This is a genomic window from Streptodolium elevatio (assembly GCF_040649515.1).
In the GTDB taxonomy this organism is placed as follows: domain Bacteria; phylum Actinomycetota; class Actinomycetes; order Streptomycetales; family Streptomycetaceae; genus Yinghuangia; species Yinghuangia elevatio.
The window spans coordinates 1-55,877 of record NZ_JBEZFP010000032.1; the positions used below are offsets into that span (position 1 = coordinate 1).

54 protein-coding genes (1 of these 54 running past the window's edge) are annotated in these 55,877 nt (G+C 72.5%); 31 read left to right on the top strand and 23 right to left on the bottom strand.

The window, feature by feature from the left end:
* The 4 genes from AB0C36_RS14890 to AB0C36_RS14905 form a co-directional block, all read left to right on the top strand.
* The coding region (locus AB0C36_RS14890) for a type III polyketide synthase (RefSeq protein ID WP_358353737.1) at positions 1–972 on the top strand (972 nt) is incomplete at its 5' end.
* A gap of 26 nt (positions 973–998) precedes the next feature.
* Positions 999–1,523, top strand: coding sequence for an isoprenylcysteine carboxyl methyltransferase family protein (locus AB0C36_RS14895; protein ID WP_358353739.1), 525 nt, complete (start codon positions 999–1,001; stop codon positions 1,521–1,523).
* On the top strand, positions 1,520–2,602 hold the full coding sequence (locus AB0C36_RS14900) for an NAD(P)/FAD-dependent oxidoreductase (protein ID WP_358353740.1): 1,083 nt from the start codon (positions 1,520–1,522) through the stop codon (positions 2,600–2,602). The genes AB0C36_RS14895 and AB0C36_RS14900 overlap by 4 nt, the downstream gene beginning before the upstream one ends.
* A gap of 85 nt (positions 2,603–2,687) precedes the next feature.
* Positions 2,688–4,256, top strand: coding sequence for an MFS transporter (locus AB0C36_RS14905; RefSeq protein WP_358353742.1), 1,569 nt, complete (start codon positions 2,688–2,690; stop codon positions 4,254–4,256).
* On the opposite strand, the gene AB0C36_RS14910 is transcribed toward AB0C36_RS14905, so the two are convergent.
* Both AB0C36_RS14910 and yidD read right to left on the bottom strand, forming a co-directional pair.
* On the bottom strand, positions 4,213–5,661 hold the full coding sequence (locus AB0C36_RS14910; RefSeq protein ID WP_358353743.1) for a dihydrolipoyl dehydrogenase family protein: 1,449 nt from the start codon (positions 5,659–5,661) through the stop codon (positions 4,213–4,215). The genes AB0C36_RS14905 and AB0C36_RS14910 overlap by 44 nt on opposite strands.
* Before the next feature lie 113 nt (positions 5,662–5,774).
* Positions 5,775–6,305, bottom strand: coding sequence for a membrane protein insertion efficiency factor YidD (gene yidD, locus AB0C36_RS14915; RefSeq protein ID WP_358353744.1), 531 nt, complete (start codon positions 6,303–6,305; stop codon positions 5,775–5,777).
* A 188-nt stretch (positions 6,306–6,493) separates the two neighbouring features.
* Here yidD and AB0C36_RS14920 point away from each other — a divergent pair, with 188 nt between their 5' ends.
* Together AB0C36_RS14920 and AB0C36_RS14925 are read left to right on the top strand one after the other, a co-directional pair.
* Positions 6,494–6,907, top strand: coding sequence for a hypothetical protein (locus AB0C36_RS14920; protein WP_358353747.1), 414 nt, complete (start codon positions 6,494–6,496; stop codon positions 6,905–6,907).
* Positions 6,900–7,454 (top strand): TetR/AcrR family transcriptional regulator, encoded by a 555-nt coding sequence (locus tag AB0C36_RS14925; RefSeq protein ID WP_358353749.1) that lies wholly within the window; start codon positions 6,900–6,902, stop codon positions 7,452–7,454. The genes AB0C36_RS14920 and AB0C36_RS14925 overlap by 8 nt, the downstream gene beginning before the upstream one ends.
* A 68-nt stretch (positions 7,455–7,522) precedes the next feature.
* On the opposite strand, the gene recQ is transcribed toward AB0C36_RS14925, so the two are convergent.
* Positions 7,523–9,451, bottom strand: a complete 1,929-nt coding sequence (gene recQ / locus AB0C36_RS14930) for a DNA helicase RecQ (protein WP_358353751.1) — start codon at positions 9,449–9,451, stop codon at positions 7,523–7,525.
* Between the two features lie 196 nt (positions 9,452–9,647).
* Between recQ and AB0C36_RS14935 the strand changes: the two genes are divergently transcribed.
* The 3 genes from AB0C36_RS14935 (at position 9,648) to AB0C36_RS14945 (ending at position 13,254) form a co-directional block, all read left to right on the top strand.
* Positions 9,648–10,475: a siderophore-interacting protein gene (locus AB0C36_RS14935; RefSeq protein WP_358353753.1), complete on the top strand. Its 828-nt coding sequence runs from the start codon at positions 9,648–9,650 to the stop codon at positions 10,473–10,475.
* 227 nt (positions 10,476–10,702) lie between these two features.
* Positions 10,703–11,863, top strand: a complete 1,161-nt coding sequence (locus AB0C36_RS14940; protein ID WP_358353754.1) for a globin domain-containing protein — start codon at positions 10,703–10,705, stop codon at positions 11,861–11,863.
* Between the two features lie 47 nt (positions 11,864–11,910).
* Complete coding sequence (locus AB0C36_RS14945) at positions 11,911–13,254, top strand: nitric oxide synthase oxygenase (RefSeq protein ID WP_358353756.1); 1,344 nt, start codon at positions 11,911–11,913, stop codon at positions 13,252–13,254.
* Positions 13,255–13,517: 263 nt separating this feature from the next.
* Here AB0C36_RS14945 and AB0C36_RS14950 read toward each other — a convergent pair whose 3' ends face one another.
* Positions 13,518–13,997 carry an NUDIX domain-containing protein gene (locus tag AB0C36_RS14950; RefSeq protein WP_358353757.1) on the bottom strand — a complete coding sequence of 160 codons (480 nt, stop codon included), beginning with the start codon at positions 13,995–13,997 and terminating at the stop codon, positions 13,518–13,520.
* Positions 13,998–14,193: 196 nt separating this feature from the next.
* On the opposite strand from AB0C36_RS14950, the gene AB0C36_RS14955 reads away from it, so the two are divergent.
* From AB0C36_RS14955 to AB0C36_RS14965, 3 genes are all read left to right on the top strand, one after another.
* Positions 14,194–15,153, top strand: a complete 960-nt coding sequence (locus AB0C36_RS14955) for an LLM class flavin-dependent oxidoreductase (protein ID WP_358353758.1) — start codon at positions 14,194–14,196, stop codon at positions 15,151–15,153.
* Positions 15,154–15,242: 89 nt separating this feature from the next.
* On the top strand, positions 15,243–16,073 hold the full coding sequence (locus tag AB0C36_RS14960) for an SDR family NAD(P)-dependent oxidoreductase (RefSeq protein WP_358353760.1): 831 nt from the start codon (positions 15,243–15,245) through the stop codon (positions 16,071–16,073).
* Positions 16,074–16,143: 70 nt separating this feature from the next.
* Positions 16,144–17,061: an SDR family oxidoreductase gene (locus tag AB0C36_RS14965; protein WP_358353762.1), complete on the top strand. Its 918-nt coding sequence runs from the start codon at positions 16,144–16,146 to the stop codon at positions 17,059–17,061.
* A gap of 6 nt (positions 17,062–17,067) precedes the next feature.
* Here the strand turns inward: AB0C36_RS14965 and AB0C36_RS14970 are convergent, their stop codons facing one another.
* From AB0C36_RS14970 to AB0C36_RS14985, 4 genes are all read right to left on the bottom strand, one after another.
* Positions 17,068–18,138: an endo alpha-1,4 polygalactosaminidase gene (locus tag AB0C36_RS14970; RefSeq protein WP_358353763.1), complete on the bottom strand. Its 1,071-nt coding sequence runs from the start codon at positions 18,136–18,138 to the stop codon at positions 17,068–17,070.
* Positions 18,139–18,337: 199 nt separating this feature from the next.
* Positions 18,338–19,750, bottom strand: a complete 1,413-nt coding sequence (locus tag AB0C36_RS14975; protein ID WP_358353765.1) for a family 2B encapsulin nanocompartment shell protein — start codon at positions 19,748–19,750, stop codon at positions 18,338–18,340.
* Positions 19,751–19,985: 235 nt separating this feature from the next.
* Positions 19,986–20,276, bottom strand: coding sequence for a DUF1876 domain-containing protein (locus tag AB0C36_RS14980; RefSeq protein ID WP_358353767.1), 291 nt, complete (start codon positions 20,274–20,276; stop codon positions 19,986–19,988).
* 225 nt (positions 20,277–20,501) lie between these two features.
* Positions 20,502–22,109, bottom strand: a complete 1,608-nt coding sequence (locus AB0C36_RS14985; protein WP_358353770.1) for an ABC transporter substrate-binding protein — start codon at positions 22,107–22,109, stop codon at positions 20,502–20,504.
* A gap of 258 nt (positions 22,110–22,367) precedes the next feature.
* Between AB0C36_RS14985 and AB0C36_RS14990 the strand changes: the two genes are divergently transcribed.
* From AB0C36_RS14990 to AB0C36_RS15000, 3 genes are all read left to right on the top strand, one after another.
* Positions 22,368–23,813, top strand: coding sequence for an amidohydrolase family protein (locus AB0C36_RS14990; RefSeq protein ID WP_358353772.1), 1,446 nt, complete (start codon positions 22,368–22,370; stop codon positions 23,811–23,813).
* A gap of 263 nt (positions 23,814–24,076) precedes the next feature.
* Positions 24,077–24,430, top strand: coding sequence for a phosphopantetheine-binding protein (locus AB0C36_RS14995; RefSeq protein ID WP_358353774.1), 354 nt, complete (start codon positions 24,077–24,079; stop codon positions 24,428–24,430).
* On the top strand, positions 24,427–25,701 hold the full coding sequence (locus tag AB0C36_RS15000) for a cytochrome P450 (protein ID WP_358353775.1): 1,275 nt from the start codon (positions 24,427–24,429) through the stop codon (positions 25,699–25,701). The genes AB0C36_RS14995 and AB0C36_RS15000 overlap by 4 nt, the downstream gene beginning before the upstream one ends.
* Positions 25,702–25,749: 48 nt before the next feature.
* Here AB0C36_RS15000 and AB0C36_RS15005 read toward each other — a convergent pair whose 3' ends face one another.
* The 6 genes from AB0C36_RS15005 to AB0C36_RS15030 form a co-directional block, all read right to left on the bottom strand.
* Positions 25,750–26,577 (bottom strand): tyrosine-protein phosphatase, encoded by an 828-nt coding sequence (locus AB0C36_RS15005; RefSeq protein ID WP_358353776.1) that lies wholly within the window; start codon positions 26,575–26,577, stop codon positions 25,750–25,752.
* A gap of 26 nt (positions 26,578–26,603) precedes the next feature.
* Positions 26,604–27,566: a carbohydrate ABC transporter permease gene (locus tag AB0C36_RS15010; RefSeq protein WP_358353778.1), complete on the bottom strand. Its 963-nt coding sequence runs from the start codon at positions 27,564–27,566 to the stop codon at positions 26,604–26,606.
* Between the two features lie 96 nt (positions 27,567–27,662).
* Positions 27,663–28,622, bottom strand: a complete 960-nt coding sequence (locus AB0C36_RS15015) for a carbohydrate ABC transporter permease (protein WP_358353780.1) — start codon at positions 28,620–28,622, stop codon at positions 27,663–27,665.
* An 11-nt stretch (positions 28,623–28,633) separates the two neighbouring features.
* Positions 28,634–29,488: a metallophosphoesterase gene (locus AB0C36_RS15020; RefSeq protein WP_358353782.1), complete on the bottom strand. Its 855-nt coding sequence runs from the start codon at positions 29,486–29,488 to the stop codon at positions 28,634–28,636.
* Between the two features lie 94 nt (positions 29,489–29,582).
* Positions 29,583–30,965: an ABC transporter substrate-binding protein gene (locus tag AB0C36_RS15025; RefSeq protein WP_358353784.1), complete on the bottom strand. Its 1,383-nt coding sequence runs from the start codon at positions 30,963–30,965 to the stop codon at positions 29,583–29,585.
* A 152-nt stretch (positions 30,966–31,117) separates the two neighbouring features.
* Complete coding sequence (locus AB0C36_RS15030; RefSeq protein WP_358353786.1) at positions 31,118–32,326, bottom strand: ABC transporter ATP-binding protein; 1,209 nt, start codon at positions 32,324–32,326, stop codon at positions 31,118–31,120.
* Positions 32,327–32,635: 309 nt separating this feature from the next.
* Between AB0C36_RS15030 and AB0C36_RS15035 the strand changes: the two genes are divergently transcribed.
* From AB0C36_RS15035 to AB0C36_RS15050, 4 genes are all read left to right on the top strand, one after another.
* Positions 32,636–33,736, top strand: a complete 1,101-nt coding sequence (locus AB0C36_RS15035; RefSeq protein WP_358353788.1) for a calcium:cation antiporter — start codon at positions 32,636–32,638, stop codon at positions 33,734–33,736.
* Positions 33,737–33,851: 115 nt separating this feature from the next.
* Complete coding sequence (locus tag AB0C36_RS15040) at positions 33,852–34,019, top strand: hypothetical protein (RefSeq protein WP_358353789.1); 168 nt, start codon at positions 33,852–33,854, stop codon at positions 34,017–34,019.
* Between the two features lie 255 nt (positions 34,020–34,274).
* Entirely contained in the window at positions 34,275–35,336 is a 1,062-nt protein-coding gene (locus AB0C36_RS15045) for a small ribosomal subunit Rsm22 family protein (protein WP_358353791.1), read from the top strand.
* A 376-nt stretch (positions 35,337–35,712) separates the two neighbouring features.
* Positions 35,713–36,267, top strand: coding sequence for a hypothetical protein (locus AB0C36_RS15050; RefSeq protein WP_358353794.1), 555 nt, complete (start codon positions 35,713–35,715; stop codon positions 36,265–36,267).
* Between the two features lie 315 nt (positions 36,268–36,582).
* Here AB0C36_RS15050 and AB0C36_RS15055 read toward each other — a convergent pair whose 3' ends face one another.
* Positions 36,583–37,053 carry an ATP-binding protein gene (locus AB0C36_RS15055; protein ID WP_358353796.1) on the bottom strand — a complete coding sequence of 157 codons (471 nt, stop codon included), beginning with the start codon at positions 37,051–37,053 and terminating at the stop codon, positions 36,583–36,585.
* A complete protein-coding gene (locus AB0C36_RS15060; RefSeq protein ID WP_358353798.1) occupies positions 37,050–37,982 on the bottom strand; it encodes a sigma-70 family RNA polymerase sigma factor in 933 nt (310 codons plus the stop codon). The genes AB0C36_RS15055 and AB0C36_RS15060 overlap by 4 nt, the downstream gene beginning before the upstream one ends.
* 339 nt (positions 37,983–38,321) lie before the next feature.
* Here AB0C36_RS15060 and AB0C36_RS15065 point away from each other — a divergent pair, with 339 nt between their 5' ends.
* Together AB0C36_RS15065 and AB0C36_RS15070 are read left to right on the top strand one after the other, a co-directional pair.
* Entirely contained in the window at positions 38,322–38,795 is a 474-nt protein-coding gene (locus AB0C36_RS15065) for a hypothetical protein (RefSeq protein ID WP_358353799.1), read from the top strand.
* A 118-nt stretch (positions 38,796–38,913) separates the two neighbouring features.
* Positions 38,914–39,879 carry an alpha/beta hydrolase gene (locus AB0C36_RS15070; RefSeq protein ID WP_358353801.1) on the top strand — a complete coding sequence of 322 codons (966 nt, stop codon included), beginning with the start codon at positions 38,914–38,916 and terminating at the stop codon, positions 39,877–39,879.
* 26 nt (positions 39,880–39,905) lie between these two features.
* On the opposite strand, the gene AB0C36_RS15075 is transcribed toward AB0C36_RS15070, so the two are convergent.
* Together AB0C36_RS15075 and AB0C36_RS15080 are read right to left on the bottom strand one after the other, a co-directional pair.
* Positions 39,906–41,099 (bottom strand): sensor histidine kinase, encoded by a 1,194-nt coding sequence (locus AB0C36_RS15075; protein ID WP_358353802.1) that lies wholly within the window; start codon positions 41,097–41,099, stop codon positions 39,906–39,908.
* Between the two features lie 9 nt (positions 41,100–41,108).
* Complete coding sequence (locus tag AB0C36_RS15080) at positions 41,109–41,762, bottom strand: response regulator transcription factor (protein WP_358353868.1); 654 nt, start codon at positions 41,760–41,762, stop codon at positions 41,109–41,111.
* Positions 41,763–42,179: 417 nt separating this feature from the next.
* Here AB0C36_RS15080 and AB0C36_RS15085 point away from each other — a divergent pair, with 417 nt between their 5' ends.
* The 3 genes from AB0C36_RS15085 (at position 42,180) to AB0C36_RS15095 (ending at position 44,602) form a co-directional block, all read left to right on the top strand.
* The gene (locus AB0C36_RS15085) at positions 42,180–43,088 is read left to right on the top strand and encodes an intradiol ring-cleavage dioxygenase (RefSeq protein ID WP_358353804.1); all 909 of its coding nucleotides are present in this window, start codon (positions 42,180–42,182) and stop codon (positions 43,086–43,088) included.
* A 193-nt stretch (positions 43,089–43,281) separates the two neighbouring features.
* Positions 43,282–44,052 carry an SDR family NAD(P)-dependent oxidoreductase gene (locus AB0C36_RS15090; protein WP_358353805.1) on the top strand — a complete coding sequence of 257 codons (771 nt, stop codon included), beginning with the start codon at positions 43,282–43,284 and terminating at the stop codon, positions 44,050–44,052.
* A gap of 49 nt (positions 44,053–44,101) precedes the next feature.
* Entirely contained in the window at positions 44,102–44,602 is a 501-nt protein-coding gene (locus tag AB0C36_RS15095) for a hypothetical protein (RefSeq protein WP_358353808.1), read from the top strand.
* Positions 44,603–44,605: 3 nt separating this feature from the next.
* Here AB0C36_RS15095 and AB0C36_RS15100 read toward each other — a convergent pair whose 3' ends face one another.
* Positions 44,606–45,424, bottom strand: coding sequence for a hypothetical protein (locus AB0C36_RS15100; protein WP_358353810.1), 819 nt, complete (start codon positions 45,422–45,424; stop codon positions 44,606–44,608).
* Positions 45,425–45,701: 277 nt separating this feature from the next.
* Here AB0C36_RS15100 and AB0C36_RS15105 point away from each other — a divergent pair, with 277 nt between their 5' ends.
* Positions 45,702–46,871: an alkaline phosphatase PhoX gene (locus tag AB0C36_RS15105; protein ID WP_358353812.1), complete on the top strand. Its 1,170-nt coding sequence runs from the start codon at positions 45,702–45,704 to the stop codon at positions 46,869–46,871.
* Here AB0C36_RS15105 and AB0C36_RS15110 read toward each other — a convergent pair.
* Complete coding sequence (locus AB0C36_RS15110; RefSeq protein WP_358353814.1) at positions 46,815–48,143, bottom strand: MFS transporter; 1,329 nt, start codon at positions 48,141–48,143, stop codon at positions 46,815–46,817. The two genes, AB0C36_RS15105 and AB0C36_RS15110, sit on opposite strands and share 57 nt — an antisense overlap.
* Positions 48,144–48,305: 162 nt before the next feature.
* Between AB0C36_RS15110 and AB0C36_RS15115 the strand changes: the two genes are divergently transcribed.
* Positions 48,306–48,779, top strand: a complete 474-nt coding sequence (locus AB0C36_RS15115) for a MarR family winged helix-turn-helix transcriptional regulator (RefSeq protein WP_358353817.1) — start codon at positions 48,306–48,308, stop codon at positions 48,777–48,779.
* A 95-nt stretch (positions 48,780–48,874) separates the two neighbouring features.
* Positions 48,875–49,420, top strand: coding sequence for a DUF5709 domain-containing protein (locus AB0C36_RS15120; RefSeq protein WP_358353820.1), 546 nt, complete (start codon positions 48,875–48,877; stop codon positions 49,418–49,420).
* A gap of 163 nt (positions 49,421–49,583) precedes the next feature.
* Here the strand turns inward: AB0C36_RS15120 and AB0C36_RS15125 are convergent, their stop codons facing one another.
* Complete coding sequence (locus AB0C36_RS15125) at positions 49,584–50,495, bottom strand: tyrosine-protein phosphatase (protein ID WP_358353823.1); 912 nt, start codon at positions 50,493–50,495, stop codon at positions 49,584–49,586.
* 234 nt (positions 50,496–50,729) lie between these two features.
* On the opposite strand from AB0C36_RS15125, the gene AB0C36_RS15130 reads away from it, so the two are divergent.
* The 4 genes from AB0C36_RS15130 to AB0C36_RS15145 all read left to right on the top strand — a co-directional run bounded on the left by AB0C36_RS15130 (position 50,730) and on the right by AB0C36_RS15145 (position 55,060).
* On the top strand, positions 50,730–51,734 hold the full coding sequence (locus AB0C36_RS15130; protein ID WP_358353825.1) for a YdcF family protein: 1,005 nt from the start codon (positions 50,730–50,732) through the stop codon (positions 51,732–51,734).
* A gap of 239 nt (positions 51,735–51,973) precedes the next feature.
* Positions 51,974–53,656, top strand: coding sequence for an N-acyl-D-amino-acid deacylase family protein (locus AB0C36_RS15135; protein WP_358353827.1), 1,683 nt, complete (start codon positions 51,974–51,976; stop codon positions 53,654–53,656).
* An 83-nt stretch (positions 53,657–53,739) separates the two neighbouring features.
* Positions 53,740–54,885, top strand: a complete 1,146-nt coding sequence (locus tag AB0C36_RS15140) for an amidohydrolase family protein (RefSeq protein WP_358353829.1) — start codon at positions 53,740–53,742, stop codon at positions 54,883–54,885.
* 25 nt (positions 54,886–54,910) lie between these two features.
* Positions 54,911–55,060 (top strand): hypothetical protein, encoded by a 150-nt coding sequence (locus AB0C36_RS15145; RefSeq protein ID WP_358353832.1) that lies wholly within the window; start codon positions 54,911–54,913, stop codon positions 55,058–55,060.
* A gap of 67 nt (positions 55,061–55,127) precedes the next feature.
* Here AB0C36_RS15145 and AB0C36_RS15150 read toward each other — a convergent pair whose 3' ends face one another.
* Together AB0C36_RS15150 and AB0C36_RS15155 are read right to left on the bottom strand one after the other, a co-directional pair.
* Entirely contained in the window at positions 55,128–55,616 is a 489-nt protein-coding gene (locus tag AB0C36_RS15150) for a MarR family winged helix-turn-helix transcriptional regulator (RefSeq protein ID WP_358353835.1), read from the bottom strand.
* Positions 55,617–55,795: 179 nt separating this feature from the next.
* Positions 55,796–55,877: the 3' end of a cholesterol oxidase substrate-binding domain-containing protein gene (locus tag AB0C36_RS15155; protein ID WP_358353837.1), read on the bottom strand. The gene runs 1,721 nt beyond the window's last position; 82 of the gene's 1,803 nt are visible here — the last part of the coding sequence; its start codon lies off the right edge, out of view; it ends in the stop codon at positions 55,796–55,798.

A 55,877-nucleotide genomic window follows, 5' to 3' on the forward strand; every position in this document is an offset into this window, starting at 1 on the left:
GGCGGCGCAGGACGGTACGGTCGGCGCCGCCTGCACGCCGCCGCCGGGGTCCAGACCCGCCACCTTGCGCTGCCCGTCGAAGAGTACGCGGACCTCGGCGACTTCGGCCGCGCCAACGACGCCTGGACCGCGGGCGCGCTCGCCCTCGGGGAAGAGGCCGTCACCCGCGCGCTCAAGCAGGCCGGACTGGAACCGGACGACGTCGACCTGATCGCGTGCGCGTCGGTGACCGGATTCGCCGTACCGTCCCTCGAAGCCCGCCTCGCCGTACGGCTCGGCATGCGCCCCGACGTCAAGCGCGTTCCGCTGTTCGGCCTCGGCTGCGTCGCCGGTGCCGCCGGGATCGCGCGCGTGCACGACTACCTGCGCGGCCACCCGACCCACGCCGCCGTCCTGCTCGCCGTCGAGCTGTGCTCGCTGACCGTCCAACACGGCGACGACTCGCCCGCCAACCTCGTCGCCGGAGCGCTCTTCGGGGACGGCGCGGCGGCGGTCGTCGTGCTCGGCGACCAACACCCGGGCGCCCGACTGGCGGAAGGGCCCCACGTCGTCGCCACCCGCAGCGCGCTGTACCCCGACACCGAGCACGTCATGGGCTGGGACATCGGCGCGACCGGGTTCCGCGTCGTGCTCAGCCCGGACGTCCCCGAGGTCGTACGCACCCATCTGCACGACGACGCCACCCGCTTCCTGGCCGACCACGGCCTGACCGTCGACGACGTCGGAACCTGGGTGAGCCACCCCGGCGGCCCCAAAGTCCTGCACGCCGTCGCCGAGACCCTCGGCCTGCCTGACGACGCCCTCGCCGTCACCTGGCGCTCGCTCGCCGCCGTCGGCAACCTGTCCTCCGCATCCGTGCTGCACGTCCTCCAGGAGACGCGCGACGCACACCGACCGGCACCCGGCACATGGGGCGTCCTGCTCGCCCTCGGCCCCGGCTTCTGCTCCGAACTCGTCCTGCTGCGCTGGTGATCGCAGACCCGCGAAAGGAGACCCCGATGCTCTGGTACACCCTGCTCGTGGCGGCAGTGGCCGTGGAACGCCTCGCCGAACTCGTCGTCGCCAAGCGCAACGCCAAATGGACGCTCGCCCGCGGCGGCGTCGAATACGGACGGGAGCACTACCCTGTCATGGTCGTGCTGCACACCGGCCTGCTCGCCGGATGCCTGCTCGAACCCGTGCTCGCCGACCGGCCGTTCGTGCCCGCCCTGGGCTGGCCCATGCTCGCCCTGGTCGTCGCGTCGCAGGCGCTGCGCTGGTGGTGCATCCGCAGCCTCGGCCCGTACTGGAACACGCGCGTCATCGTGGTGCCGGGCGCGGAGCCGGTACGGCGCGGGCCGTACCGGCACCCGAACCTGCTGCGCCACCCCAACTACGTCGCGGTCGCCGTGGAAGGGGCCGCGCTGCCCCTCGTGCACAGCGCCTGGACCACCGCCGCCGTCTTCACCGTCGCCAACGCCGCCCTGCTGACCGTGCGCATCCGCTGCGAGGACACCGCACTGCGCCACCTGGTCCCCGCGTGACCGGCGCGCACCCCACGGCCAGGGCCGCCGCCGACGTCGACATCCTCGTCGCGGGCGGCGGACCGGCCGGCCTGGCCACCGCCCTGCATGCCTCCCGGGCCGGGTTCACCGTCGCGGTCGCCGAACCCCGGACCGCACCCGTGGACAAGGCGTGCGGCGAAGGCCTCATGCCGGGCGGCGTGGCCGCGCTGCACGGACTCGGCGTCCACCCGCCCGGCATGCCGTTCGCGGGGATCCGCTACGTAGCGGGAGCGCGGCACGCCGAGGCACGCTTCCGCGCCGACCCCGGACTCGGCGTACGCCGCACCGACCTGCACGACGCGCTCCACGACGCCGTGGTCAAGGCGGGGATCGCGGTGCTGCCCGCGAAGGTCACCGGGATCGACCAGGACCCGGACGGCGTCACCGCGCACGGCCCGGACCTGCGGGCGCGCTGGCTGGTGGCCGCCGACGGGCTGCACTCGCCGCTGCGCCGCGCACTCGGGCTGGACGCCCCCGCGCCCGGGCCCCCGCGCTACGGCCTGCGCAGGCACTACGCGGTCGCGCCCGCATCGGAGTTCGTGGAAGTCCACTGGGGAGCGCGGGCCGAGGCGTACGTGACCCCGGTCGGCCCCGGCCTGGTCGGCGTCGCGCTGCTGACCGGCGAGCGGGCGCCGTACGACAGCCAGCTCGCCGGCTTCCCCGAGCTTGCCGCCCGACTCGCCGGCGCGGAAGCCGTGACGCCGGTCCGCGGCGCGGGCCCCCTGCACCGCCGCGCGACGCACCGCCGAAAGGGCCGAGTACTCCTTGCGGGTGATGCTGCCGGATATATCGACGCCATTACCGGAGAGGGCGTCGCGCTCGCGCTGGCGGGGGCCGAACTGCTCGTCGCTTGCCTCGCGGACGGACGGCCCGACGCGTACGAAAGACGCTGGCAGGGCCTGACACGCCGGTACCGCGTGCTCACCGGCGCCCTGCTCCGGGCCCGACGGACCCCGGCCGCGGCCCGGCTCATCGTGCCCGTCGCGCGGTACGTCCCAGGGGTTTTCCCGGCCGCCGTCAACGCCGTGGCGCACCGCCGCGGAGGTTTCCGGGGCTGATCTTCGGGCAGCGCGCAGGACACATCCCGTGAACCAGGCCACCTCCGCAAACCACCGTGCCTGGTCGGCGATCGGAGGAGGCAGCGTGTCGAGAACGGACACCGAATCGGGAAGCGCGACGACGGTCACCACGCAGGTGCCCGCGCGGCTCGACCGATTGCCCTGGTCGGCCTGGCACACCCGGATCCTCATCGGCCTCGGCGCGGTGTGGATCCTCGACGGCCTCGAGGTCACCGTCGTCGGCAACGTCGCGGGACGGCTCTCCGAGGAGGGCAGCGGCCTCGACATCACGGCGGCGCAGGTCACCGGTCCCGCCGCGGCGCTGTACGTGGCCGGTGCGTGCGTCGGCGCGCTGGTGTTCGCCTGGCTCACCGACCGCTACGGCCGCAAGCGGCTGTTCATGGTCACCCTCGCCGTGTACCTCGCGGGCACCGCGATGACCGCGCTGGCCACCGAGGCGTGGATGTTCTTCTTCTTCCGGTTCGTCACCGGGCTCGGCATCGGCGGCGAGTACGCCGCGATCAACTCCGCTATCGACGAACTCATGCCCGCCCGCTATCGCGGGCGCGTCGACCTCGGCGTGAACGGCACCTTCTGGCTCGGTGCCGCGGGCGGCGCGCTGCTCTCGGTCGTCATGCTCAACACCGCCTTCTTCCCGATCGACGTGGGCTGGCGCCTCACCTTCGCCCTCGGCGTCGTCCTGGGGTTCGTGATCCTGCTGGTCCGCAGGCACGTCCCGGAGTCGCCGCGCTGGCTGTGCATGCACGGCAGAGCCGACGAGGCCGCGGCCCTTGTCGACGACGCGGAGAAGCAGATCGTCGAGCACGCCGAGCACCGCACCGGCAAGCGCCTCGAACTCCCGGAGCCCAAGGGCGAACTGACGATCGACGCGAGCAAGTCGCGGAGCCTTGCCGCGATCGGCCGTACGCTCGTCCGCGACTACCCGAAGCGCTCGGTGCTGGGCCTGGCGCTGTTCATCGGACAGGCGTTCCTCTACAACGCCATCACTTTCGGCTACGGCTCCATCCTGGAGACGTTCTACGACGTGCCGAGCGACCGCACCGGCTACTACTTCGCCGTCATCGCGGTGGGCAACCTGATGGGGCCGCTGCTGCTGGGACCGCTCTTCGACAGCGTGGGGCGGCGCGTGATGATCACGTCGACGTACGTCGGCAGCGGGCTCGCCCTGTTCGTCACCGCATGGCTGTTCGGCCAAGGACACCTCAACGCCACCACGCTGACGGCCTGTTGGTGCGTGGTGCTGTTCATCGCGTCGACCGGTGCGAGCAGCGCCTACCTGACGGTGTCGGAGATCTTCCCGATGGAGGCCCGGGCCTCGGCGATCGCGCTGTTCTACGCGGTCGGCACCGCCGCGGGCGGGATCGCCGGCCCGCTGGTCTTCTCGGACCTGACCAAGAAGGGCGATGTGTCGGACACGGTCCTGGCGTTCTGCATCGGCGCGTCGCTGATGACGATCGCGGGGATCATCGCCGGATTCCTCGCGGTGCGCGCGGAACGCCGCTCCCTGGAGGACATCGCGCCGCCGCTCCAGTCGGTCAGCCCCGGGACGTCGTCAGGCGGCGACAACCCTGGAACGTCTCCAGGAGACGTCAGCCCCGGTACGTCTCCAGGAGACGCAGCCACACCTCGCTGACCGTCGGGTACGCCGGCACCGCGTGCCACAGTCGGGCCACCGGAACCTGCCCGGCCACCGCGACCGTTGCGGAGTGCAGCAGTTCGCCGACGCCGGGGCCCGCGAACGTCACCCCGACCAGGCAGTCGCGGTCGAGGTCCACGACCATGCGGGCCCGGCCGCGGTAGCCGTCGGCGTACAGGCTCGCACCGGCCACCGAGCCGAGGTCGTAGTCGACGACGCGGGTGCGCAGGCCCTTCTCCGCGGCCTGACGCGCGGTCAGCCCGACCGCGGCCACCTCGGGATGGGTGAACACCACCTGGGGGACCGCGTCGTGGTCGGCCGTGGCGGCGTGGGCGCCCCACGGGCGGGTGTCGGGCTCGCGCCCGGCGGCGCGTACCCCGATCGCGTCCCCGGTCAGTCGGGCCTGGTACTTGCCCTGATGGGTCAGCAGCGCACGGTGGTTGACGTCGCCGACCGCGTACAGCCAGCCGTCCTCGACGGCGGCGACCCGGCACGTCTCGTCGACGTCCAGCCAGGACCCGGGCTCCAGGCCCACGCTGTCGAGGCCGATGTCGTCGGTACGCGGGGCGCGTCCGGTGGCGAACAGGATCTCGTCGGCCTCCAGTTGCGAGCCGTCGTCGAGCGTCACCGTCACCGGCCCGCCGCCGTCGGGGCGGCGCAGTTGCGTCGCGGAGACCCCGAGGCGCACGTCGACGCCGGCCTCCGTCAGGCCCTCGGCCACCAACTCGCCCGCAAAGGGCTCGACTTGGTCCAGCAGAGCGGAGCCGCGCACCAGCAGGGTGACGTGCGATCCGAGTGCCTGCCACGCGGTCGCCATCTCCACGCCCACGACCCCGCCGCCCACGACGGCGAGCCGGGCGGGCACCTGCGTTGCCGAGGTCGCCTCGCGGCTGGTCCACGGCCGGACAGTCTCGACGCCGGGAAGCGGCGGAACCACGGCGCGGCTTCCGGTCGCCACGACCACGGCGTGCCGCGCGGTCAGCGTGCGCGAGCCGCCGTCGGTGGCGCGCACCACGACGCGGCGCGGGCCGTCGAGGCGGCCGTGTCCGCGTACGAGATCGGCGCCGATCCCGTCGACCCACTCGGCCTGGCCGTCGTCCTTCCAATTGCTGGTGAACCCGTCGCGGCGGGCGAGCACCGCGGCGACGTCGAGGCCACCCGTCACGGCCTGGGCCGCGCCTCCCACACTGCGGGCCGCGGCAAGCGCCTGGACCGGGCGCAGCAGCGCCTTGCTGGGCATGCACGCCCAGTAGGAGCACTCGCCGCCGACCAGTTCGCTCTCCACGATCGCGCAGGTGAGCCCAGCCGCGCGCACACGGTCGGCGACGTTCTCGCCGGCAGGCCCAGCGCCCAGCACGATGACGTCATACACCGACTCGCTGTTGTCCCCGCCCGAGTTCATCGTGACCACCCTCCGTCGCCGCCTGCTCCCCGCGACCCTACGTGACACACCCACCCCCAACCGCGCGCGACGCGGTCAGGCAGTTGAACACGCGCGACGTGTCGGACGCGGGGTCAGTCGGGGACCGGGTCGAGGCCGCGCTTGCCGTGGTAGCCGGGGCGGCAGCGGCGCAGGCGTCGGAAGGTCAGCAGTCCGCCGCGGGCCGCGCCGTGCCGTTCGAGGGCGGTGACGGCGTACGTGGAACACGTCGGCGTGTAGCGGCAGCACGGCGCGCGCGTGGGGCTGACCTCGGAGCGGTAGCGGCGCACCGCGCGCAGCATGCGTGCGTCGAGCCGGGCATCGCGACCGCGCGCGGGCCGCAGCAGGCAGGCCAACGCGATGGCGAGCAGCCGGAGTTGCAGCCGCATGATCAGCAGCCCGCAGTCGCATCCGCCGCAGTCGCATCCGTCGCCGCAAGACGAGTCGCCGCCTCCGCCGTCCGCGGAGCCTCCGGCGTCCCCGCCACCGCCGGAATCTCCTCCTCCGCCGTCTCCGCCACCGCTGTCGCTCGCGGCCTCGACGGCGTCCGACCAGTCGCGGTTCTGCTGCTCTTCCTCCTCGGGCCCGGGTTGCGCGCCGTCGGCGAACGGGTTGCCCATGCTCATGCTGCTCCCAGCGGTCCGTCGGGTGGTCCGGTGCGGTCAGGATCCGTCCCGGACAAACACGCGGTACGGGCTCCCGCGGTTTCGCGCGCGTCGCAGACTGGACAGCTAACGCCGTTAGCCCTAGAGTGAAGGCAGTTGGCTACCGCTGTTAGCCGCGGGCGATGTCCGTCTTATCCAGGGGGATCATCATGAGCACCGACATCTTGACCACTCCGACTGCGGCGCACCGCGCAGCCGCCCGGATGCGCGTCGGCGCATGGGGCGGACTCACGCTCTTCCTCGCCGCGTTCGCGATCTTCGAGGCGCAGAAGTACGGCGTCCCGACCACCGCCGCCGCCGTCCTGTTCTTCCTGCTCCCGGACACCGCACGCCGGTTCGCCGCAGGGCACCGCCGGGTCGTCGCGCTCGCGCACAACGCCTGGCTGCCGACCGCGATCCTGGTCGGCTACACCGTGGGGCCCGTCGTGTGGCCCCCACTGTTCACCGCGGGCCTCGGCTGGCTCACCCGAATCGCGATCACCCGACTCGCGGTCGCCCGGCTCGCCGTCGCGCGACTCGCGGTCGCCCGGCTCGCGACCGCCCGGACGGTCCGCCATGGGTGAACGCGCACAGCAGATCGTCGATGCCGCGCTGGAGATCCTCGAGTCCGACGGGCGGGAGGCGATGTCCATGCGCGGCATCGCCGAGCGCGTCGGCATCCGGGCGCCCTCGCTCTACAAACACTTCCCGGACAAGGCCGCCGTCGAGGTCGCCCTTATGACGGTCGGCTTCGAGGCCGCCGCCGACGTGCTGGAGGCGGCCGAGGCCCAGGACCCGACCGTCGTCTCGATCGCACTGGCCCACCGGCGCTTCGCGCTGGATCGGCCGCACCTGTACCGGCTGACGACCAATCAGCCGCTGCCGCGCGAGGCTCTGCCGGAAGGGCTGGAGGCCCGGGCCGCCGGACCGATCACGCGCGTGGTGGGCGGCGATCCGGACCTGGCCCGCGCGGCCTGGGCGTTCGCGCACGGGATGATCATGCTGGAACTCGACGGCCGCTTCCCGCCCGGGGCCGACCTGGACGGAGCCTGGCGCGCGGGCTGCGACGCGTTCGCCGCACAGGTCGCGGGCCGCGCGCGTGCCTCCGGGCGGGGCCGGCCGGAGGTGTAGGGCGTCGGGCGCGCGGGTCGGTCGTAGCGAGGGTCGCCCGCGGGGTCGCGGGGGAGAGCGGCCCGCGATCAGCCCGGCTGCTCTTCACCGCCCCTGCCGTCCCCGCCTTCGTCGCCGTCCGCACCGCCGCCGGCCCCGCCGTCCTCACCGGCCAAGGTGTCCAGGATCTGCTGCCCGTACTTGTTGAGCTTGTTCTCACCGACCCCACCGATGGCCGCCAGGTCGTCGAGGGTTGTCGGCGCGCTCGCGGCGATCTCCCGCAGTGTCGCGTCGTGGAAGACGACGTACGCCGGGACGCCCTGCTCCTTCGCCGTCGCCGCCCGCCACGCGCGCAGCCGCTCGAAGACCGGCACCGCCTCCTCGGGCAGGTCCACGACGGCCTTGGCGCTCTTGCCCTTGCCGCCCCCCGAGGAGCCCGACGAGCCCGACGAGCGCGTACGTGCCGCCCGCTCCGGCTCCCGCCGCAGCATGACCTCGCGCCGCCGCCCCAGGACGTCGCCGCTCGCGTCGGTCAGCACCAGCGTGCCGTAGTCGCCCTCGACGGTCAGCAGTCCTTGGGCAAGGAGTTGGCGGATCACCCCGCGCCAGGCGTTGTCGTCCAGGTCCTCGCCGACCCCGAATACGCTCAGGGTGTCGTGGTCGAACTGGATGACCTTGGCGGTCTTCTTGCCGCGCAGGATGTCGATGATCTGTCCGGCGCCGAACTTCTGGCGGCGCTCGCGGGCCAGCCTGAAGACCGTGGAGAGCACCTTCTGCGCGGCGATCGTCCCGTCCCAGGCGGCCGGGGGATTGAGGCAGGTGTCGCAGTTGCCGCAGGGGCCGCCCTTTTCGCCGAAGTAGGCGAGCAGTTGCACGCGGCGGCACTCGACGGTCTCGCACAGCGCGAGCATCGCGTCGACGTGCGCGCCCTGGCGGCGGCGGTGCGCCGCGTTGCCCTCCGAGTCGTCGATCATCTTGCGCAATTGCACGACGTCCTGGAGGCCGTAGGCGAGCCAAGCCGTAGACGGCAGTCCGTCGCGTCCCGCGCGGCCGGTCTCCTGGTAGTAGCCCTCGACCGACTTGGGCAGGTCCAGGTGTGCGACGAAACGTACGTCGGGCTTGTCGATGCCCATGCCGAACGCGATCGTCGCGACCATCACGACGCCGTCCTCGCGCAGGAATCTCGCCTGGTTGTCGGCGCGCGTGCGGCCGTCGAGCCCCGCGTGGTACGGCAGCGCGGTGACGCCGCTTTGCACCAGGAACTCCGCGGTCTTGTCGACCGAGGCGCGCGAGAGGCAGTACACGATCCCGGCGTCGTCCGGGTGCTCCTCGCGCAGGAGGCGCAGCAACTGCCGCCTCGGCTCCTGCTTCGGCTCGATGCGGTACTGGATGTTGGGCCGGTCGAAGCTCGCGACGAAGTGCCGCGCCTCGTCCAGCTTCAGGCGCGCGGCGATCTCGCGGTGCGTCTCCGGGGTCGCGGTCGCGGTCAGCGCGACGCGTGGGACGTCCGGCCAGCGCTCGTGCAGTTCCGACAGCGCCAGGTAGTCCGGCCGGAAGTCGTGGCCCCACTGGGCGACGCAGTGCGCCTCGTCGATCGCGAACAGCGAGACGGTGCCCTGGTCGAGCAGTCGCATCGTGGCGTCCACGCGAAGCCGTTCGGGTGCCAGGTAGAGCAGGTCCAACTCGCCGGACAGGAAGTCCCGTTCGACCTGCTGTCGCTCGTGCGGCATTTGCGTCGAGTTGAGGAATCCGGCGCGTACGCCGAGCGCGGTCAGCGCGTCGACCTGGTCCTGCATCAGCGCGATCAGCGGCGAGATCACCACGCCCACGCCGCGCCGGACGAGCGCGGGGATCTGGTAGCACAACGACTTGCCGCCGCCGGTGGGCATGAGCACAAGGGCGTCGCCGCCCGCGACGATGTGGTCGATGATCTCGCGCTGGTCGCCGCGGAAGGAGTCGTAGCCGAAGACCCTCCGCAGTACGTCGTGCGCGTCGTCGATGCCGTCGAGCGTGCTCATCCGGGCATTCTAGGGAGCCGGTCCGACCGCCACGCCCGGGTGCGGGGAAGCATCGCGGTCTTGACCGGGTTTGACCGGCCCGGGGGTACGAACAGGTGCCCGGCCTCCCGCGACGATCGGGATTGGTTAGGCTTGCCTAACCAACAACCGGCGGGTCCGACCGCCGACGTCGCCGCACGGCGGTGGAGGAGCATCCATGAGCACACCGGCCAGCACGCCCGCCCCCAAGCGCCGCTCCGTGATCGACCTTGTCGTGCGCGAGACGCGCTGGATCACCCCGCACATGGTGCGGGTGACCGCGGGCGGCGACGGCTTCACGGGCTTCGTCGACAACGGCTTCAGCGACGCGTACGTCAAGGTGCTGTTCCTCCGGCCCGGGGTGACCTACCCGGAGCCGCTGGACATGCAGGCCGTGCGGGCCGAAATGCCGCGGGCGGACTGGCCGGTGACGCGCACGTACACCGTGCGGCACATCGACCCGCAGGCGCGCGAGCTGAGCATCGACTTCGTGTACCACGGCGACGAGGGGCTCGCCGGGCCGTGGGCGGCGAACGCGAAGCCGGGGGACCGGATGATGCTGCTCGGCCCCGGTGGGGCGTACGTGCCGGGCACCGACGCCGATTGGCACCTGTTCGTCGGCGACGAGAGCGCGCTGCCGGCGATTGGTGCGTCGCTCGCGCGCGTTCCCGAGGGCGCGCCGGTGCGGGCGCTCATCGAGGTGGCGTCGCCCGAGGAGGAGCAGGAGTTGGCGACGCCCGGCGATGCGCGCATCACGTGGCTGCACCGGTCGAACGGCGCGAAACCGCTGCCGGAGGTCCTGCGCGAGCTGGAATTCCCGGCCGGGCGCGTCCAGGCGTTCGTGCACGGCGAGGCCGACACCGTGAAGGAGATGCGCCGGCACCTGCTGGAGGAGCGGGGCGTTGCGCGCGAAGACCTCTCGGTTTCCGGATATTGGCGCCGGGGCCGCGACGAGGACGGTTTCCAGGCTGACAAGGCCGCTGAGCGCGAGTCTTCGGCAAAGTAGCCGCGCGTCCTGTCCATACGTATACGTACGGGTTTGTGATGACGCGCGTAACCGGCAAATTCCTCACTTAGCAGACTTCCGGCGCGGCAGAACCGGAACCGGTCGCTCGACTTGCGGACACACCCGATCAACGCACATCGTATTTGGCCATTGGCTCACAGCGACGATCTCGCCACGGGCCGAAGACGCGTCGCCACGTTGACGGAGTGTCAAACGATAGGGCGATCTTGGCCGCACAAGACGCAGAACTCATCCGGGCAAACCTCGCCGTCGTCTCCCCCAAGGCGTCGGAACTCACCTCCCACTTCTACGCACTGCTCTTCCTGCGCGAACCCGCGCTGCGCGATCTGTTCCCCCCTGCGATGGACGCGCAGCGCGACCGGCTGGTCCAAGCGCTGGTGCGCATCGTCGGCGATCTGGACAACGCCGACGCGCTCGCCGGCTACCTGGGCCGCCTCGGGCGCGACCACCGCAAGTACGACGTGGTCTCCGAGCACTACGCCCTCGTCGGCGAGTGCCTGCTCGCCGCGCTCGCCCGGTACAGCGGCGAAGCGTGGGACCAGGCGACCGCCGACGCGTGGGGCCGCGCCTACAACGCCGCCGCCGCACTCATGACCGGCGGGGCCGAGGCGGACGCGCTGGTCAACCCACCCCACTGGAACGCGGAGATCGTCGGGCACGAGAGGCCCGCCGACGACATCGCGGTGGTCACCGTACGGCCCGAACTCCCGTTCCCCTACCGGGCAGGGCAGTACACGACCCTCGAAACGCCCTGGTGGCCACGTGTCTGGCGGCCGTACTCGATCGCCAACGCGCCCGGTGACCACGGCCTGCTCACGTTCCACATAAGAGCCGTGCCGGCCGGATGGGTCAGCAACGCGCTGGTCCGCAAGGCCGTCGTCGGCGACCGCATAAGACTCGGGCCCGCCATGGGCGAAATGGTCCTCGACCACCACACACTGCACCCCGTGCTGTGCGTCGCCGGCGGCACCGGACTCGCGCCGCTCAAGGCGATCGTCGAGGAGATCGTCTTCGCGGGCCACGAACGCTTCGTCGACCTCTTCTACGGGGCCAGCGAGCACAGCGGCCTGTACGGCCTCGACGAACTGCTCCGCATTTCGCAGCGCAGCCCGTGGCTGACGGTGCGGCCGGCTCTGGCCGACATGGCCCTGGCCGGTATCAGCGGCGGTGTCGCGGACGTGCTGGCCGAGTACGGGCCGCGCTACGACTGCGACGCGTACCTGTCCGGACCGCCCGAAATGGTCCTCGACAGCGCCCGCGTCCTGCGCCGCCTCGGCCTGCCGCAGGCGCAGATCCACCACGACCCCGTGCTCACGGGCTTCGGCACGCCCCCCGCCGATGCCCATGCAGTAGGGGCCTTTGTGTGACCGGCCGCCACGCCGCCGCGAAGCCGTCCGCACCGCGTACGAGGAGCATGTTGACCGACCAACTCATCCACCCGACCACCACCGCACCGCCGAAGCCGTCCCCGCCGCCGCGTCCCGCCGTACCGCCCGCCGCCGTGCCACCCCCTGCCGTGCCGCCCCCTGCCGTTCCGCCCGCGGCGGCCACCGCGGCCCCGGCGGCGACAGCGACCTCGGCGACCTCGGCAATCCCGGCAACCGTCCCGCCGCCCGCCGCGGTCCCCCCGCCCCGGCCCGCGTCGAGTCCTGTCGAGTACGCGCAGGCCAGGGACTTCGTGGAGCAGTACCACCAGGAGACGGACACACCGGGCCTGGAACAGCGCTGGCACGCGGTCCGCACCCAACTGGAGGAGACCGGGACGTACGTCCACACCAACGCCGAACTGACCTGGGGCGCACGCGTCGCGTGGCGCAACTCGGCGCGCTGCATCGGCCGCCTGTACTGGAACAGCCTGCACATCCGCGACCGGCGCCATGTGCACCGCGCTTCGAGCGTGGCCGCGGAATGCTTCGAGCACCTGCGCACCACGTGGCGGGGCGGCCGGATCCGGCCGACCATCACGGTGTTCGCCCCCGACAGCCCCACCGGGCGCCGGGTCCGCATCTGGAACGAGCAATTGATCCGGTACGCGGGATACGAGCACGACGACGGCACCCGGCTGGGCGACGGGCGCAACACGGGCATCACCGAGTTCGCCCGCAAGCTCGGCTGGGCGGGGCCCGGGACGCGCTTCGACGTCCTGCCGCTCCTCGTCGAGACCGACCAGGACCCGGTGACCTGGTTCGAACTGCCCGCCGACGCGGTGCACGAAGTCCCCATCGAACACCCCGAGTACACCTCCGTCGGCGAACTCGCCCTCCTGTGGCACGCCATCCCGGCGATCTCCAACATGCGCCTGGAGATCGGCGGGATCTCGTACGGCGCGGCCCCGTTCAACGGCTGGTACCTGGAGACCGAGATCGGCGCCCGCAACCTCGTCGACGCCGACCGGTACGACGTGTTGCCGGAGATCGGGCGCCTGCTCGGGCTCGACACCTCCAGCGAACGCACGCTGTGGCGCGACCGCGCGCTCGTCGAGCTCAACCGCGCGGTGCTGCACTCGTTCGACAGCGCCGGCGCCACGATCGCCGACCACCACACCGAATCGGCCCGATTCCTGCGGCATGTGCGCAAGGAGGAGGACGCGGGCCGCGTGTGCCCCGCGGACTGGAGCTGGATCGTCCCGCCGGTCTCCGGCGGGCTCACTCCGGTGTACCACCGCTACTACGACGAGGCCGACCTCACCCCGGCCTTCCGCCTGGACCCCGGCGCGATCCGCCGGGCGCGAGGGGAGGATCCGGGCAACGAGCCGTAGCCGCAGTAGAAGAGGAGTGCCGCCGGACGCGGGCAGACCGCCCGTGCCCGGCCGCTCTCCGATGCGCGCGTTCGGGCCGAGCACGCGCGGTGGTTGTCGCGGCGGCACCCGCAGGAGGCCGTCGCTTCGCGACGCGCGGGTTCGAGTCCCGTCACTCGTCGCCTGACACGGGCGGTACGGACAGCTCGCACCCGTCAAGAGTTACCCCCTGCCGCAGGGCCTGCCCTCGGGCCAAGGGGGGGCTTAGGCGCGCGCCGGGAACGTCAGCGCGGCAGGTAGACCGTGCGGTTCTCCCGCCGCGCGGTGAGCGCGGCCGCCACGCGCGGGGACGTGTGACCGGGCAGGTAGTCCTTGGCGTCGTCGGGAGCGACCAGGGCGAAGTCGTCCAGTTCGTCTTCCTGGAGCCGGATCCGGGCGATCGTGTCCGCGTCGAGTTCCCCCGCGTCGAACAGCCAGTTCACCATCGGGCGCGGGCGTACCCCCTCCGCCGGGGCCCAGTCGACGGCCAGCAGGGCGCCCGCGCCGAGCGTCAGGCCCAGCTCCTCGCGCAGCTCGCGGACGCACGCCTCGTGCGGGAGCTCCCCTTCGTCGACCAGGCCGCCCGGGAGCGCCCAGTACGGGCGGTAGTTGGGCTTGACCAGGAGCACCCGGCCGCGGGCGTCGGTGATGAAGCCACAGGCCGAGGCGTACACGGTGGGGAGGGTTTCGTACCACTGCTCGGGCGGCAGGAACTCGCGGGTCACGCCGCCGACGGTGCCGCCTCCGAGGCCCGCGGAAGCGCGTACGGCGCGCGAACGGGTACGGCCTGCCGTGGCAGCCGCGGCCCGCACATCCTGCCGTCGCGTCGCGCGATGGGCCTTGTCATCAACGGATGACCGGTTTACGCTCCGGCCGTTGCTTGATCAAATTCCGTCGGGGGCGGCGACTGGAGGCTTCGGCGTGGCAGCGGCATCCTCGGCGGCATTCGCGGACGGCTCGATATCCCTGCGGATCTATCCGCACAACGAACTCGACGCGCCAGGCGTGGCGGCCGAACTCCTCGGGCACGCGGCCGCGGCGTCCGAGTCCGGGTTCGACGGCGTCATGACCAGCGAGCACCACGGCGGGTTCGCGGGCTACCTGCCCAATCCGCTGCAGGTGGCCGGGTGGATGCTCGACCGCATGCCGCGCGGCTGGGCGGCCGCGTGCCCGGTGCTCCTGCCGCTGCGCCCGGTCGCGATGCTCGCCGAAGAGGTGGCGTGGCTCGCCGTACGGCATCCCGGCCGCGTCGGGGTCGGCGTCGCGCCCGGCGCGCTCGACCTGGACTTCAACGTCATGGACGTCCCGCGCGACGACGCCATGCCCCGCTTCCGGAACGGCCTTCCCCGTCTCGCGCGCATGCTGCGCGGCGAAGAGCTGGGGGAGTTGGAGGGCGACCGTGCGCTGGCCGCGTGCGCGAAGGCTCCAATCCCGGTCATCAGCACCGCGATGAGCCCCCCTGCCGTGCGCCGCGCGGCCGCCTCGGGCGCGGGGATCATCTACGACGGCGCCTCGGACCCGGCGCGGATCCGGGAACTGACGGAGCGCTACGTGGAAGCCGGCGGGCAGCACCCGCGCGTGCTGATCCGCCGCGTGTGGCTGGGCGACCCGCCGCGCGAGGCGTTCGAACGGCAGCGCGACGTCTACGCCTCGTACACGCCCGAGGCGGCCCAACGCCATTGGCGCGACACCGGGTTCGTCTGCCACGACGACCCCGCCGCCCTCGCGGAGGAGCTTGCCGCCACGATGCGCGACACGGGAGCGACCTGCCTGAACCTCCGGGTGCAGGTGCCCGGGGTCACCGCCGACGCCGCACGGGAGCAGATCCAGGCGCTCGGCGCCGAGGTGCTGCCGCGGCTGCGGGCCGCGCAGGGCAGCTGACCCGACCGCACACCGGCCCGAATCGGACGCCGGCACCGCAGTGTGCCGCGCGTCCGACCGCACTGTCCGAACCTGCCCGAGGAGAACCTGTGATCACCGACCGACTGCGCCTGGACGGCCGTACCGTCATCGTGTCCGGAGCCGGCGGGGGCGGCATCGGCACGTCCTGCGCGCGGGCCGTGTCCGAGGCGGGCGCCGTGGTCGTCGCGGTCGACCGCGACCAGGACCGCCTCGACGCGATCGAGCTGCCGGGCGAACTGGTGCGGGTACGCGCCGACATCGGTACGCCGGAAGGCGTCCAGGCGGTCGTCGACGCCGCCCCCGGCACCCTGTTCGGCCTGGTGAACGTGGTCGGCGGCAGTCTGATCCCGCACTGGGCCCCCGCCCTGGACTTCGGCCGCGAGCAGTGGGACGCCGCGCTCGACCTCAACCTGCACCACGTGATGTTCCTGTCCCAGGCGGTCGCCCGGCGCATCGTCGAGCAGGGCGGCGACGGGTCGATCGTGACGATCTCCTCCACCGGCGGCGTGGTCGCCGCGCCGTACCACGTCGGCTACGGCACGGCGAAGGCCGCCGTGCTCGGGCTGACGCGCACGCTGGCCCTCGAATGGGGCCGCTACGGCATCCGGGTCAACGCCGTCGCGGCCGGTTCGATCACCACGCCCCGGGCCACCAGCGCCCCGCAGGACCCCGCCGTCGCCGGCCGCGGCGTGCCGCTGGGCCGGCGGGGCACCCCGGACGACGTCGCGGGCGCGGTGCTGTTCCTGATCTCGGACCTCGCCGCGTACACCACCGGCGCGGTCCTGCCGGTGGAAGGCGGTGCGCTGCAGCGGCTCGGCCTGTTCGACGACGAGAACATCCCGGTGCACGTCACCAACCCGCAGATCCTGGCGCGCATCAACGGCACGTCGGAGAACTGACCGGGTTCGAGACGCCGCGAAACCGGGCAGCGGTCCGGCGTAGCGTCCGACGATCCCCAGGAGTCCCGGTATGTCCGCGAAACCCCTCGACGGCAAGGTCGCCCTCGTCGCGGGGGCGACGCGCGGCGCCGGGCGCGGCACCGCGGTGCAGCTCGGGGCGGCCGGGGCGACGGTGTACGCCACCGGCCGCAGCACGCGGGGACACCGCTCGGAGTACGACCGGCCCGAGACGGTCGAGGAGACCGCCGACCTGGTCACCGCCGCGGGCGGGCACGGCATCGCCGTACCCACCGACCATCTGGAGCCCGACCGGGTCCGCGCGCTCGTCGAGCGGATCGACGCCGAGCAGGGCCGCCTCGACATCCTGGTCAACGACGTCTGGGGCGGCGAGGGGCTGTTCGCGTGGGACAAGCCGGTGTGGGAGCACGACCTCGACGACGGCCTGCGGCTCTGGCGCCTCGCGCTCGACACCCACGCGATCACCAGCCACTTCGCCCTGCCGCTCATGCTCCGCACGCCCGGTGGCCTGGTGGTGGAGATGACCGACGGCACCGCCGAGTACAACGGGGCCAACTACCGCAACTCCTACTTCTACGACATCGCGAAGTCGGCCGTGCTGCGGATGGCCTTCACGCTGGGCCACGAACTCGGCCCGCGCGGCGCGACCGCGGTCGCCCTCACGCCCGGCTGGCTGCGCTCCGAGATGATGCTCGACGCGTACGGCGTCACCGAGGAGAACTGGCGCGACGCGACCGAGTGCGCACCGCACTTCGCGATCTCCGAGACGCCGTCGTACGTCGGCCGCGCGGTCGCCGCGCTCGCCGCGGACCCCGAGGTCGCGCGCTGGAACGGCCGGTCCTTGTCCAGCGGCCGGTTGGCCCGTGAGTACGGCTTCACCGACCTCGACGGCAGCCGCCCCGACGCATGGCGCTACCTGGTCGAGGTCCAGGACCCCGGAAAGCCCGCCGACACCGACGGCTACCGCTGAGCCCGTTCAGCAGGCCGCGTACACGTGGCCCGGCTGCCCGGGTGCGGTCACGTCGCGGTCGCGCAGCACGATCGACAGCCGGCCCGCGAAGCCGCGGCAGGCGGTGTCGAAATCGGCACGCGCGTACTCGACGACGAAGACCTTGTTGTCGTAGGCCGCGGCGAAGGCACCGCACTCGTCGTACTTCGCGCACTCCTCGGACACCACGAAGTCGAAGCCGACGGAAGCCCGTTGGCCGACCATCTCCACGGTGTTCTTCTGCGCGAACGCCAGGCCGGCCGCGTGCGCGCGGGCCGCCAGCAGCTTCGCGAACGCCGCGTTGTGCGCGAGCGTCAGCTTGCCGTGCGAGCGGCCGAACGAGTCGAGGTTGTCCGCCTCGACCGCCTGGAAGCCGCGGCGCGCGCAGTCGTCGATCCACGGCCCGACCACCGCGATCAGCGCGTCGCGCTTGGCCGGGGTCGACACGTCGAGCAGCGCCTCGCCCCAGTCCTCGTCCATCACCACCGCACCGCCGTCGCGCAGCAGCAGGTCGGGGTGCTGCTTCTCCCACCACGCCGTGGCGTCCGGCTGGGCCTGGAAGGTGTTGACGTAGCAGACGTTGTACGCGCCGCCGAGCGGTGCCGCCCCGCGGTCGCGCACCACGACGCCCACGCCCGCCTTGGGCTGGTACGGCCCGCCGATCTGGTAGTCGAAAGGCGTGTTCGCGGCCGGAGCGGCGCCCGGGCGCGCTGCCGGGGGAGGGGCGGGGGCACCTGGCGCGGGCGGCGCCGGGGCCGGCGGGGGAGCCGTGGTGGCCGCACCCGGAGCGCCCGGGGCGCCCGCCGTGGAGGAGGCGGCGGGTGCCGGGACCGCCGGGGGCGCGGACGTGGACGAGGCGGTGCCGTCCGATCCAGTTGCGGGGGAGAGGGGTGCGGGCGCTTCCGGCGATGCCGCGCTGCCGTCCGAAACCGCGGCACTCGCCCTGGCGTCCGCGCCCGAGCCGGACCCGGAACCGCATCCCGCAACCAGTAAGACCGCGAGAGCGGCACCGACCGCCACCGGCCCTCGTACCCCTCGTCCCCCACGCCTGGTCACCACGCGGCCACGGTACCCGTCGCCGCCGCGCCGCCCCGCGTTCAGTACGGAATGCGCGGAGTCCCGCGCGGCCTGCGCCGCCTGCCCGCCGGACCGGGAAGGATCGGCTAGGCCGGTGTCCGAGGGCCACGAACCGCGGTGCGCGGGCCCACGTGTGGGGCCCGCGTGTGGGGCCCCGCGTGTGGGCTCGCGGCCGACGCGGCTACGCGCGGGGGCGGGCGATCTCGACGTTCTCCAGGATCCCCAGCGCGTCCGGCACCAGGACCGCCACCGAGAAGTAGGTACTGACCAGGTAGGACACGACCGCCTTCGGGTTGATGCCCATGAAGCGCACGTTGAGCCCCGGCTCGTACTCGTCCGGGATGCCGATCTGGTGCAGCCCGACCACGCCCTGGTCGTCGGCACCCGTGCGCATGGCCAGCACGCTCGACGTGTGCCCGTCGGCGATCGGGATCTTGTCGCAGGGGAACAGCGGTACGCCGCGCCACGCCGTCACGCGCGTGCCCGCCACGTCGAGGTGGTCCGGGTAGAGCCCGCGCCGGTTGCACTCGCGCCCGAACGCGGCGATGGTCCGCGGGTGCGCCGTCAGGAGCTTGGTGCCGCGCCGCCGCGTGAGCAGCTCGTCCATGTCGTCGGGTGTCGGAGGGCCGGAGTGCGTCTGGATGCGCTGCTTGGGGTCGGCGTTGTGGAGCAGCCCGAAGTCCGGGTTGTTGACCATCTCGTGTTCCTGGCGCTCGCGCAGCGCCTCGATGGTCAGCTTCAACTGCTGCTCGACCTGGTTCATCGGCTGGTTGTAGAGGTCGGCGACCCGGCTGTGCACGCGCAGCACGGTCTGCGCGACGCTCAGCTCGTACTCGCGCGGGGCCAGTTCGTAGTCCACGAAGGTGCCCGGCAGGTCCGGCTCGCCGTCGTGGCCGGACGCGAGGGCGATGTCGGCCTCGCCCTTGTGGTTGGCGGGCTGCCCCGCGTCGGCGCGGAAGCGTTCGAGCGCCGCCGCCAGCGCCTCGGACCGGGCGGCCAGTTCGCGGAACGCCGCGGCGGGCAGGGCCAGCAGCGTGCCCGCGGTCGCGGCGCGCACCCCGAAGTCCCAGGTGGCGTCCGGGTCGGTCAGTGCCTCGTCGCCGAGGTGGTCGCCTTCCGCGAGGGAGCCGACCGCGCTGTCGTGGTCGTACTTGCCCGGCCGGATCCGGTCGATCTTGCCGTGCCCGACGAGCAGGATCTCGTCGACCGCGGATCCGGCCTCCACGATGACCTCGCCGCGCGCGAACTCGCGCTGCGTGCAGCGCGACGCGAGTTCCGCGAGCAGGTCCTCGTCCTCGACGCCGCGCAGCGCGGGCAGTTCGGCGAGGGTCGGGGGGACGACGCGCAGCTCCGCGCCCTCGCGGACGAAGGCGACGCGGCCGCGCCCGACGGCGTACGTGAGGCGGCGGTTGACGCGGTAGGTACCGCCGTCGACCTGGACCCAGGGAAGCATCCGCAGCAGCCAGCGCGAGCTGATCCCCTGCATCTGCGGTGCGGACTTGGTGGTGGTGGCAAGGTTGCGCGCGGCCGCCGTGCTGAGACTCAGTCGGGCGGCCTGTTCTTCGGTCTGCTCGGGCTCCGCTGCGATGGACATCGGCTTCCCCTCCGGCCGGTGCGCTGTTCGACGCGCGGGCCCCGACGGCGTGGTCCGGGCCGAGGCCCCGGGGACGGCCCGCGAAGGCCGCTCCCGCGGACCAACCGGTCGTACGCCCGCGCTCCCAGGTAACGGCCGCGGCATGCCCATGATCAACGGCGTGCGGGCGCACAGCAGGGGCGCGCGGGGCCCGCAAGTGGCGCGCCCCGCGCGACGCGGCCCGCCGCGTGTGCCCTCAGACGCGCGGCGAGGCGAACTGCCCGGTGGCGGCCTCGATGTCCGCCGCCGCAGCGTGCAGCATGCGGTGCGCCAGGTCGGACAGCGCGCGGGCCGCGGCAAGCTCGTCGCCGATCTGCGGAACGTCGCGGTCGGCCGGGTGCTTGCGTGCGTTGCCCCAGGCCCGCAGCGCGTCGCCCGAGCCCGTGTCGAGCCGGGCCTCGGCGTGTGTGCGCACCGAGATCCCGCCGTCGAACTCGTCGACGCCGGTCTTCTCGGTCAGGTAGATGTCCACGGTCCAGTGCTTCATGGCGGGCATGGTCCCCACCTCCGCTCGGATGGCTGTCCGCGTCCCCGGTCGTTCCATTGTCGGACGCCACAGCGGAGGTGGGAACCTCCCGTTTTATCGCTTTTCTCTGTATTTTCTGGGCCGGGTTTTCCGGACCGGACCGGTCAGCCCAGTCAGCTGGTCAGCCCGGCCGGTCAGCCCAGCCGACCGGTCAGCCCGGTCCAGCCGGTTCAGCCGGTCACCAGGTCAGCGCCGCCCGAGCCGGTCCATGAGCAGCACGCCGTCGTTGCTGAGCAGCAGCCCGGCCACGCTGGTCTTGTGGAACACGGTGATGCGGCCCTCCTGGTACGGCCACAGCGGCACGTCCTTCGAGACCGAGGCCATGAGCGCGGTGTACGCCTCCTGCCGCAGCGCCGGGTCGTTCGTCTTGCGGCCCTGCTCCAGCGCCGCGTCCGTCTCGGCGCTCTTGTAGCCCAGGAAGTTCGTCGGGCTGGAGCTGTGCAGGTAGGCGTAGACGGTCGGCTCGACGTCCGAGACGGTCCAGTTGTGCAGCGCGGCCTCGAACGCCCGGTTGACGCGCACCGCCTGTGTGTACGACACGATCGCCATCGCCTGCGTCTTGACCTCGATGTTCTTCAGGCCGTTCAGCTGCGTCTGGACGTACTCGCCGGTCTTCGTCGCCTGGTTGTTCTGCGGCACGAGGTACGTGAACTTCAGCGGCTTGCCCTCGGCCGCGAGTTCGTCGAGCAGCTTCTGCGCCTCGACGCGGTTCGCCGACGGCAGCTTCGGCGCGTCCGGCTTGACCAGCGGGCTGTCCGCGGGGAACAGGCTGGAGCTGGGCACGCCCTGGTTGGTGAAGGCGATCTTGTTCATCTCGTTCGGGTCGAGCGCCAGCGCGACGGCCCGGCGGGCGCGCGGGTCGTCGAACGGCGGCTTGGACGAGTTGAACACGATGGCCTCGCCCACGATCACCGGCACCTGGGAGACGCCCAGCCCGAGGTCACGCGCCTTGGCGGCGTCGGTCGAGCTCGCCGAGACCTTGAGGTCGCTGCCCCCGGTGGCGACGCTGTTGAGCGCCTGCGTGCTGTCGCTCATCACGCTGAAGACGACCTTGTCGAGCACCGGCCTGTCGGGGCCCTGCCAGTACTTGGGGTTCTTGGTGAACACCATCTTGCTGTCCCGCGCCCACTCCGACAGCACGAACGGCCCGGCGCCGACCGGCTTTGCGGCGAAGCCGGCGGGGTCCTTCTGGAGCGCGGTCGGCGACGGGATGAAGGCCAGCGACGACGCCACGACGCGGTCGAAGTTGGCGTTCGGCGCCTTGAGCGTGATCTTGAGGGTCAGCGGGTCGACGACCTCGGTCTTGTCGATGGCGGCGGCCGAGCCGGCCACCAGCGAGCGGCGCTCGGGGTTCTTGTGCTCGTCCCACGTCCACTTCACCGCGGCCGCGTCGTACGGCGTGTCGTCGGTGAACTTCACGTTCGGCTTGATCTTCAGCGTCCAGACCTGGCCGCTCGGGTCCGGGACCAGGCTCTCGCCGATCTGCGGCAGGGGCTTGCCGGTCTTGGGCTCGCTGTAGAAGAGCGAGTCGTACATCGCGTTGAGCCGCGAGCTGTCCGTGTAGTAGTTGCTGATGGCGCCGAACGGGTCGACCCGGGCCATGTCGGTGACCGAGATGACCTCCAGGGTGCCGCCGGACTTCGCGGCGCCGGTGACGCCCGGGTCGACGCCGTCGCTGCCCTTTCCGTCGCCTCCTCCGCAGGCGGCGGCGAACAGGCCGGTGAGCGCCGCCGCCGCGGCGACGAGTGCGCGGCGGCGGCGGCCGAGTGGGCCGCGGGAGTTCGCAGGGGCCATGTCGTACGTCCTTCCGGGAGCTGTCGTACGGAACGTCCGGGCCCGCCACGGAACAGGAGTGTCCGATTCCGCTTCGATTCCGGCGTCGCACGTCCGTTGACACGTGCAGTGCAGGGGCAATGCCTAACTGACACTGCGTCAGATGTCTACAGTGCTTCGTCGGGTAAACTGTGACGGGTCGAATAATCGAAACAATCGTTCGCGAATCATGCGGGAATCGGCTTCCCTTCTCACCGCGCCCGGCCGACACTGGCGCCCATGCCCGCACCTGAATCCGCACGTCACACGCCCCGCGCGGCCGTACCGCAGGCCGACCGCACACCGCATCCCGTCGTGGACGGCGACGGCCACATCGTCGAGGCACTTCCCGTCCTCACCGAGGTGATCCGCAAGGTCGCCGGACCGGACGCGGCCGACCACTTCCTCGGCTCGTCGCCCACCTACGCCTCGCGCAGCAGCACCGACGGCCGCCTCGCCGAGCTGACCGGCGACCAACGCCGCCCGGGCACCTGGATCCCGCCCTGGTGGTCGCTGCCCGGCAACACCCTCGACCGGGCGACGGCCTTCCTGCCCGCCCTGCTGCACGAGCGCATGGACGAGATAGGACTCGACTTCGCGGTCCTCTACCCCAGCGTCGGCCTCGTCGCCTCCGGCCACCCCGACGACGCGATCCGGGCCGGCGCCTGCCGCGGCGTGAACACCTACCTCGCCGAACTCACCGACGGGCTCCAGGACCGCATGACCCCGGCCGCCGTCGTCCCCACCCACACCCCCGACGAGGCGATCGCCGAACTCGAACACGCGGTCGGCAGCCTGGGGTTCAAGGCCGTGCTCGTCAACAACATCGTCGAGCGCCCCGTCCCCGGCGGCCCCGCGGGTGCCCGCTGGTACGACGTCCTCGCACTCGACAGCGTCCACGACTACGACCCGCTCTGGCGCCGCTGCGTCGAACTCGGCGTCGCCGTCACCGTGCACACCCCCACCATGGGCATCGGCCTGCGCCAGTCGTCCACCCGCTACGTGCACAACCACATCGGCACCTTCGCCGCCGGCGGGGAGGCCTTCGCCAAGGCCCTCGTCATCGGCGGCGTCGCCCACCGCTTCCCGACGCTGAACTTCGCCTTCCTGGAAGGCGGCGTCTCGTGGGGCGTACAACTCCTCGCCGACCTCGTCGGGCACTGGGAGAAGCGCGGCGGCCCGAACATCGCGGCACTCGACCCGGCCGGACTCGACGCCGCGCTCTGGGACGACCTGTTCGCCCGGCACGGTGGCACGCACTTCGCGGCCCCCGGTCTGGCCGCGGGACTGCGCGGGCAGGCCGACAACCCGCCGCCCGACCTCGACGACTACCGGGGCAGCGGCATCGCATCGCCCGCCGACATCGCCCGCATGTTCGAGCGCTTCTACTTCGGCTGCGAGGCCGACGACCCCACGATCGCCTGGGCGTACGCCGACTCCCTCAACCCCTGCGGCGCCGTGCTGCGCCCGCTGCTGGGCTCCGACATCGGCCACTGGGACGTCACCGACATGCGTGAAGTCGTCGGGGAGGCCCGCGAACTGGTCGAGCACAGGCATCTCACCCCCGCGCAATTCCGCGAGTTCGCGTGCGACAACACGGTGCGCCTGCACGGCGGCATGAACCCGCGGTTCTTCGACGGCACGCGCGTCGAACAGTACGCCCGGAAACTCCTCGGCCACGCCTGACCGTTGCTCGCCGCGCCGCCGAATCGCAGGGGCCGAGCCGGTCTCGTCCGGTCCGGCCCGGGCCGGCCGGGCCGAGGCGCCCGCACCGCCTCCTGTCCGCCTCCTGTCCGGTCCTTGTCCGGCCCCGGGGCGCCCGGCCCGCGGCCCCGCCGAAGGCATCTGCCTCGGGCCGGGCGCGGCCGCTTGCATGTCGGATTTATCCAATCCTCCCGCAGAGGCCCGCTGGGAGAGTGAGGCGACGTGGACAACCGCAGGGGGAACGGATGGCACAAAACCACCACGTCGTACGGCCTGGCGCGGCGCACGACCCGGGAGCGGCCGACGAGGAGGCCCGCGTCGAAGCGGGGATCACCACCGACTACGCGGCACCGCGCACCGGCCTTGAGGAACGCCTCGTCCGGCTCTGGGAGTCGGCCCTGCGGTTCGGCCCGGTCGGCATCGAGGACGACTTCTTCGAACTCGGCGGCGACTCGATGCTCGCCGCCCGCGTGCAACTCGACGTCGACGTGGAGTTCGGCGTCGAGATCTCGGCCGCCGCACTCTTCCTCTCGCCCACGGTCGCGACACTGGCCGAGGCGGTGGAGGAGGCCCTGAAATCCGCCGGGGCCGGGGTATGAACACCGGATCCGCGCCTCGGCACGCGGTTCCCGACCTGGCCGATCCCGGTCTGTACGCCGACCACGACCCACACGCCGTGTGGCGGGCGCTGCGCGCGTACGACCCCGTGTACTGGCAGCCTGTCGGCGCCCCTCACGCCGCCCGGGGCCAGGGGGCCGGCGGCCCGCGTCCTGACGCGGGCCTCGGCTTCTGGGCCGCCACCCGCTACGCGGATGTCGACCGCATCCTGCGCGACCACGAGGTCTTCACCTCCGAGCGGGGCACGCTGCTGAGCCTCATCGGCAGGCCCGACCCGGCGGCCGGGCACCAGATGGCGGCCACCGATCCGCCCCGGCACGACGCCCTGCGCGCACCCCTCCACAAGGCCATGCGCGTCAGGTCGGTGGACGCCCACACACGCGAGGTACGCGCGGGCATCCGCGCCCTGCTGCCCCTCGACGGGGGCCCCTTCGACTTCGCCGCCGGCATGCGCGACCTGCCGCTCGTGGTCCTCGGCCTGCTGCTCGGGCTCCCCGAGGCGGACCGGCCGCACCTGGCCCGGCTGGCGATGACGGCCTCGGCCGAGGACGACCCCGACCTCATGCTGCCGGAGGGTCCCGCGGCGACGCTGCGCCGCGCGCACCGCGAGTTGTTCGCGTACTTCACCGACCTGGTCCGCGCCCGGGCCCGCGATCCCCGCGACGACCTCGTGGGGATCATGCTCGGTATGCGGCACGACGGCGTGCGCATGCCGCCCGCCGCGATCGTGTCCAACTGCTACAGCCTGCTGCTCGGCGCCGCCGTCACGCTGTCCCAGGTCCCGGTCGCCACGGTCATGGCCCTGGCGGAGAACGGCGGGTACGCGGCCTGGGCCGCCCGGCCCGACCTGCTCGACAGCGGCATCGAGGAGAGCCTGCGGTGGGCCACACCCGCGCGCTACTTCATGCGGACCACGCGGCGCCCCGTCGAGCTGTCCGGTGTCGTCGTCCCGGAAGGCCAGCCGGTCGTGGCCTTCCTCGCGTCGGCCAACCGCGACCGCCGCGTGTTCACCGACCCCGACGTGTTCGACGTCGCCCGGCGCCCCAACCGGCACCTGGCCTTCGGGGCCGGTCCGCACTACTGCATCGGCGCGAACATGGCCCGGCTCACGCTGCGGCTGCTCTTCACCGAGCTGTTCGCCGCGTACGCCAAACTCGACGTGGTCGGCGAACCGGTGCGCATACGCTCGGTCTTCCTCGCGGGCGTGAAGAGCCTCCCGGTGCAGGGCCGCCTGCGCCGTGCCCCCGTCTGACGTCTTCGGCGCGTCCCCCGGGGATCCGCGATCCCCGGGGGCGGTGCCTCAGCGCTGGAGGAACCGTGCCCGCAGGGCCCCGACCTCCGCGTCGGTGATGCCGTGCCGCTCCAGGAGCGGACCGAACCCGCCGTGCTCGCTGGCCACTTCGGTGAGGAAGGTGCGTATCGTCTCCTCCTCCGCGCTCAGGATCACCGCGGGTACTGCCCGGCCCGCGAGACCGGGCAGCACCGCCGTCGTGTGCGCGCGGATCGCGTCGAGCGCAAGCTGCGTGCGCGTGTAGTCGGCGACGATCGTGTCCTCGTCGGCGCCGAGCAGGTCGAGCACGCAGGCCGCGACGATGCCGGTGCGGTCCTTGCCCGCGGTGCAGTGCACCAGGGCGGGGGATGCGGCCGGGTGGGCGAACGCCCGGATCAGGTCCGCGAGATGGCCGGCGCCCTGGGCGGCGATCGTGGCGTACCAGAGGCCGAACTCGCGCGCGCCGAAGGGCGACGGCCAGGCCGGTGCGGCGCCCGCCGACGCGTTGGCCGCCGACTCGCTGCCCGATGACTCGCCGCCGGCCGCCCCGGTGCCTTCGCCGCCGCCCACGGACCGCGTCGCCAGCTCGATCGCGCGGATCTCCACAGCGGACGGCAGCGCGGGCCACGGCACGCCGGCACGCTCGGTGTCGTGCCGCAGGTCGACCACCAGGCCGAGGCCGAGCGCGGCGACGAGCGCGGCGCCGTCCGCCTCGGTCAGCCCGAACGGCGCGGCCGAGCGGAACAGCAGGCCCGGGCGTACGCGCGAGCCGTCGCGGGTCGGCAGCCCGCCCAGGTCGCGCAGGTTGATCAGCGGAAGGCCGGCCCCGATGGGGGACAGCGCGGTCTCGGCGGTCATGGCACTCCTCGGAGAAGCGGGGCCGGTCACTTGAGGCCCGAACGGACGAAGGCGTCGATGACGTGGCGCTGGAGCACCACGTAGAGCAGCAGGATGGGCAGGCAGGCCAGGCCCGAGGCGGCCATCAGGGCACCCCAGTTGTTGCCCTCGGCGCCCATGAAGCCGCGGATGCCGACCTGGACGACGGAGTCGGAGCGCTGGAGGACCATCGCGGGCCAGAAGTACTCGTTCCAGGCGGAGATGAACAGCAGGATGAACAGCGACGCGAGTGCGGGCCGCATGTTGGGGACCACGACGCGCCACAGCGTCCCCCACGACGTACGGCCGTCCATGCGGGACGCGTCGAGGAGTTCCTTCGGGAACGCGGCAAGGTGCTGACGCAGCATCAGCACGGCCATCGCCGAGCAGAGCGTCGGCACCACGATGCCCGACAGCGTGTTCAGCAGCCCCAGCTTCGACAGCGTCACGTAGTTGGGGATCATGGTGACCTGGAACGGCACGAGCCACGTTCCGACGAACAGCAGGAAGAGCACGCGCTGTCCGAAGAACCGCCAGGCGGCGAACGCGTAGGCCGCGAGCAGGGCGATGAGGGTCTGGCCCACCGCGCTGAGCAGCGCGACCAGGAACGTGTTGGCGAGCATGCGGCCCATCGGGATCGCGTCCCACACGTGCCGCACGTTCTCCAGGCTCACCGGCCACGGCAGCAGCGACTGCCCCAGGGCCGTGCCGGGCTCGCGGAACGCGACGATGTACATCCAGTACACCGGGAACACGCACACCACGCTCAGCGCGCCGAGGACGACGTGTCCGAGCGCGGTGCGCGTACGCGAGCGGCTGCCGACCGGCAGATCGGCGAGGTCCTTGGGTACGCGGCGCAGCCGTGCCTTGGCGGCGACGGTGGCGGTACGGGGGCGCGCGGGCGTCGACCCGGGGTCGGGGCCGACACGTGGCGGAGGGGCGACTTCGACGAAGTATGCGGTGGTGGTCATCGCGATGGCTCTCAGGGGCTTCCGGGGATCTCGGGAATCCCGGGTATCTCGGTCATCTTGGGCATCTCGGGCGTCTCGGGGAGCGGGGTTTGTGTGTCAGTCGTCGTGGAAGCTCAGCCGGTCCGCGAGCCACACGAAGAACATGGCGACGACCGCGAAGCCGACGAAGAACAGGGTTCCGGCGGCGGCCGCGTATCCCGCGTCGAAGCTGCGGAAGCCGAACTGCCACAGCAGGTAGTAGATGTTGGTGGTGGCCCCGCCCGGACCGCCCTGCGTGAGCGTGTCGATCAGCGGGAACGTCCACTGCGCGGACAGCAGGATGGTCATCAGCGCCAGGAACACCAGCGACGGCGACAGCAGCGGCAGCGTGATGCGGCGGGTGATCTGCGCCCTTGTCGCACCGTCGAGCGAGGCGGCGTCGGCGTAATCGCGGTTGATGCCGGACAGGCCCGCGGTGACCACGACCACCGCGAAGCCGATCATCTGCCAGCCGCAGATCCCGATCATCGCCACGAGCGCGGGACCCGGCTCGCGGAACACGTTCACCGGTCCGATCCCGAACACATCCAGGGCCCGGGTGACCGGGCCGCCGTCGGGTTCGAGCAGCCACCGCCACACCGCGGCGGTGGCCACCGGCGTGACGAGCGTCGGCACGAAGATCAGCGCGCGGTACAGGGTCGCGCTGCGCCCGCGCACGTTCTGCGCGAGCAGGGCGATGGCGACCGGGATCACCACCGAGAACGGCAGCAGGCCCAACACGTACCACCCGGTGTTGACCAGGGCCTCGTGCAGTTCGGGCAGCGCCAGGACCTGCCGGTAGTTGTCCAGTCCGACCGGCTCCAGCGGCGAGGTGGGCAGCAGGTTCCACTTGTAGAAGGAGAGTTCGACCGTCTGGGCGAACGGGCGGTACGTCCACGTGACCAGGAAGACCACGGCCGGGACGAGGTAGAGGTACGGGGGCAGCGCCGCCGCGATGCGGCGCAGCGGGGAAGGGCGGTCGCCGCCCCCGGCTCCGGGGGCGGCGGACTGCTTCGGCGCGGCTACTTCGACGAACACGGGCGGGAGCCTCAGGCCTGCGCCGCGGCGCCGTGCTCGGCCATGTAGCGGCGCAGCGTCTCGACGTCGAGTTCGTACACGGGCGCGCCGCGGCCGACGGGCACGAATGTGGCGGTCGCCTCGTCCGCGTACACGTCGATGCGGGTGTACCCGCCGCCGGCGGTCCCGCGGATGAGCCCGGCCGGGGCCAGCACGTCGGCGGTGTACGCGGTCGCCGGCGCCACCCACACCGGTACGCCGCCGAGCGAGCCGCAGGTGGCGTGGTGCGCGTGGCCGGCCACGACGAGGCGGACGTCCGTGCCGCGCACCACCTCGGCGAGTTCCGCGTACTGACGCAGGGTCAGCATCTCCAGGATCTCCAGCGGGGACGGGATCGGCGGGTGGTGCAGCGCGAGAATCGTGCCGTGCTCCGCCGGCGTGGCCAACTGCTCGCGCAGCCAGGCGAGTTGGGCGTCGGTGAGGTCGCCGTGGTGGCTGCCCGGCTCGGTGGTGTCCAGCATCACGACGCGCAGGCCGTCCGCCTGGTGGACGAAGTCGCGTTCGTGGCCGACGGCCAGGCCGCCGAGCAGGTCGGCGTGGAACGCCTCGCGCTTGTCGTGGTTGCCCATGCCGAACAGCGCGGGGGCACCGATGCGCGCGGCCGCCTTCTCGGCGGTCTCGCGGAGCCTGCGGTACGACGCGGCGTCCCCGGCGTCCGCGAGGTCGCCGGTGAACAGCAGGGCGGCGGGCCTGAGCGCGGCGGCCTCGACCTCGTCGAGGGCGGCTGCCAGGTTCGCCAGAGTGTCGACGGTGCCGTGCAGCAGTTCCCCTTCGGGGACCACGTGGACGTCGCTGAACTGGATGACGGTGTGCAGGGGCTTGCGCATTGCGGTGCCTTTTCGGGAGGGGGACCGGTCGGCCGGAGCCGGACCGGACCGGGTGGAGCCGGGGTCGGTAGGGACGTGCGCGCGCCGCGCCGGGTCAGGGGAGCAGCCCGCTCGCCCGCTTCTGTGCGTCGGCGAGCGTCGCGGCCGGGTCCTTGCCCTGGTACACCGACGCCTCGACGGCCTGGAGCAGCAGGTCGCGGATCTGGACGTAGCTGTTGCCGGGGAACGACACCCACGGCCGCAGGCGCGTGAGCTGGTCGAGGTTGGGCCGGATCAACGGGTTCTTGTCGGCCCATGGCTTCAGCGCGGCGGGGTCGTCGACGAGGGACGGGCGCAGCGGGAGGTAGCCGATCTTGCTGGAGATCTCGGTGTAGGCGCGGTCACTCGTCATGAACTCGATGAACTGCCACGCCGCGCGCTGCTTGGCCGAGTCGTCGGAGAAGACCATCAGGGCTGACCCGGAGTTTGTCGGCACCGCCGCCCGACCGGGGAACGCGGGCAGGGGAGCGGCGCGCAGGTCCCACTTCCCGGCCGCCGCGGCCTGCTGGAACATGCCCTGCAGGGAGCTGGACTCCAGCACCATGCCGAGGTTGCCGCGCGTGAACGCGTCGATGGCCTGGGCCTGCGTGAGGTTGGGGGAGGCGCCGGACTTCACGAGGTCGGCGAGCGTGCCGACGGCCGCGGCCGACGCGGGCTCGGCGAAGGTCAGCTGCTTGCGGTCGTCGGAAAGGACCCGGCCGCCGTTGGACGCGATGATCGCCTGGAGGCACCAGTCGCCGGCCGACGCGGTGGCGCAGTCTATGTACGCGCCCTCCTTGCCGGCGTTCGCCTTGACGGCCAGGCCCGCCTTCTTGACGTCGTCCCAGGTGGCCGGCGGCTTGTCCGGGTCGAGTCCGGCCGCGCGGAAGGCGTCGGCGTTGTAGAAGAGGACCGGCGTGGAGAAGACGTACGGCATGCCGTAGGTCTTGCCGTTCCAGTCGCCGAGCGTCGCCGCGTTGGGGGCGAACGGGTGTGGTCCGCCGAACGAGGCCCGCACGGTGTCCTTGCCGACCAGGTCGTCGAGCGGCTTGGCCTTGAGGCTGTTGACCGCGAAGTCGAGGTCGCCGAACGTGACCTGGCCGACGTCCGGCGCCTTGCCGACGACCATCTGGCTCTGGATCGACCCGACGACGTTCTGCGCGCCGCCCTGGGGAGGCCGGGTGGTGACGTGGATGTTGGGGTTCTTCTCCTGGAACTCCCGGACCAGGCCGTTGATCGTGTCGGTCCACACGCCGGCCTGCGAGAGGTTGTAGGACTCGAAGACGATCTCGACCTTCTGGTCGGGGCGCAGCTCGGGTGCCGCCTGGGCGGCGCCCGCGTCGTCGGCGTTGCCGGAGGTGCTGCCGCCGAGCCCGCCGCACGCGGTGGCGGTGAGGGCGAGGGCTGCGGTCGCGGCCGCGCCGGCAAGGCGGGCGCGTACGCGGCGGGGGGTGGTCACGGGAACTCCAGGTGGTTCGTGGGTGGTTCGTCGTTCGGGCGGCGGTGGCCGCCGGCCCGCGGAGCGCGGGGCCGGACGGACGGGGCGGGGAGACGGGGTGGCAGGTCGCGGTGGCGGGCCGGGGTGGCAGAGCGCCGTGCGGAGAGCGCCGTTCAGGCCGCGCTGAGGCTGGGCTCGGTGCCCGGCAGGCCGGTCCCGATCGGCATCGACTTGCCGGCCGTACGCTCCGGGCGCGGCGCCTCCTGCTCGCGCCAGACCAGGCGGCGGCCGGAACCGGCGTCGAAGAGGTGGATCCGGTCGGTGGGTGCGGTGAGGGTGACGGGCTCGCCGGGGACGAGGCCGAGCGGGCGGGGCCCGCGTACCGCGATCCGGTCCGCGGCACCCGTCGGAACGCCGGTCGCGGTGCCGGCGCGGCACAGCGCGACTTCCTCGCTGCCCAGGTTCTCGACGGCTTCGACGACGGCGCGGATGCGCAGGATGTCGCCCGGGGTCTCGGCGGAGGTCGGCGTCAGGTGTTCGGGGCGTACGCCGAGCACCACGTCGCGTGCGGGGACCCGGCCGGGCCACAAAGGTGCGGTGGTGCCCTCGGCGTCCACCCGCAGCAGGCCCGCGTCGGTGGTGGACAGCTTGCCCGGCATCAGGTTCATCGGCGGTGCGCCGAGGAACGACGCGACGAACACGGACGCGGGTTCGTCGTACACCTCGGTGGGCGTGCCCACCTGTTCGAGGCGGCCGCCGTCGAGCAGCGCGATCCGGGTGGCCATGGTCATCGCCTCGACCTGGTCATGGGTGACGTAGACGAAGGTGGAGCCGAGCCTGCGGTGCAGGGCGGCCAACTCGACACGTGTCGCGGTGCGGAGCTTCGCGTCGAGGTTGGACAGCGGCTCGTCCATGAGGAACGCGCGGGGCTCGCGGACCAGTGCGCGGCCCAGGGCGACCCGCTGCCGCTGGCCGCCGGAGAGTTCCTTCGGGCGGCGTGCGAGCAGCTCGCCGAGTTCGAGCTGCGCGGCGACCTCGCGGACCCGGGCGCGGGCCACCTCTTTGGCCGTGCGGCGCACGCGCAGCGGGAAGGCGATGTTCTGAGCGACCGTCAGGTGCGGGTACAGGGCGTAGCTCTGGAAGACCATGGCGAGGTCGCGGCGGCGCGGCGGGCTGTGCGTGATGTCGTCGTCGTCCAGCATGATGCGGCCGGACGTGGGCGGCAGGAGCCCGGCGACCATGCGCAGCAGGGTGGTCTTGCCGCAGCCACTCGGTCCCAGCAGCGCCAGGAACTCTCCGTCCGCCACATCGAGGGAGACCCGGTCGACGGCGGACGTGTCGCCGAATTTGCGGGTCAGCGCGTCGAGACGTATGCGGCCCACGAGAACTCCTTACAGACGTGCGATGTGCGTTGTGTACGCACCACACGGTGGCGGGTCGCCGTGAACGAGACGTTCTCGCCGGATGTGGGCCCGGCATACGCGGCACCACGGTCGGCGGGACATTGGGTGAAGCCACGGATCCACAAACTGAACCAACGCTGCTAGCTATATGACTAATAGTCGCAACGTCGCTGATGGGACGGTCTCCGGCGGTCCGCGAGACGCCGTTCGGGTGACAGTTGCAGCGTGAGATACACCGCATGGGCCGTTTAAACGCGTGAGCAAGATTTTTACGGGAAACAAACGGGCATGGTGACTCGCTCGCGCTCCGTCCTGTTCCAGCGAACGACGGTGGTACCCGCCTTTGCCCTCGTCGCGCTCGTCCTCACATGGGGGCGGGACGTGCCCGGCTGGGTCGTCGCGGTGGCCGCCGCGCTGCTCGCGGGGGCGGTGCTCGCCGCCGTGCACCACGCCGAGGTGGTGGCACACCGGGTGGGCGAACCGTACGGGTCACTCGTACTCGCGATCTCCGTCACCGTCATCGAGGTCGCGCTGATCGTGACCCTGACCGCCGACGGCGGCGACAAAAGCGCCTCACTGGCCCGCGACACGGTCTTCGCCGCGGTGATGATCACCTGCAACGGCATCTTCGGCCTGAGCCTGCTGGTCGGCGCACTGCGCGGCGGCGTCGCCCGGTTCAACCCGGAGGGCACCGGCGCGGCCCTCGCCACGGTCGCCACCCTCGCCGGACTCAGCCTCGTCCTCCCGACCTTCACCACCAGCAGCCCCGGCCCCAAGTTCTCCCCCGGCCAACTCGTCTTCGCCGCCATCGCGTCCGCCCTGCTGTACGCCCTCTTCGTGGCCACCCAGACCGTGCGCCACCGCGAGGAGTTCCTGCCGGTCACCTCCGAAGGGCACGTGATCGAGGAGGAGGAGCACGAGCACCCGCCGACCGCGCGCGACGCGTGGACCAGCCTCGGCCTCCTCGGGCTCGCCCTGGTCGCGGTCGTCGGGCTGGCGAAGGTGGTCTCGCCGACGATCGAGTCCGGCGTCGAGAAGGCAGGCCTCCCGCACGCCGTGGTCGGCGTCGTGATCGCCCTGCTGGTCCTGCTGCCCGAGTCCATCGCCGCCGTCCGGGCCGCGCTGCGCGACCGGGTGCAGACCAGCCTCAACCTCGCCCTGGGGTCGGCGATGGCGAGCATCGGCCTGACCATTCCCGCCGTCGCCGTCGCCTCGATCTGGCTGGACGGCCCCCTTCTGCTCGGACTCGGCAGCACCCACATGGTGCTGCTCGCGCTGACCGTGGTGGTGGGCATCCTGACCGTCGTGCCGGGGCGCGCGACACCGCTGCAAGGCGGCGTGCACCTGTCGCTGCTCGCCGCGTACATCGTTCTGGCGATCAACCCCTGAGCCGGGTCAACCGACTGCGGATTGCGCATGTCCGGCCGGAACCGGGGCAGCGAGCAAGGGACTTCATCCGACGCGCCGCATCCCGACCGGACGCGGCGCCCGACGAGAGGCAGTCATGCCGATCGGAACCCGAGTCCGCAGCATCGTGCGCGCCGTCACGCCGCGCCGTCGCCGCCGTCGCACCCGAGGAGGCGGGGGCGTGGGCATCGGCGCCCGCCTCGGCCGCATCCGCATCGGTGCGGGCGCCGGCCGCCGCGGCGCGGGCGGAGGCGTCTCCCGCTGACCCGCTCATCGACCGCCGAACCGCGGCGCATGCACCCGGCGCGTCGCCCGTAGGCCGCAATGCCCGGCTCGCGCACCCGCGCCCCCCGCGGGTGCGCGCTGCCGTGTCGGGGCGGGCGGCGCCCACGCCGTGCGCCCCGCACCTGTTGTCCTGCCCGGCTTCGTGTCCGGCTTCGTGCCGGTGCGTCGGCGCGGTCGTGCTCGGGTCGGCGCCGGGGCAACGAACGTCCCCCTCCCCGCTGATAAAGTCGCGGCCATGAGCCCAGCACCGCCGGCGCACCGTTCCGCAGACCCGGCGGGAGAGACCACGGGCACCACCTCGGACCTCGCCACCGCCGTCGCGGCGGAGATCGGCAACGCCACGCGCGGGCTCGCGCAGGCGTACCAGGAGCTGTCCGACCTCTACCGCGGCGGCGGCGCAACACCCGACGACTCCCGCCTCACGCAACGCCACGTGCACGCCTACCTCGCGGCCCGGCTTCCGGCGACGCTCGCGGTCGACCGGGCGGTGTTCGACGCGGTCGTACGCCGGCGTCCCGACTGGCACCCGGCCTCCGTGCTCGACCTGGGCGCCGGGCCCGGCACCGCGGTCTGGGCCGCGGCCGAGGCCTTCCCGTCGCTCCGCCGCGCGGCCCTTGTGGAACAGGCGTCCGCCATGATCGACGCGGGCCGTCGGCTCGCCGCGCGCTCGGCCTCGGCCGCGGTACGCGCCGCAACCTGGCACCGCGCGTCCGTCTCCGCGCCTCCCGCCGAACCGGCCGACCTGGTCGTCGCCTCCTTCGTGCTCGGCGAACTCCCGGACGACACCCTGGTCGAGACCGTCGACCGCTGGTGGGACCTGACCCGCGGCGAACTCGTCGTCGTCGAGCCCGGAACCCCCGCGGGCTTCGCCCGGTTGCGCCGCGTGCGCGACCGGCTGATCGCGGCCGGGGCCACCATCAGTGCGCCCTGCCCCTCCGACGCGGCGTGCCCGATGACCGGCGACGACTGGTGCCACTTCGCCACGCGCGTGACCAGGTCCGGCGTGCACCGCGTCGTCAAGGGCGGCGAACTGGGCTTCGAGGACGAGAAGTTCGCCTACCTGTCGGCATCCCGCCAGAATCCGGCACACGCGCCGGCCCGCGTTCTGCGCGCCCCGCAGATCCGGCCCGGACACATCCGCCTCACCGTCTGCGAGGCGCCGGAGATGCGCGAGGCAGTCGTCGCGAAGAGCCGCAAGGACGCGTTCCGCTGGGCGCGCAAGGCGCACTGGGGGGACGAGGTTCCGCCCGGAACGCTCAAGGACGACCGCCGCAAGGGCGACCGCGACCCGGCGTAAATCCCCTGCCCCTGGGCGTACTTCGGCGGCATTCGGGGTGGCGGCATCCGGGCGGCGGATCCGTCGGGCGCGCACGCCGACGGTCCCCGGTTGCGGATGGTGCGGCTCCGGGCCGCCGCTTTCACGGCGGCCCGGAGTGACCCCATCCACACACGCTTCAGATGTACCTTCCGGACCGTCCGAATTTCGGCAGGCGGCGCCGCGGCGCGCCCGCGGCGGGCACGAGACCACCCGTTCGGCCGCTTCCCGTACGGCCCTTCGCGCCATTCGCGTTACCCGACGCCGATCCGGGGCAGCCGCAGCACAGAGAGACGGGGGGCCACGCACCGGGGCGGCGACGCCCCGAACTCCACCTCATAACCGAAGGGTTGCGGACATGTTGCTGCTGGGACTCCTGCTCCTGATGGCGACCGGCGCTTTCACGTTGCTGCTCATATCCGAGAACCGCACCGGGACTCCGGACTACACCGTGACGCTGTTCGACCAGGACATCGCGACCATGAGCAGCCTCCAGGTCTTCCTGGCCGGAATAGCCCTCGCCTTGGTCTTCGCGTTCTCCGTCTGGATGACGACCGTGGGCGGTGTGCACGCGCGGCACCGCATGGCCGATCTCCGGGAGGCGCGGGCGCAGGCCAAGCACGCCTCTGCGGAGGCGCGAGAGGCGAACGCACAGCTCAACCGCACGCAGGCCGAACGCGACGCGATTTCCTCGCGCCTCGCGGAGACCGACCGGGCGGCCAAGGAAGCGGCCCGCGAGGCCCGCGTCGAGGCCCGCCAGGCCCGCGCCGCGGAGAAGGCCGAACGCAAGGCCGAGGCGAGCCGGGCGCGTACCGCCCGCAAGACCGCCGAGGGCGATGCCACCACCACCGAAGGCAAGCCGTCGCGTACCGCCGACATGAAGGAGCGGTTCCGCCACCTCATCCGGCACTGATCACCGGGCGCTGACGGTGCGAAGCGGCACCACCCCACCGGGCACTCGGAGCGACGGGCGACTACAACTGCGTCCCGTCCCGCAGCCGTTCACGATGCGGCTGCGGGGCGGGACGCAGTCGCGCGCAGATTCGCGAGCAGGCCGTGGAAGCAGATCAGACGGACCTGATCGGGGGCGGAACCCGACCGGGCAGCGCGGGTCAGTCCATCGCCAGTCAATGCGGGCCAGTCAATGCGGGTCAGTCAACGCGGGCCAGTCAGTGCGGGGCACTGCGGCGCAGCCGAGGCCGGTGCGGATCGGTGTCAGGGCCGGCCGTCACACCGGAACCGGCCTCGGCCACAGCCCCGGCAGCGGCACGGTCGCCCGTACGATCTTCCCGTCCGGCGCCGGCAGCACATGGATTCCGCCGGTCAGGCGCGTGACGATCAGCAGCCCGTAGCCCGCCGGCCTGCCGCGCCGCCCCGCGATCGGCAGGTACCCGTGCGCGGTGTCCTGCACGGCGATCTCCGCCGCCGCGTTCGTCAGGGTGACCGTCAGTCGGCAGGGACCCGGTGCGTGCCGGCAGGCGTTCGCCACCAACTCCGCGACCACCAACAGCACATCGCTCACCGCAGCGTCCGCGGCGTCGAGTCGGCGGCCGACGCGTACGCCCGCCAGGAACTCCGTGGTGGCATGCCGCGCGTCGCGGACCGAGCCCGGCATTCCGTCCAGGTCGACGACGAGTACGCGGTGCCCGTCGTCCGTCGTGCTCCAGCCTTGCATGCCGTGTGACCGCGTGGTGCTCATGCCGCTGCTCCGCGCGCGCCGCCGGAAGACGAACCACCTGGCGGCTCTTCGGACGACGCCTGCGGCGCCTCTCCTTCGAGCTGCCGACGCAGCGACGCGAGCGTGGCGGCCAACAGCCGCGACACGTGCATTTGGGAGATCCCGAGGTGCGCGGCGATCTCGCGCTGCGGCAGACCGTGCCAGAACCGCAGTTCCAGCAGCAGCCGCTCGCGGTACGCCAGCGCGCCCATCAGCGGCTTCACCGACTCCCGGAAGTCCACGAGGTCGAGCTCGCGGTCGTCGTAGCCGAGGCGCTCGCTCAGCGGCGTACGCCCCTGCGGCCCGCTGTCGCCGTCGTGCTCGCCCCCGGTGCCGGCGTCGAGCGAGTCGACGAGGTACGCCCGTCCCGCGTCGCGCCCGTCCTGCACCTCCTCGGGGGTGGCGCCGATCCGCTTCGCGATCTCCTTGGTGGTCGGCTCACGGCCCATCTCCTGCTCCAGGTGGTCGGACGCCCGCGTCACCGCGAGGAACCGCTCCTGGAGACCGCGCGCCACGTGCACGGGCCACGACGTGTCGCGGAAGAAGCGCTTGATCTCGCCCGAGATGGTGGGCAGCGCGAAGCTCGCGAACTCCACGCCGCGGTCCGGGTCGTACGCGTCGACCGCCTTGATCAGGCCGATGATGCCGGTCTGCACGATGTCGTCGTACAGTTCGCGCCTGTGCGAGTGCTCACGCGCGATGTACCGGACCAACGGCAGGTTCAGTTGCACGATCGTTCCGCGCACGTCCCCGTACTGGGGGGACTCCGGGTCGAGACCCCGCAGATCGCGGATCAGGTCGTCGCTGAGGGCGCGCGCCTCCTGCTTGCCCATCGCGCGCAGCTCCTGGGTGCTGAATCGGGGCGGCCACGTCCGGCCGTCGCGAATCCGCACGGTCACGGGATCGGTCACGGGATCGACTCCTTGCACGTCGATGGCCCTCGGGACCGCGGGAGCACGCGTGCTGGGCACGCGCTCCTGACAGTGGTCCCGCGGGAGTCAGGGCTCCGCGGGTGCCCGGCTGCTTCAGGCGAGCGGCTTGCCCCGGGCACACGTGTGCCTCGGCAGACGGCGCACATACCGCCCTGTCGGCCGGGCCCCTCTGCGGGCGCTCACCGGCCACTCCTGGGCCCTTACCCACTCTCCGGCGGAGAAACCCGACCCTGCCGACCCATCGGCGATCCGCCGCCGACCAGCCCTTTCCCACGTATGGGCGCGATTCGTCCGGGGCGTACGGGGTAGCGCGCGAGCATGACCGGACTGATTCAACTCAGGACACGCCGCGGGCGGTGGGGCACGTCCGTGGGCGCACTCTCGGTCGCCGCGGTGCTCGCGCTGGGCACTACGGCGTGCGGCGAAGACAGCAATCCCGACGACGTACGCGACGCGGTCTCCTCGGTGGAGAGCGCGCTCAACCGGGCGGGCGACGAGTTCGACGACTTCAAGAACGGCGTCGACGCCAAGAACCAGGTCCAGGTCGGCCAGACCGTCAAGGACGCGGACGGCCGCTTCTCCGTACCGGTGACCGTGGCGAACACCGGCGACAAGGAGGCCGACTTCCTGATCCAGATCGAGTTCCGCGACGCGTCCGGCGACATGGTGGACACGATCGTGATGAACATCGACAACGTGGCACCCGGGCAGCAAGGCGACGGAACCGCGCGCAGCCACGTCAAGCCGGCCGAGAACGTGACCGCCCAGGTGAGCCGGGCGCTGCGGCACTGAGCCGACCGGAACACCGGCCGGCGGCGAGATCGTGATCACGGTCCGCCGCCATGGATTCGGTGGGACTCCGCTGTTAGCGTCGCGCGGCGTACGGCCGCGCACCTGGGAGGACCACCGCATGGACCACGCCGAAGACCGCATCGACCCGCAATTGCGCGCACTGCTGCCCATGTTGCCGAGGGTGGACGTCGCCGATCCCGCGGGCTTCCGCGAGGCCCAGCGGGTACGCCAGGCGCAACTGGCCGCCGCGGCCGGACCGTTGCCCGGAGTCACGGTCGCGGACCGGACCGTCCCGGGGGTGGCCGACGGGCCGGACGTGCCGATACGCGTCTACGCACCCGACCGCGACCCGGCGCTGCGCGGTGTGCTGGTGTGGTTCCACGGCGGCGGATACGTCTTCGGCGACATAGCGAGTTCCGACCGATCCTGCGCCGCACTCGCGGTCGAGGCGGACTGCGTCGTCGTCAGCGTGGAATACCGGCTGGCGCCGGAGGACCCGTATCCCGCGGGTCTCGAGGATGCCCACGCCGCGCTCCTTTGGGTGGCCGAGCACGCGTCCGAGGTGGTCGGCGGGGGTGTCGACGCGTCGCGGATCGCGGTGGGCGGGGTGAGCGCGGGCGCGGGGCTCGCGGCGGCACTGGCGCTCTACGTCCGGGACAAGGGCGGCCCCGCGCTGGTGCTGCAACTGCTGGACAACCCGATGATCGACAATCACGTGGGCACCGTGTCCGCGAACGCGTTCACCGACACCCCGCTGTGGACCGGCCCGCAGGACAGGCTCGCCTGGAGCGCCTACCTCGGCGGCCTCGCCGGGTCGCCCGAGGCCGACGTACCGCCGTACGCCGCCCCGAGCCGGGCCTCCGAACTGGCGGGCCTGCCCCCGGCGTTCGTCACCGCGAACGAGTTCGACCCGCTGCGCGACGAGGGCATCGAGTACGCGCTGCGGCTGCTCCAGGCCGGCGTACCCGTCGAACTCCACCACCGCCCCGGCACCTTCCACGGCTCCAACTTCCTGCCCGGCGCGGAGGTCTCCGAGCGAGCGAGGGAGGACATGTACGCGGCGGTACGGCGCGCGTTCGTGTAGCGGCGACTCGCTCGGCGGGCCGCGCGTCAGACCACGACGGCGTGCGGCACCCCGGCACGTGCGACCGGGCTCGGGGCGAACGCGACCCGCACGTCCAGACCCCCTTCGGGCCGCGGGACGACGCCCAGGGCGGCACCGTGCGCGGCGGCCACCGCGGCGACGATCGACAGACCGACCCCGAGGCCCTCGCGATCGCTCAGCCGCGCCTCGTCCAGGCGGCGGAACGGTTCGAAGAGCAGGGCCACTTGGTCCGGCTGCACCACGGGGCCGGAGTTGGTGACATGGACGAAGGACCAGCCGTTCTCGACGCCCGTCGCCACCGCGACGCGGCCACCGGGCACGTTGTGCCGTACGGCGTTGTCCAGCAGGTTGGCGACCAGCCGTGCCACCAGCGCCTCGTCGCCCAGCACCGGGGCCGTGTTCAGGCTGTCGGCCACCGACTCGACCCGGCGGCCGCCGGCCGACGCCTCCGCACGGCACCGGGCGAGCAGCGGCTCGGCGACCTCGGCGAGGTCGAACTCCGCACGGCGGCCGAGGCCGCGCTCGCTGCGCGCCAGGGTGAGCAGCGCCTCGATCAGCTGCTCCTGGCGCCGGCTCCCGTCCAACACCCGCTCGCACGCGGCCCGCAGGTCCTCGACGGATGCGTCGGGGTCGGCGAGAGCGACCTCGACCACCGCGCGCTGGTAGGTCAACGGCGTCCGCAGCTCGTGCGAGGCGTTCGCGACGAACCGCCGCTGCGCCTCGAACGCGCCCTGAAGGTCGCCCAACAGGCCGTCGAAAGTGTCGGCCAGCTCCTTGAGTTCGTCCGGCGGCCCGCCGGCGTCCAGGCGCCGGTGCAGATCGCGCGCGGAGATCGAGCGCACCGTGACCGTCATGGTGTGCAGCGGGCGAAGGACCCGCCCCGCCATCAGCCAGCCCAACGCGATGGACAGCACGGCCATGACGCCCAACGCGACCGCGGACGCCGCGAGCAGGTCCGCCAGTTGCCGGTCCCGCTGCTCGGCAAGGCTCTCGCCGAGCAACTCCTCGGGGGTCGAAGGGTCGCCGGGGGCGCCGGGCAGGACCCCTCGGATACGTATCTGTGGGCCCAAGGGCGATCGCGCGTCCTGCCAGGGCAGGGCACCGGCCGCCAGGGCGTAGGTCACGACGAGCAGCACCGCGCCCGCCGCGAGGAACAGGGCCCCGTACAGCGCGGTCAGACGAAGGCGAATGGTCCACACGCCGGCGCCCTAGAGCCGGTACCCGGCCTGGGCCACGGTTGCGATGACCGGCGGCTCGCCCAACTTGCGGCGCAGGCGGCTGACCGTCACCTTCACGGTGTTGGTGAACGGGTCGGTGGCCGCGTCCCACGCCCGTTCCAGCAGCTCGTCCGCCGACACGACCCGGCCCCGGGCCGACATGAGCAGCTCCAGGACCGCGAACTCCTTCGGACTGAGGACCAGTTGCCGGCCACCACGCCGCGCCTGCCGCCGACCCGCGTCGAGCACGAGGTCGCCGAACTCCAGCACCGGCGGCACGTCAGGTTGCGCCCGGCGTCCCAACGTCCTTATCCGGGCCACCAGTTCGGCGAACGCGAAGGGTTTGGGAAGGTAGTCGTCCGCGCCCACCTCAAGGCCGTCCACCCGGTCCTCGATCGTCGAGGCCGCGGTGAGCATCAACACCCTTGCGGGGGAGCGGCGTCCGACGAGGGTACGGCAGACGTCGTCGCCGTGTACCCGGGGGAGGTCGCGGTCCAGGACGACCACGTCGTACCGGTTGACCGCGACGCGTTCGAGCGCGGACTCGCCGTCACCGGCAATGTCGACCGCCATCCCGGCCCGCCGCAGCCCGGACGCCAGTGTCTCCGCCAACTCGCGGTGGTCCTCCACGACGAGAACGCGCACGTACTCCACCCCCAGGCCGTCCGACTTCGGGACCATCGTCTCCTTCCGCGCGTTACAGCACGGTAAGTACGGCCGCCCGCGACCGCCCCGACGGCCGGTCGGACGTCACCGAAGTGGACGACGCACTCGGCCCCGGGAATTGCGGCCGATGCCGTGTCGGCGGGAGGGGCGGGGGTGAAGGCGACGCCGGGGGAGTACATGGCGGCTCCTGCGATCGTGGTCGTGCGGTCTGTCGGCGCCTCCGGGCCGCGGATCCCGGAGGCGCCTGACGGCAGGATTCCCGGCCGGGACAAGAAGATCGTGAGGAATCCCGACGCGTGCCACGCCTGTGAACCGCACTGGGACCGCGCTCGGCCGCCCGAGGGCGGGCCCGGCGCGTCTCACCGGTTTTTCACACTCGTCGGCGAAGCTCGGCGCATGACAGCGAACAACATGTCCCGGCGCAGGTTCCTCGTCGTCGGGACCGGCACCGCGGCGGCCGGCCCGGCGCTCGCCGCCTGCGGGGACGACTCCGGCAACGGCTCGGGCGACAACGGCGCCAAGGAGGGGGCGGTCCCGCCCGCCTCGGCGTCGCCGCAGGCGTCCGGTTCCGGCACCACCACTCAGTGCGTGCTGACCGCGAACGCCACAGAGGGGCCGTACTACCTCGACGACGCACTCGTGCGCCAGGACATCACCGAGGGCAAGCAGGGCGTCCCGTTCCGGCTGCGCCTGACCGTCCAGGACACGACGGCCTCGTGCGCGGCCGTCGCCGGCGCGGCCGTGGAGATCTGGCACTGCGACGCGTGGGGCTACTACTCGGGCTTCACCACCGCGAGCCCCGGGGGCGGAGTACCCGCGGAGAACACGGACGGCAGCAGCGCGAACGACCGGACGTACCTGCGCGGTTACCAGGTCGCGGGCGCCGACGGCGTGGTGGAGTTCACCACCATCGTGCCCGGCTGGTACACGCCGCGCGTCATGCACATCCACGTCAAGGTGCACACCGGTGGCGCGCAGCAGGACGGCACGTACGAAGGCGGCAAGGTCAACTTCACGGGACAGCTCTTCTTCCCCGACTCGCTCGGGGAGGAGGTGTTCCCGCTCGCGCCGTACAACCGGCACTCCGGAACGCCGACCAAGCTCGACGGCGACAGTGTGTACGGCGGCGGAGGTGCGTCCGACGGCCTCATGACCGTGACGCCCGTTCAGGCGGCCACGCCGTCGGCCGGATACGTGGGCACGCTCACCCTCGGCGTCGACACCACCAAGGAGAACAGCGGCGCGGGCGGACCGGGCGGCGGCCCGCCGGGAGGCGGCGGTGACAGCGGCGGCGGCCGCGGCTGACTCGGGCGGACCCGCTTTCCGGTGCACTCCGGGCGCCGCCCCGCTCCCGGTCCGCACGGCCTGTGCCCGCCCTGGCCGGGAGCTCCGCGCACGTGTCTGGAGAGTCGCGCCGGGCTGTGGCACGATCCGTCAGCACAGGGGCACAGCCGTTCGAGCCGTGCCCGGGTTCGCCTTGATCCGTTGGAGTGAACGCATGTCGATAGTCCACGTGCCCGGCCGGTTCGACGGCAAGACCGCACTCGTCACCGGAGCCGGATCGGGCGTCGGCCGCGCGACCACGCTGCGCCTTGCGGCCGAGGGCGCGAACGTCTACGCCCTGGACATCAACACCGACGCGCTGGCCGAGACCGCCAAGCTGGCCGGCGACCTGGCCGGCAAGGTCGCGACGCGCGTCACCGACGTCGCGAGCCGCGACGAGTGCTTCGCCGCGGTGGCGGACTGCGTCGCCGAGTTCGGCGGCCTGGACGTGCTCGGCAACGTCGCGGGCATCGCGCGCGCCGAGCACGTGCTCGAGGTGACCGAGGCGGACTACCGCCGCATGATGGGCGTCAACACCGACGGCTACTTCTTCATGTGCCAGGCCGCGATCCCGCACCTTCTGGAGCGCTCCGGCAACATTGTCAACATCGCGTCTAACGCGGGCGTCATGGGCCTCGCGTACAGCGTCGTCTACACGATGTCCAAGGGCGCCGTCGTGCAGCTGACGCGTTCGCTGGCCTGGGAGTTCATCAAGACGCCGCTGCGCGTGAACGCGATCGCGCCGGGCGGCATCGAGACGAACCTCGTCGCCAACTACCAGATGCCCGCCGACGTCGACTGGGACATGGTCGGCCGCTCGACCACGCCGCGCCCGATGGCGCAGCCGGAGGACATCGCCTCGATGTTCGCGTACGTCGCCTCCGACGAGGCGCGCAACGTGCACGGCGCCATTCTCAACAACGACACCGGCCTGACTGCCGGCTGACACGTCGTCAACCCTGGTGCGGGGCCCCGCCGTCGGTACGATCGTCTGCGTGGCTGCAGACGGGGGCGCGGACGGCGGGGCACCTGCAAGTACGGACGAGGCGCGGAAACCGCGCCTGGGGCCGTGGGACACCGGCGCAAAGGTCCTGCACGCCCTGGGGCTGGCGACGCTGCTGGTGTCCGAGTACCTGCGGTTCTACATGGACGACGTGCGTGCGGGCCGCCCGGTGCCGGACACCGTCGAGTCCGCCCTCGAATCCGCCGTCGCGGCGGCGCGGGACGGCTCGTTCCACCGCACGTTCTGGGACATCCAGGAGGACGTCTCGTTCGGCCAGGAGCGGGCGGCGCTGTGGGCCGCGGTCTTCTTCGCAGTCGTCGTACGGCGCAACAACCACGGGCCGACCGACCTCCAGACGGCCATCTCCGTTGTCACGGCCGCCTATTGCGCGATCGCCGCGCTGGCGGGTTCGTATCTGCTCTCCGCGGGCCCGCCGGTGCAGTTCGCGCTGCTCTTCTCGTTCGGCGCGATGTTCACGGTCACCCGCGAGTAGCCGTCAACGGGCCGGATACGTCGCGCAGATGAGCGTCGAGTTGTTGCGGGCCAGCCAATACCAGTAGCGCGTCCGGTCGTTCGCCGCGCGCCGGCACATCGAGTCGGTGAGCGTGCTCGGCGCCCGGTACACGTTCGTGATCACGAGGATCGAGTCGTACTCGACCGGAATGCGCTGGGCGCCGCAGTCGGCCCAGGTGAACAGGTTGCCGGAGTACTGCGGATCGCTCGACGTGCCGCCTTCGCGGCTGACCAGGAAGCACTGCCCTTGCTTGAACTGCCGTTCCAGGCACAGGGAGACGTTGCCGTAGCCCCAGCGCGCGTACCCGGCGTCGGCGGTCGGGCAGGTGCCGTTGACCCCGGCGACCCGCGCGTACGCCTCCCATGCGCCGCACGGCACCTGCCGCGGCACCTCGCTGTTCCAGGTCCCGGCGCTGTCGCCGAGCAGGTACGCGTTGAGGCACGTCCCGACCCGCGCGGCAGCCTCGAAGGCCTCCTGGCGGGGATCGCGTACAGGCGCCGGTGGGGCCACCGGCCGCGGGTACGTCGGGTCGGGGGCCGCCGTGTACGGGTCCTCGGCGTCCGGATCCTCGGTGTCCGGGTCCGAGGCATCCGCGGGGGGAGCGGCACGGCGCGTGGCCGAGGCGTCCGGGAGCCGCGGCGTGTCGCCCGGCCCGGCCGTGGCGACCCCGCCGGTGAACGCCGTCCCGCCTCCCCCCGAGTCGTCCTCGAGGAGGAAGGGCAGGAACGCGACCGCGAACAGCACTGCGGCCAGCGCCAATACGAGGCTTCCATTGGTCGTGGACTGCGATTCCCCCGTCATCGTCCGCATGGTACGGACTCGGCGGCCGGACGGAAACCGATCCCACCCGCCGTGCGCCGAGCACCCCTTCGCGACCGCGACGCCCGAATGGGCACCTCTGTAAGCCGGATGGTCGTCCGGAGTTCACCGGCGGTCGCTCGAAACCGACCGCACAGGACTAGGGAGTGTCGTCAAATTCGCGGGCCCGGCGAGAATTTGAAGACACGACCTAGCGTCGGGCAGCGGACCGAGAGACTCTGGGCGACGGCCAGACCGTCCGCGACAAAGGGGGCACAACATGGACCGGCGTACGTTCCTGCGAGGCACCGCCGTCGGAGCGGGCACCGTCGCTCTCGGCGGATCGCTGTGGACCTCGGTCGCGGGCGCCGCGCCCGCGCAGCCGGGTGCCGGGCCCTACGGGGCGCTGCTCGGCCCGGACGCGAACGGCGTACGGCTCCCGGCCGGCTTCACCTCCCGCGTCGTCGCCCGCAGCGGCCGGTTCGTGACCCGTACGCTGCACCTGTGGCACGGCGCGCCCGACGGCGGCGCGTGCTTCCCGGACGGCGACGGCTGGATCTACGTGTCCAACTCCGAACTCCCTTTGGTGGGCGGGGTGTCCGCGCTGCGTTTCGCGGGGGACGGGCGCATCCGCGGGGCGTACTCGATCCTCGGCGGTACGAACGTGAACTGCGCGGGCGGCGCCACGCCGTGGGGCACGTGGCTCTCCTGCGAGGAGGTGCCGTTCGGCCAGGTGTGGGAGACCGACCCGTACGGCCGCAACGGTGCCGGTGCGCGCCCCGCCATGGGCCGCTTCAAGCACGAGGCCGCCGCGGCCGACCCCGACCGCCGCGTCATCTACCTCACCGAGGACGAAGGCGACGGCTGCCTCTACCGGTTCACCCCGGACACCTGGGGCAACCTGTCGAGCGGCCGCCTGGACGTGCTGTGCGCGCCCGCCGAGCCGGTGACCGGACCGGTCACCTGGCGGCCCGTGCCCCGCCCCGGCGACTGGCTCGCCGGCACCCGCAACCAGGTCGCGGAGGCGCGGCACTTCGACGGCGGCGAGGGCGCCCACTACCGCGACGGGCGGCTGTGGTTCACCACCAAGGGCGACAACCGCGTGTGGGTGTACGACGCGGCGGCCGGCGTGCTCGACATCGCGTACGACGACGGCCTGGTGCCCGCCGGGACCGCCCCGCTCACCGGTGTCGACAACATCACCGGCCGCCCCAACGGCGACCTGTTCGTCGCCGAGGACGGCGGCGACATGCAGATCTGCCTCATCACCGCGGACGCGACGGTCGCGCCGTTCCTCCAGGTCACCGGGCACGACGGCTCCGAGATCACCGGACCGGCGTTCAGCCCGGACGGCCGGCGGCTGTACTTCTCGTCGCAGCGCGGCACCTCGAACTCACCGCTGGCCGGCGTGACTTTCGAGGTGACGGGCCCCTTCCGGGACGCCGCCTGAGACATCGGCCGGGTCCGGGGCGGGCCCTGCGCCCGTCCCGGACGCGACAGGCCCCGCGCCCGTCCCGGACGCCACGGTGCGTCCGGCCCGCTCCGCCGTGCGGCGGCCGGAACGCCGCTCCAACCGGGCGGACAGGACGGCGAGCGCCAGCGCGGACAGTGCCATCAGGGCGCCGACCCAGTTCGGCGAGGTGTAGCCGAGGCCGCCGGCGATCACCACGCCGCCGAGCCAGGTCGCCAGGGCGTTGCCGAGGTTGAACGCCGCGATGTTGCCCGACGAGGCCAGCGTCGGCGCGCCCGCGGCCTGGTCCATGACGCGCTTCTGCAAAGGCGGCACGGTCGCGAAGCCGAAGGCCCCGATCAGCATCAGGGTCACCGCCGCGGCGGCCTTGTGGTGCGCGGTCGCGGTGAACAGGGCGAGAGAGGCGGCCAGTCCGGTCAGCGAGATGTACAGGCTCGGCATCAGGGCGCGGTCCGCGAAGCGTCCGCCGACCAGGTTCCCCGCGAACAGGCCGACGCCGAACAGCACCAGGAGCCACGTCACGGAGCCTTCGGAATAGCCGGCGACGTCGGTCATCATCGGCGCGATGTAGCTGATGGCGGCGAACACCCCGCCGAAACCGAGCACGGTCATCGCCATGGCCAGCCACACCTGGACGTTCCTCAGCGCCTCGAACTCCGGGCGCAGACGGGTGTCGCGGGCGGCCTCTCCGCCGACGCCCGCGCCCGCATGTGCGGGCACCAGGGCGGCGATACCCGCGAGCGCGAGCACGCCGAGACCCGCGACGACGGCGAACGTGGTACGCCAGCCGAACGCCTGGCCGAGCCAGGTGCCGGCCGGTACGCCGACCACGTTGGCCGCGGTCAGGCCGGTGAACATGGTGGCGATTGCGGCGGCCCGCTTGCGCGGCGCCACCAGGTCAGCCGCGACGACGGCGCCGATGCCGAAGAAGGCCCCGTGCGCGAACGCGGCGACCACGCGGCCGGCGAGCATGACGCCGAAGCCCGGCGCGACGGCGGAGAGCAGGTTGCCGGCGATGAACACGCCCATCAGCGAGAGCAGCATGCGCTTGCGCGGCACCCGGATGCCGAGCACCGCCAGCAGCGGGCCGCCCACGACGACGCCGAGGGCGTACACCGAGAGCACGTGGCCCGCGGTCGGGATGGAGACGGAGTAGGTGTCGGCGACCTCGGGCAGCAGGCCCATCGGGATGAACTCGGTCGTTCCGATGCCGAAGGCGCCGATGGCCAGCGCCAGGAGTGCAAGAGGCATGAGAGGGCTTTCGTCGGGGCCGGGGACGGCACGGCGTAGCGGTTACTTGCAGACGACGTTACTTGCATGCGCGGGATATATGCAAGAGCGGGTTAATCGCGCGAGTGGGGTATCATGGCGGACAAGAGTCGGCGCGATGCCGGCTGTGAAGGGGAGTGCGGTATGCGTGGACCGGAGATCGACGGGCGCGTCCTCGCCCAGGGCTGGTGCGCCCTCTCGCTGCTCCACGACCGGATCGACGCCCACCTGGAGAAGGCGCTGCAGAGCGCGCACGGGTTGAGCGTCCGGGAGTATTCGGCGCTGGTCGTGCTGAGCGAGCAGCACGACGGGGATGGCGGCCACCTGAGCATGACGCGCCTCGCGGACACCGTGGCCCTGAGCCAGAGCGCGACGACGCGGCTGGTCACGCGCCTGGAGGAGCGCGGCCTGCTGGTGCGGTACCTCTGCCCGACGGACCGGCGCGGCATCTACACCAACGTCACCGACGCGGGCCGGGCGCTGTTCGACCGGGCGCGCGAGACCAACGACCGGGCACTCGAGGAGGCCTTGGCCCACGCCGAGAAGTCGCCCGAGCTGCGGCCGCTGGTCGAGGTCGTGCGCGCCATGCAGCACGCCGCCACGGCCCCGCGGGCCTGATCCGGCGACGCACCCACGTTCGGCGCAACCACCGGCTCGCGGCGCCGCCGCACGTGATCATCGGGATTCCGGCACACGGAGGGAACCCGATTTCGATGAGCAGCAGTGGCAAGCCGCCCGGCCGGCGCGGCCCTGACGACGAGCCGTATGAGGACCCCACCCTCGACGCCTCCGAGTCGCTGGTCACCGACGACCTGAGTGCCGACCCGCTGGACGTCGGGGTCGAGCCCCCCGACCGCTGGTCGGCGGCCGAGCGCTTCGGCACCACCGCGGAGGAGGCCGAACGCGGCGAATCCCTCGACCAGTTGCTGGACGAGGAGGAACCCGAGCTGGAGCCGGAGGACATCGACGACATCGACGACCGCTGGGCCGAGGGGCCCGAGCCGCGGTCCGGCCGCCTCGTCGACGAAGACGAGGGGATGTTCGCGGACGACGTCGGCGTCGACTCCGGTGCCGCGTCCGCCGAGGAGGCCGCGGTGCACATCCTGCACGAACGCGAGCCCGTCATCGACGGGCAACTGGGCCTGGAATTCGACGCGGACGCCGACGCGGATCCGGACGCGGATCCGGGCTTCGGGCCGGATCCGGGCGCGGATGCGGACCGGGACACGGACGACCGCGCGGACCCCGACGGCCGCTGACGTACCGGCAAAGCAGCCGCCCGGCCGCCGGGGCTGTGGAGGAGCCCGGCCGCCGGGCGGCCTCGTTTGTTCCCGATCGGTGCGAACCCGGTGCGAACCCCGGGCGGCCGGTGGTGCGATCGTCGGCGGTGCGAACGCCGCCGGGCACCCCCGGCCCCCGGCCTCAGGTCACCAGGCGCTGCCGCAACTTGACGAGCGTGAGGATGTCGAGGCCCAGCCCGTCGGTCAGGTACTTGCCGAACGAGCCGTACCGGGCGTCGATCGCGGCCCGTGCGGCGTCCAGGTAGCGCTGGTCGACACCCAGCAGCGGGTCGAGCAGCGACGGGTTCTGCATCCTGCCGCTCGCGAGCAGCTGCTGCTTGAGTGCGTCGTTGCCCGGCTTGAGGTACTGGTTGCTGAGCAGGTAGTCCTGGTTGACCGTGCCGGTCGGCACGCCGACGGCCGTCAGCAGGATCGCGGTCATCCAGCCGGCCCGGTCCTTGCCCGCCGAGCAGTGGTACAGCGACACGGTGCCGTTGGCCACGCCCTTGGCCGTCGCGGCGAACTGCGCGCGGATGGCCGGGTCGTCGACGAACGTGCGGTACATGTCGACCATCAGCTGCGCGGCCCTGCCGTTGCCGAGGATCTGCTCCTGCTTGACCGGGTCGCCTGACGTGATGACGGCGTAGAGCGTGGTCATCAGGCCGCCGTCGGAGACGGCCAGGTTGGTGTTCGGTACGCCGGCCGGATACTTGTCGGGCCCGTTCGCCGCGATCTCCGCCGCGGTGCGGAAGTCGACGATGCCCTTCAGCTTGAGCGCGGCCATCTGCGCCACGCCGTTGGGCGTCACCTTGTTGAGTGCCTCGGACCGGTACAGCACGCCGGAGCGCGTCTTCTCCCCGTCGTACGTCCGGTAGCCGCCCAGGTCGCGGAAGTTCGCGGTGCCCTCCACGGGGACGAGCCGCTGGGCGGTGGGCGGGGCGTGCGCGGCGGCCGACTGCGCCGCCGACGCGGCGGGCCCCGCGGCGATCCCGCCGCCCAGCAGGGCCGCGCCGACACCGAGTGCGATTGCCGTTCTGGATCCGCGTATTCGCATGTGCGTCCACTCCTTGCGAGGGTGGTCTCCTGGTCCGCCGGCGAACGCGGGCATGCTGCACCACACCCGGAAGTCGTGCTTCCGCTCCCCGGACGAGATTCACCATACGGATGCGTATGGAAAGCGGAAGGGGCATGCGCCGCCGAGGGCATGCCGAAAATGCACGGGTACCGCGCCGCGCGGCATCGATCGCCGGTGGCCGGGAGGGCCAGGGGATTTCCCTAACATTGGCGCGTGATCCCCTACATCGCGGCCTTGGTGTTCTTCGTCCTCTTCGCCGCCGGCGTGCTGCGGGACCGCCGCCGCTTCCGCAACGCCGTCTTCCTGGGCCTCGCGCTGGCGACGCTGGCGATCGGCGTGGTGGACGACCTGGCCAAGGCGCCCGTCGAGGTCTTCGAGATCGTGGTCGCGGCGATCCTGGTGGGCCCCGCGCTCGGCATCCTGGTGCTCGCCGGGCTGCTGGTCGCCAACGGGGTCACGATGGTCCGCAAGGAGGGCCGCGGCATCGCGAACCTGCTCTCGCTGCTCGCCGGGCTCGGCATCCTGGCGTTCGTCGCCCTGCTGGGCGCGGCCGTGGCGGTGGACGACCGCCCGCTGGAGATCGTGGCGACCAGCGCGCTCCTCGTGGTCGGCTACGTCTCGTTCCTGTTCGCGTGCTTCATCGGGTACGCGTACCTCTACGGCCGCATGCCCGTCCGCGGCGACGTCGACTACATCGTCGTCCTCGGGTCCGGCCTCGTGGACGGCGACCAGGTGCCGCCCCTGCTCGCCGGCCGACTCGACCGGGGCCTCGCGGTGTACGAGGCCCAGTCCGCACGCGGCGGCAAGCCGATCCTGCTCGTCTCGGGCGGCCGGGGCACGGACGAAGTCGTCCCCGAGGCCGTGGCGATGGCCGACTACCTCCTGGCGCGCGGCGTGCCCGCCGACCGCGTGGTGCGCGAGACGCGCTCCGCCACCACCACCGAGAACATGCGCTTCAGCAGGGAGATCATGGCCGAGGCGAAGCCGGGCTTCCGCTGCCTCGTCGTCACGAACAACTACCACGCCTTCCGGGCCGCCATGGAGGCGCGCAAGGCCGGGCTGGGCGCCCAGGTGATCGGGTCGCCGACCGCGCGCTACTTCTGGCCGAGCGCGACCATCCGCGAGTTCGCCGCGGTATTCCTCGCGCACGCGTACGTCAACCTCGGCATCTGCGCCGCCCTCGCGCTCGCGGTCGTCGCCGCCTGGTCGCAGGCCTGAGGAACCCCTGAGGCGGCCCGGGCCGCTGCCCTGACGCCACCCCGACGCCACCCCGACGCCGCCTGGGCATCGCACCGACATCGCACCGTCGCCGTCCCGGCCCGCCGCGCCGAACCATCTGGATTGCGCGTCGCAACACTTGTACTTTGCAAGAGCAGATGCTTGACTCCGCGCACGGGCCCGACCGCCACGGTTGCGGCCGGGCCCGGCAAGTAGCGTCGAAACGCGAGGAGTTGCCCATGTCGTACGACCTCGCCCTACGCGGCGGGACGGTGCTCGACGGCACCGGCGCACCGCCGTTCCGTGCCGACGTCGGCGTACGCGACGGCCGGATCGCGGAGATCGCCCCCACCGTGCGCGGCGCCGTCGAACTCGACGCCTCGGGCGCGGTGGTCTGCCCGGGCTTCCTCGACCTGCACACGCACTACGACCCGCAGGTCCTGTGGGACCCCTGGCTCACCCCGTCCAGCGGCCAGGGCGTCACCTCGGTCGTCGCCGGCAACTGCGGCCTGTCGCTCGCGCCGTGCCCGCCGGCCATGCGCGGATCGCTGGTCCGGATCCTCGAACACGTCGAGGACATGCCGACCGCCGTCCTCGATGCGGGCGTCGACTGGTCGTTCACCACCTATCCCGACTACCTCGCCCGGGTCGGGCGGGCCGTCGGCATCAACTTCGGCGGCTACGTGGGCCACAACGCGGTCCGCATGACCGTCCTGGGCGAGGACGCGCACGACCGCGCCGCCACCGCCGACGAGATCGACCGCATGCGCGCCCTGGTCGCGGACGCGCTGCGGGCCGGCGCGCTCGGGTTCTCGACCGACCGCAGCGGCTTCCACATCGGCGACCGAGGGCGGCCCGTGCCCTCGATGAACGCCACGCAGGCCGAGGTCGAGGCGCTCATGCGGGTCACCGCCGAGGTCGGGCGCGGCATCTGCCACGTCGCGCCCGGCGAGGACTTCGCCTGGCTCTACGACTTCCAACCCGCGCTGGGACGCCCGATCACGTGGTCCGCGCTGCTCACCTACCCCGAGGGCAGCCCGCGGGCGCACTGGGCGGACAAGCTCGCGGTGCACCGCGCCGGGCGCGAGGCGGGTGCAGACGTACACCCGCAGGTCACGTGCCGCCCCATCGAGCAGCGCATATCCGCGGCCGACCCGTCCTCGTTCTACTCGGTCCCCGCGTGGGCCGAACTCGCCCCGCTCGCCCCGGCGCAGCGGGCCGAGCGCTACCGCGACGCGGCGTGGCGGGACCGGGCGTACCGCGAACTCGACAGCCGCCGGTGGGTCAACCCGCGCTGGGCCGACATCACCGTCGTGGAAACCGCCCGCCACACCGGCCTCATCGGCCGCGGCATCGCCGAACTCGCCGCCGAGGCACGGCAATCCGGACGCCCCGAGGACGCCGCCCGCACGCCGCTGGACGTCCTGCTCGACCTCAGCCTCGCCGACGACCTGCGCACCCGCTTCGCCGTCACGTTCGCCAACGACGACGAGGACGCGCTGCGCACCCTGCTGGCCGCGGAAGGCTGCGTCCTCGGCCTGTCCGACGCGGGCGCGCACGCCGGGCAGATCTGCGACGCGCACATGCCCGTCGACTTCCTCGCCAACTGGGTCCGCGACCGCGAACTCATGGCACCCGAGCAGGGCGTGCACCGCCTGACCGGTGAACCCGCCGACCTGCTCGGCCTCGCCGACCGCGGCCGGGTGCGCGTCGGCGCGGCCGCCGACCTGCTCGCCTTGCGCTGGGACGACCTGCGCGCACCCACCCCGCGCCGGGTCACCGACCTGCCCTCGGGCGGGGAGCGCCTCGTCGTCGACGCGCCGCCCGGCCTCGAACACGTCGTCGTCAACGGCAGCGTGACCCGCCGTGACGGCGTCGATGTCGGCGGCGACCTGGCCCGCCTGCCCGGCCGCCTTCTCTGACCACCGCACCGGGATCCGCGAGTCGGCTTGCCGCCGACGCATTTGCGGGTCCCGGTCCCGCCCCCCCAAGACCGGAGTCCGATATGACCGGCCTGTCGCCAGAGCAGTGGATAATCTCCTCCGACTCGCACATCATCGAACCGCCCGACCTGTGGCAGCGCGTCGCCCCCGACGACGAACTCCCGCGCGTGGTCCGCGAGGACGACGGGGACTGGTGGTACGTCGCGGGCCGGCGCACGATGTCGTTCCTCGGCATCCAGACCGGCGAGCGCTTCGCCCACGACCCCGACCGGCTGCGCACGTCCGCCACCTTCGAAGACGTGCGCGACTCCGCGTACGACCCGGCCCGCTACCTCGCCGAGAACGAGTCCGACGGCATCTGGGGCTCGGTCATCTACCCGTCCCAGGGCCTGGTGTCGTACGCGGTCCCGGAGAGCGGCGTCCTGTCGCGCTCGGTCCGCATCTACAACGACTGGCTCGCCGACTTCTGCGCGCACGACCCGGCACGGCTCAAGGGCGTCGCGATGCTCAACACCGACGACCCGGCCGAGGCGGCGGCCGAACTGCGCCGCGCCCACGCGCGCGGGCTCAGCGGCGCGCTGATACCGGTGCGGACTCCCGTGTGGAACCCGTACCGCAGCCCCGCGTACGAGCCGCTCTGGCAGGCCGCCGAGGAACTGGGCGTGCCGATCTCGCTGCACGTGGGCACCGACCGCGCGGACCCGCGCACGGGCGAGTTCTTCCTCGACATCAAGGAGGTCCCGCCGTCCGTCTTCGTCAACAAGGACCAGCAGGTACGCGCCGCGCTCGGCGACCTCATCCTGTCCGGCGTGTTCGAGCGGCACCCGGGCCTGCGCGTCGGCACGGTCGAGCACGAGCTGAGCTGGATCCCGTTCTTCCTGACCCAGATGGACTACACGTACACCGACCGCCCCGCACGCGGCGATTGGCACCGCTTCGCCGACCCCGACGTGCTGCCGTCGCACTACTGGCACAACAACTGCTTCGCGTCCTTCCAGGAGGACGCCCTCGGGGTGCGGGTGCGCGACGTCATCGGCGTCGGCACGCTGATGTTCGGGTCGGACTACCCGCACACGGAGTCCACGTTCCCGCGCAGCCGGGAGATCCTGGGCGGCGTCCTGGCGGACCTGCCCGCGGACGAGGCGGCACGCATCGCCTCGGGCAACGTCGCGGCGCTGTACGGTTTCACGCCGCCTGCCACCCGCTGACGGCGGCAGCGGCTACGCTCGCCGGATGACGACCGGTACCGAGGACAGGACCGAGGCCGGGAAGGCCGCCGCGGCGCAGTCGCGGGCCGAGTTGTGGCGCCGCCGGCTGCCGTCGATCGCCGCGCTCTGCCTCGTCTTCGTCGTGGCGTGGGTGCTCGACCCGCCTTGCTGCTGAACAATGCGGCCGCGATCCGCGGACCGGCGCGCCGAAAGGCGGCCGGGTCGCGGATCGCGGCATGCACCTATGGGGTGGACGGCACGCCGCGGGCGTACTCCTCGATCAGGTCGACGTATTGCGTCAGCAGCCGGGTCAGCTCCGCACGGTCCTCGGCCGGCATCGGCGCCAGCACGTCGCGCATCAGGGCGAGCCGGGCCCGGGTGATGCGGCCCGATACGGTCTTGCCGCGGCGGCTCGCCCGGACCGACACATAGCGGCGGTTGGCCGGGTCCGGTTCGCGCTCGGCGAGGCCGAGGCGTACCAGCGGGTCGACGGTGCGCGTCGCGGTCGACGGGTCGATGCCGAGCCGGGCCGCGAGTTCGTGCATGCGCCACACCGGACGTCCCGCAAGGCATTCGAGCGCGTCCACCTGCACAGGCGTGAGCTGGGTGTCGCCTACCTGGTAGAGGTCCTGTTGCAGCAGGCGGCTGGGCGAACTGCGGCGCAGGCGCAGCACCGCCTCGACCAACCCGGCGCCCGGATCGAGGGGTTCGGCGGTGGTGCCAGAGCTCATCGGTTCCGTCCCTCACCCGGCGCGGCGCCGCGACCGCGGCGTGACGTATGCAGGGCGCAATTCTTGCACCTCGCAATCCCGGGTGGGAAGGACGGGCGGCCGGGCGGCGGCCGGGTACGGCGCTCCGTGCGGCCGTCCCGTGGGACCGGTGTCGGCCCGCCCGGGACGGCCGCAACGGCTCAGGTGAGCAGGGTGTCGAGGAACGGGTTGGTGAACACCCTGTGCGGGTCGTACGCGTCGAGCGCGGCAACGCCGGTGTCC

What these genes read in the sequence shown, in the direction of transcription:
- AB0C36_RS14895 (WP_358353739.1), top strand. Translation starts at nt 999, where the DNA reads ATGCTCTGGTACACCCTGCTCGTGGCGGCAGTGGCCGTGGAACGCCTC.
- AB0C36_RS14910 (WP_358353743.1), bottom strand. Translation starts at nt 5,661, where the DNA reads ATGAACTCGGGCGGGGACAACAGCGAGTCGGTGTATGACGTCATCGTG.
- yidD (WP_358353744.1), bottom strand. Translation starts at nt 6,305, where the DNA reads ATGAGCATGGGCAACCCGTTCGCCGACGGCGCGCAACCCGGGCCCGAG.
- AB0C36_RS14920 (WP_358353747.1), top strand. Translation starts at nt 6,494, where the DNA reads ATGAGCACCGACATCTTGACCACTCCGACTGCGGCGCACCGCGCAGCC.
- AB0C36_RS14925 (WP_358353749.1), top strand. Translation starts at nt 6,900, where the DNA reads ATGGGTGAACGCGCACAGCAGATCGTCGATGCCGCGCTGGAGATCCTC.
- recQ (WP_358353751.1), bottom strand. Translation starts at nt 9,451, where the DNA reads ATGAGCACGCTCGACGGCATCGACGACGCGCACGACGTACTGCGGAGG.
- AB0C36_RS14935 (WP_358353753.1), top strand. Translation starts at nt 9,648, where the DNA reads ATGAGCACACCGGCCAGCACGCCCGCCCCCAAGCGCCGCTCCGTGATC.
- AB0C36_RS14945 (WP_358353756.1), top strand. Translation starts at nt 11,911, where the DNA reads ATGTTGACCGACCAACTCATCCACCCGACCACCACCGCACCGCCGAAG.
- AB0C36_RS14965 (WP_358353762.1), top strand. Translation starts at nt 16,144, where the DNA reads ATGTCCGCGAAACCCCTCGACGGCAAGGTCGCCCTCGTCGCGGGGGCG.
- AB0C36_RS14975 (WP_358353765.1), bottom strand. Translation starts at nt 19,750, where the DNA reads ATGTCCATCGCAGCGGAGCCCGAGCAGACCGAAGAACAGGCCGCCCGA.
- AB0C36_RS14980 (WP_358353767.1), bottom strand. Translation starts at nt 20,276, where the DNA reads ATGAAGCACTGGACCGTGGACATCTACCTGACCGAGAAGACCGGCGTC.
- AB0C36_RS14985 (WP_358353770.1), bottom strand. Translation starts at nt 22,109, where the DNA reads ATGGCCCCTGCGAACTCCCGCGGCCCACTCGGCCGCCGCCGCCGCGCA.
- AB0C36_RS14990 (WP_358353772.1), top strand. Translation starts at nt 22,368, where the DNA reads ATGCCCGCACCTGAATCCGCACGTCACACGCCCCGCGCGGCCGTACCG.
- AB0C36_RS14995 (WP_358353774.1), top strand. Translation starts at nt 24,077, where the DNA reads ATGGCACAAAACCACCACGTCGTACGGCCTGGCGCGGCGCACGACCCG.
- AB0C36_RS15000 (WP_358353775.1), top strand. Translation starts at nt 24,427, where the DNA reads ATGAACACCGGATCCGCGCCTCGGCACGCGGTTCCCGACCTGGCCGAT.
- AB0C36_RS15005 (WP_358353776.1), bottom strand. Translation starts at nt 26,577, where the DNA reads ATGACCGCCGAGACCGCGCTGTCCCCCATCGGGGCCGGCCTTCCGCTG.
- AB0C36_RS15010 (WP_358353778.1), bottom strand. Translation starts at nt 27,566, where the DNA reads ATGACCACCACCGCATACTTCGTCGAAGTCGCCCCTCCGCCACGTGTC.
- AB0C36_RS15020 (WP_358353782.1), bottom strand. Translation starts at nt 29,488, where the DNA reads ATGCGCAAGCCCCTGCACACCGTCATCCAGTTCAGCGACGTCCACGTG.
- AB0C36_RS15035 (WP_358353788.1), top strand. Translation starts at nt 32,636, where the DNA reads ATGGTGACTCGCTCGCGCTCCGTCCTGTTCCAGCGAACGACGGTGGTA.
- AB0C36_RS15040 (WP_358353789.1), top strand. Translation starts at nt 33,852, where the DNA reads ATGCCGATCGGAACCCGAGTCCGCAGCATCGTGCGCGCCGTCACGCCG.
- AB0C36_RS15045 (WP_358353791.1), top strand. Translation starts at nt 34,275, where the DNA reads ATGAGCCCAGCACCGCCGGCGCACCGTTCCGCAGACCCGGCGGGAGAG.
- AB0C36_RS15050 (WP_358353794.1), top strand. Translation starts at nt 35,713, where the DNA reads ATGTTGCTGCTGGGACTCCTGCTCCTGATGGCGACCGGCGCTTTCACG.
- AB0C36_RS15055 (WP_358353796.1), bottom strand. Translation starts at nt 37,053, where the DNA reads ATGAGCACCACGCGGTCACACGGCATGCAAGGCTGGAGCACGACGGAC.
- AB0C36_RS15065 (WP_358353799.1), top strand. Translation starts at nt 38,322, where the DNA reads ATGACCGGACTGATTCAACTCAGGACACGCCGCGGGCGGTGGGGCACG.
- AB0C36_RS15070 (WP_358353801.1), top strand. Translation starts at nt 38,914, where the DNA reads ATGGACCACGCCGAAGACCGCATCGACCCGCAATTGCGCGCACTGCTG.
- AB0C36_RS15085 (WP_358353804.1), top strand. Translation starts at nt 42,180, where the DNA reads ATGACAGCGAACAACATGTCCCGGCGCAGGTTCCTCGTCGTCGGGACC.
- AB0C36_RS15090 (WP_358353805.1), top strand. Translation starts at nt 43,282, where the DNA reads ATGTCGATAGTCCACGTGCCCGGCCGGTTCGACGGCAAGACCGCACTC.
- AB0C36_RS15100 (WP_358353810.1), bottom strand. Translation starts at nt 45,424, where the DNA reads ATGACGGGGGAATCGCAGTCCACGACCAATGGAAGCCTCGTATTGGCG.
- AB0C36_RS15105 (WP_358353812.1), top strand. Translation starts at nt 45,702, where the DNA reads ATGGACCGGCGTACGTTCCTGCGAGGCACCGCCGTCGGAGCGGGCACC.
- AB0C36_RS15110 (WP_358353814.1), bottom strand. Translation starts at nt 48,143, where the DNA reads ATGCCTCTTGCACTCCTGGCGCTGGCCATCGGCGCCTTCGGCATCGGA.
- AB0C36_RS15115 (WP_358353817.1), top strand. Translation starts at nt 48,306, where the DNA reads ATGCGTGGACCGGAGATCGACGGGCGCGTCCTCGCCCAGGGCTGGTGC.
- AB0C36_RS15120 (WP_358353820.1), top strand. Translation starts at nt 48,875, where the DNA reads ATGAGCAGCAGTGGCAAGCCGCCCGGCCGGCGCGGCCCTGACGACGAG.
- AB0C36_RS15125 (WP_358353823.1), bottom strand. Translation starts at nt 50,495, where the DNA reads ATGCGAATACGCGGATCCAGAACGGCAATCGCACTCGGTGTCGGCGCG.
- AB0C36_RS15135 (WP_358353827.1), top strand. Translation starts at nt 51,974, where the DNA reads ATGTCGTACGACCTCGCCCTACGCGGCGGGACGGTGCTCGACGGCACC.
- AB0C36_RS15140 (WP_358353829.1), top strand. Translation starts at nt 53,740, where the DNA reads ATGACCGGCCTGTCGCCAGAGCAGTGGATAATCTCCTCCGACTCGCAC.
- AB0C36_RS15145 (WP_358353832.1), top strand. Translation starts at nt 54,911, where the DNA reads ATGACGACCGGTACCGAGGACAGGACCGAGGCCGGGAAGGCCGCCGCG.
- AB0C36_RS15150 (WP_358353835.1), bottom strand. Translation starts at nt 55,616, where the DNA reads ATGAGCTCTGGCACCACCGCCGAACCCCTCGATCCGGGCGCCGGGTTG.